The 57,452-nt window shown below is 53.2% G+C and carries 54 protein-coding genes, 5 tRNA genes and 1 pseudogene (1 of these 60 running past the window's edge); 42 read left to right on the top strand and 18 right to left on the bottom strand.

Features of this window, described 5'->3' with window-relative positions:
- Positions 1-736 carry the 3' portion of a phosphatidylinositol-specific phospholipase C/glycerophosphodiester phosphodiesterase family protein gene (locus PCH05_RS22520; protein WP_164766763.1) on the top strand. 170 nt of this gene lie to the left of the window's left edge, so the window shows 736 of its 906 coding nt (coding positions 171-906); its start codon lies off the left edge, out of view; the stop codon is at positions 734-736.
- 66 nt (positions 737-802) lie between these two features.
- Here PCH05_RS22520 and PCH05_RS22515 read toward each other — a convergent pair whose 3' ends face one another.
- Together PCH05_RS22515 and PCH05_RS22510 are read right to left on the bottom strand one after the other, a co-directional pair.
- Positions 803-1,243: a hypothetical protein gene (locus PCH05_RS22515; protein ID WP_127606107.1), complete on the bottom strand. Its 441-nt coding sequence runs from the start codon at positions 1,241-1,243 to the stop codon at positions 803-805.
- A 22-nt stretch (positions 1,244-1,265) separates the two neighbouring features.
- Positions 1,266-3,494: an MMPL family transporter gene (locus tag PCH05_RS22510; protein ID WP_127606106.1), complete on the bottom strand. Its 2,229-nt coding sequence runs from the start codon at positions 3,492-3,494 to the stop codon at positions 1,266-1,268.
- 199 nt (positions 3,495-3,693) lie between these two features.
- On the opposite strand from PCH05_RS22510, the gene PCH05_RS22505 reads away from it, so the two are divergent.
- The 5 genes from PCH05_RS22505 (at position 3,694) to PCH05_RS22485 (ending at position 9,577) form a co-directional block, all read left to right on the top strand.
- A complete protein-coding gene (locus PCH05_RS22505; protein ID WP_127606104.1) occupies positions 3,694-4,173 on the top strand; it encodes a DUF3888 domain-containing protein in 480 nt (159 codons plus the stop codon).
- A gap of 19 nt (positions 4,174-4,192) precedes the next feature.
- Entirely contained in the window at positions 4,193-4,720 is a 528-nt protein-coding gene (locus PCH05_RS22500; RefSeq protein ID WP_127606102.1) for a hypothetical protein, read from the top strand.
- A 107-nt stretch (positions 4,721-4,827) separates the two neighbouring features.
- Positions 4,828-7,500 (top strand): discoidin domain-containing protein, encoded by a 2,673-nt coding sequence (locus PCH05_RS22495; RefSeq protein WP_246049890.1) that lies wholly within the window; start codon positions 4,828-4,830, stop codon positions 7,498-7,500.
- Positions 7,501-7,848: 348 nt separating this feature from the next.
- Complete coding sequence (locus PCH05_RS22490; RefSeq protein ID WP_127606100.1) at positions 7,849-8,760, top strand: prenyltransferase; 912 nt, start codon at positions 7,849-7,851, stop codon at positions 8,758-8,760.
- Between the two features lie 52 nt (positions 8,761-8,812).
- Positions 8,813-9,577, top strand: a complete 765-nt coding sequence (locus PCH05_RS22485) for a DUF6081 family protein (RefSeq protein WP_127606098.1) — start codon at positions 8,813-8,815, stop codon at positions 9,575-9,577.
- A gap of 255 nt (positions 9,578-9,832) precedes the next feature.
- On the opposite strand, the gene PCH05_RS22480 is transcribed toward PCH05_RS22485, so the two are convergent.
- From PCH05_RS22480 to PCH05_RS22470, 3 genes are all read right to left on the bottom strand, one after another.
- Entirely contained in the window at positions 9,833-10,747 is a 915-nt protein-coding gene (locus PCH05_RS22480) for a glycine betaine ABC transporter substrate-binding protein (protein ID WP_127606096.1), read from the bottom strand.
- A 79-nt stretch (positions 10,748-10,826) separates the two neighbouring features.
- The gene (locus tag PCH05_RS22475) at positions 10,827-11,693 is read right to left on the bottom strand and encodes an ABC transporter permease (RefSeq protein ID WP_127606094.1); all 867 of its coding nucleotides are present in this window, start codon (positions 11,691-11,693) and stop codon (positions 10,827-10,829) included.
- Positions 11,671-12,888: a quaternary amine ABC transporter ATP-binding protein gene (locus PCH05_RS22470; RefSeq protein ID WP_127606092.1), complete on the bottom strand. Its 1,218-nt coding sequence runs from the start codon at positions 12,886-12,888 to the stop codon at positions 11,671-11,673. Before PCH05_RS22470 ends, PCH05_RS22475 begins: the two co-directional genes overlap by 23 nt.
- A 356-nt stretch (positions 12,889-13,244) precedes the next feature.
- Here PCH05_RS22470 and PCH05_RS22465 point away from each other — a divergent pair, with 356 nt between their 5' ends.
- The 6 genes from PCH05_RS22465 (at position 13,245) to PCH05_RS22440 (ending at position 18,308) form a co-directional block, all read left to right on the top strand.
- Positions 13,245-13,814, top strand: coding sequence for a GbsR/MarR family transcriptional regulator (locus PCH05_RS22465; RefSeq protein ID WP_127606090.1), 570 nt, complete (start codon positions 13,245-13,247; stop codon positions 13,812-13,814).
- Between the two features lie 130 nt (positions 13,815-13,944).
- Positions 13,945-14,841 carry a DUF4362 domain-containing protein gene (locus PCH05_RS22460; RefSeq protein ID WP_127606088.1) on the top strand — a complete coding sequence of 299 codons (897 nt, stop codon included), beginning with the start codon at positions 13,945-13,947 and terminating at the stop codon, positions 14,839-14,841.
- Between the two features lie 133 nt (positions 14,842-14,974).
- Positions 14,975-15,673: a response regulator transcription factor gene (locus PCH05_RS22455; RefSeq protein WP_127606087.1), complete on the top strand. Its 699-nt coding sequence runs from the start codon at positions 14,975-14,977 to the stop codon at positions 15,671-15,673.
- Position 15,674: 1 nt separating this feature from the next.
- Positions 15,675-16,610 carry a sensor histidine kinase gene (locus PCH05_RS22450; protein WP_127606085.1) on the top strand — a complete coding sequence of 312 codons (936 nt, stop codon included), beginning with the start codon at positions 15,675-15,677 and terminating at the stop codon, positions 16,608-16,610.
- Positions 16,611-16,702: 92 nt separating this feature from the next.
- On the top strand, positions 16,703-17,626 hold the full coding sequence (locus tag PCH05_RS22445) for an ABC transporter ATP-binding protein (RefSeq protein ID WP_127606083.1): 924 nt from the start codon (positions 16,703-16,705) through the stop codon (positions 17,624-17,626).
- Complete coding sequence (locus PCH05_RS22440; protein WP_127606081.1) at positions 17,619-18,308, top strand: ABC transporter permease; 690 nt, start codon at positions 17,619-17,621, stop codon at positions 18,306-18,308. The genes PCH05_RS22445 and PCH05_RS22440 overlap by 8 nt, the downstream gene beginning before the upstream one ends.
- Positions 18,309-18,372: 64 nt before the next feature.
- Here the strand turns inward: PCH05_RS22440 and PCH05_RS22435 are convergent, their stop codons facing one another.
- Both PCH05_RS22435 and PCH05_RS22430 read right to left on the bottom strand, forming a co-directional pair.
- Positions 18,373-18,939 carry a DUF4188 domain-containing protein gene (locus PCH05_RS22435; protein WP_127606079.1) on the bottom strand — a complete coding sequence of 189 codons (567 nt, stop codon included), beginning with the start codon at positions 18,937-18,939 and terminating at the stop codon, positions 18,373-18,375.
- A 25-nt stretch (positions 18,940-18,964) separates the two neighbouring features.
- Positions 18,965-19,597: a TetR/AcrR family transcriptional regulator gene (locus PCH05_RS22430; protein WP_127606077.1), complete on the bottom strand. Its 633-nt coding sequence runs from the start codon at positions 19,595-19,597 to the stop codon at positions 18,965-18,967.
- Positions 19,598-19,823: 226 nt separating this feature from the next.
- On the opposite strand from PCH05_RS22430, the gene PCH05_RS22425 reads away from it, so the two are divergent.
- The 5 genes from PCH05_RS22425 (at position 19,824) to PCH05_RS22410 (ending at position 24,107) form a co-directional block, all read left to right on the top strand.
- Complete coding sequence (locus tag PCH05_RS22425; protein ID WP_246049887.1) at positions 19,824-20,972, top strand: sulfatase; 1,149 nt, start codon at positions 19,824-19,826, stop codon at positions 20,970-20,972.
- Positions 20,929-21,270, top strand: coding sequence for a hypothetical protein (locus tag PCH05_RS27765; RefSeq protein ID WP_246049885.1), 342 nt, complete (start codon positions 20,929-20,931; stop codon positions 21,268-21,270). Before PCH05_RS22425 ends, PCH05_RS27765 begins: the two co-directional genes overlap by 44 nt.
- Before the next feature lie 27 nt (positions 21,271-21,297).
- The gene (locus PCH05_RS22420) at positions 21,298-22,065 is read left to right on the top strand and encodes an ABC transporter permease (RefSeq protein WP_127606075.1); all 768 of its coding nucleotides are present in this window, start codon (positions 21,298-21,300) and stop codon (positions 22,063-22,065) included.
- Entirely contained in the window at positions 22,041-22,862 is an 822-nt protein-coding gene (locus PCH05_RS22415; RefSeq protein ID WP_246049883.1) for an ABC transporter ATP-binding protein, read from the top strand. Before PCH05_RS22420 ends, PCH05_RS22415 begins: the two co-directional genes overlap by 25 nt.
- 144 nt (positions 22,863-23,006) lie before the next feature.
- Positions 23,007-24,107: an aliphatic sulfonate ABC transporter substrate-binding protein gene (locus PCH05_RS22410; protein ID WP_127606073.1), complete on the top strand. Its 1,101-nt coding sequence runs from the start codon at positions 23,007-23,009 to the stop codon at positions 24,105-24,107.
- Here the strand turns inward: PCH05_RS22410 and PCH05_RS22405 are convergent.
- Complete coding sequence (locus PCH05_RS22405; RefSeq protein ID WP_127606071.1) at positions 24,104-26,113, bottom strand: response regulator transcription factor; 2,010 nt, start codon at positions 26,111-26,113, stop codon at positions 24,104-24,106. The two genes, PCH05_RS22410 and PCH05_RS22405, sit on opposite strands and share 4 nt — an antisense overlap.
- Positions 26,114-26,137: 24 nt before the next feature.
- Positions 26,138-26,986 (bottom strand): helix-turn-helix domain-containing protein, encoded by an 849-nt coding sequence (locus tag PCH05_RS22400; RefSeq protein WP_127606069.1) that lies wholly within the window; start codon positions 26,984-26,986, stop codon positions 26,138-26,140.
- A gap of 150 nt (positions 26,987-27,136) precedes the next feature.
- Between PCH05_RS22400 and PCH05_RS22395 the strand changes: the two are divergent.
- The 8 genes and pseudogenes from PCH05_RS22395 to PCH05_RS22360 all read left to right on the top strand — a co-directional run bounded on the left by PCH05_RS22395 (position 27,137) and on the right by PCH05_RS22360 (position 36,227).
- Positions 27,137-28,648, top strand: a pseudogene (locus PCH05_RS22395) (sulfatase family protein).
- 231 nt (positions 28,649-28,879) lie between these two features.
- Entirely contained in the window at positions 28,880-29,473 is a 594-nt protein-coding gene (locus PCH05_RS22390; RefSeq protein WP_127606067.1) for a YkoP family protein, read from the top strand.
- A complete protein-coding gene (locus PCH05_RS22385) occupies positions 29,470-30,222 on the top strand; it encodes a polysaccharide deacetylase family protein (RefSeq protein WP_127606065.1) in 753 nt (250 codons plus the stop codon). Before PCH05_RS22390 ends, PCH05_RS22385 begins: the two co-directional genes overlap by 4 nt.
- A 176-nt stretch (positions 30,223-30,398) precedes the next feature.
- Positions 30,399-31,496 carry an outer membrane lipoprotein-sorting protein gene (locus PCH05_RS22380; protein ID WP_127606063.1) on the top strand — a complete coding sequence of 366 codons (1,098 nt, stop codon included), beginning with the start codon at positions 30,399-30,401 and terminating at the stop codon, positions 31,494-31,496.
- Positions 31,497-31,775: 279 nt separating this feature from the next.
- Positions 31,776-32,969 (top strand): alanine racemase, encoded by a 1,194-nt coding sequence (alr, locus tag PCH05_RS22375; RefSeq protein WP_127606061.1) that lies wholly within the window; start codon positions 31,776-31,778, stop codon positions 32,967-32,969.
- Positions 32,970-33,189: 220 nt separating this feature from the next.
- On the top strand, positions 33,190-33,471 hold the full coding sequence (locus PCH05_RS22370; protein ID WP_127606059.1) for a CopG family ribbon-helix-helix protein: 282 nt from the start codon (positions 33,190-33,192) through the stop codon (positions 33,469-33,471).
- Positions 33,472-33,474: 3 nt separating this feature from the next.
- Positions 33,475-33,825 (top strand): type II toxin-antitoxin system PemK/MazF family toxin, encoded by a 351-nt coding sequence (locus tag PCH05_RS22365; protein WP_127606057.1) that lies wholly within the window; start codon positions 33,475-33,477, stop codon positions 33,823-33,825.
- A 212-nt stretch (positions 33,826-34,037) separates the two neighbouring features.
- On the top strand, positions 34,038-36,227 hold the full coding sequence (locus PCH05_RS22360) for an alpha-galactosidase (protein ID WP_127606055.1): 2,190 nt from the start codon (positions 34,038-34,040) through the stop codon (positions 36,225-36,227).
- 105 nt (positions 36,228-36,332) lie between these two features.
- On the opposite strand, the gene PCH05_RS22355 is transcribed toward PCH05_RS22360, so the two are convergent.
- Together PCH05_RS22355 and PCH05_RS22350 are read right to left on the bottom strand one after the other, a co-directional pair.
- On the bottom strand, positions 36,333-36,869 hold the full coding sequence (locus PCH05_RS22355; protein ID WP_127606053.1) for a DUF4362 domain-containing protein: 537 nt from the start codon (positions 36,867-36,869) through the stop codon (positions 36,333-36,335).
- Positions 36,866-37,078, bottom strand: coding sequence for a hypothetical protein (locus PCH05_RS22350; RefSeq protein ID WP_127606051.1), 213 nt, complete (start codon positions 37,076-37,078; stop codon positions 36,866-36,868). Before PCH05_RS22350 ends, PCH05_RS22355 begins: the two co-directional genes overlap by 4 nt.
- A 270-nt stretch (positions 37,079-37,348) precedes the next feature.
- On the opposite strand from PCH05_RS22350, the gene PCH05_RS22345 reads away from it, so the two are divergent.
- Positions 37,349-39,559 carry a Tex family protein gene (locus PCH05_RS22345; protein WP_127606049.1) on the top strand — a complete coding sequence of 737 codons (2,211 nt, stop codon included), beginning with the start codon at positions 37,349-37,351 and terminating at the stop codon, positions 39,557-39,559.
- A gap of 124 nt (positions 39,560-39,683) precedes the next feature.
- On the opposite strand, the gene PCH05_RS22340 is transcribed toward PCH05_RS22345, so the two are convergent.
- Positions 39,684-40,265 (bottom strand): CGNR zinc finger domain-containing protein, encoded by a 582-nt coding sequence (locus PCH05_RS22340; protein WP_127606047.1) that lies wholly within the window; start codon positions 40,263-40,265, stop codon positions 39,684-39,686.
- Positions 40,266-40,470: 205 nt separating this feature from the next.
- Here PCH05_RS22340 and PCH05_RS22335 point away from each other — a divergent pair, with 205 nt between their 5' ends.
- On the top strand, positions 40,471-40,941 hold the full coding sequence (locus PCH05_RS22335) for a DinB family protein (RefSeq protein WP_127606045.1): 471 nt from the start codon (positions 40,471-40,473) through the stop codon (positions 40,939-40,941).
- Between the two features lie 149 nt (positions 40,942-41,090).
- Here PCH05_RS22335 and cmpA read toward each other — a convergent pair whose 3' ends face one another.
- Positions 41,091-41,219, bottom strand: coding sequence for a cortex morphogenetic protein CmpA (gene cmpA / locus PCH05_RS22330; protein ID WP_127606043.1), 129 nt, complete (start codon positions 41,217-41,219; stop codon positions 41,091-41,093).
- 112 nt (positions 41,220-41,331) lie between these two features.
- Positions 41,332-41,682 (bottom strand): hydrolase/acyltransferase, encoded by a 351-nt coding sequence (locus tag PCH05_RS22325; protein ID WP_127606150.1) that lies wholly within the window; start codon positions 41,680-41,682, stop codon positions 41,332-41,334.
- A gap of 129 nt (positions 41,683-41,811) precedes the next feature.
- Between PCH05_RS22325 and PCH05_RS22320 the strand changes: the two genes are divergently transcribed.
- The 4 genes from PCH05_RS22320 to PCH05_RS22305 all read left to right on the top strand — a co-directional run bounded on the left by PCH05_RS22320 (position 41,812) and on the right by PCH05_RS22305 (position 43,310).
- Positions 41,812-42,291 carry a SprT family protein gene (locus PCH05_RS22320; protein ID WP_127606041.1) on the top strand — a complete coding sequence of 160 codons (480 nt, stop codon included), beginning with the start codon at positions 41,812-41,814 and terminating at the stop codon, positions 42,289-42,291.
- A gap of 31 nt (positions 42,292-42,322) precedes the next feature.
- Positions 42,323-42,398, top strand: a tRNA-Asn gene (locus PCH05_RS22315).
- Positions 42,399-42,405: 7 nt separating this feature from the next.
- Positions 42,406-42,494, top strand: a tRNA-Ser gene (locus PCH05_RS22310).
- Between the two features lie 390 nt (positions 42,495-42,884).
- Positions 42,885-43,310, top strand: coding sequence for a VOC family protein (locus PCH05_RS22305; RefSeq protein WP_127606039.1), 426 nt, complete (start codon positions 42,885-42,887; stop codon positions 43,308-43,310).
- Between the two features lie 151 nt (positions 43,311-43,461).
- Here the strand turns inward: PCH05_RS22305 and tlp are convergent, their stop codons facing one another.
- Positions 43,462-43,671 carry a small acid-soluble spore protein Tlp gene (gene tlp / locus PCH05_RS22300; RefSeq protein ID WP_127606037.1) on the bottom strand — a complete coding sequence of 70 codons (210 nt, stop codon included), beginning with the start codon at positions 43,669-43,671 and terminating at the stop codon, positions 43,462-43,464.
- Between the two features lie 214 nt (positions 43,672-43,885).
- Between tlp and PCH05_RS22295 the strand changes: the two genes are divergently transcribed.
- The 3 genes from PCH05_RS22295 to PCH05_RS22285 all read left to right on the top strand — a co-directional run bounded on the left by PCH05_RS22295 (position 43,886) and on the right by PCH05_RS22285 (position 44,333).
- Positions 43,886-43,957, top strand: a tRNA-Glu gene (locus PCH05_RS22295).
- A 194-nt stretch (positions 43,958-44,151) separates the two neighbouring features.
- Positions 44,152-44,227, top strand: a tRNA-Lys gene (locus PCH05_RS22290).
- 20 nt (positions 44,228-44,247) lie between these two features.
- A tRNA-Leu gene (locus PCH05_RS22285) sits at positions 44,248-44,333 on the top strand.
- 194 nt (positions 44,334-44,527) lie between these two features.
- Here the strand turns inward: PCH05_RS22285 and PCH05_RS22280 are convergent.
- The 3 genes from PCH05_RS22280 to PCH05_RS22270 form a co-directional block, all read right to left on the bottom strand.
- A complete protein-coding gene (locus PCH05_RS22280) occupies positions 44,528-46,477 on the bottom strand; it encodes an amidase family protein (protein WP_127606035.1) in 1,950 nt (649 codons plus the stop codon).
- Between the two features lie 215 nt (positions 46,478-46,692).
- A complete protein-coding gene (locus tag PCH05_RS22275) occupies positions 46,693-47,529 on the bottom strand; it encodes an AraC family transcriptional regulator (RefSeq protein WP_127606033.1) in 837 nt (278 codons plus the stop codon).
- Positions 47,530-47,651: 122 nt separating this feature from the next.
- A complete protein-coding gene (locus tag PCH05_RS22270) occupies positions 47,652-48,308 on the bottom strand; it encodes an urease accessory UreF family protein (RefSeq protein ID WP_127606031.1) in 657 nt (218 codons plus the stop codon).
- Between the two features lie 357 nt (positions 48,309-48,665).
- On the opposite strand from PCH05_RS22270, the gene PCH05_RS22265 reads away from it, so the two are divergent.
- From PCH05_RS22265 to PCH05_RS22230, 8 genes are all read left to right on the top strand, one after another.
- Positions 48,666-50,294 (top strand): AraC family transcriptional regulator, encoded by a 1,629-nt coding sequence (locus tag PCH05_RS22265; RefSeq protein ID WP_127606029.1) that lies wholly within the window; start codon positions 48,666-48,668, stop codon positions 50,292-50,294.
- Positions 50,295-50,401: 107 nt separating this feature from the next.
- The gene (locus PCH05_RS22260; protein ID WP_127606027.1) at positions 50,402-51,412 is read left to right on the top strand and encodes an ABC transporter substrate-binding protein; all 1,011 of its coding nucleotides are present in this window, start codon (positions 50,402-50,404) and stop codon (positions 51,410-51,412) included.
- A gap of 37 nt (positions 51,413-51,449) precedes the next feature.
- Positions 51,450-52,457 (top strand): FecCD family ABC transporter permease, encoded by a 1,008-nt coding sequence (locus PCH05_RS22255; RefSeq protein WP_127606025.1) that lies wholly within the window; start codon positions 51,450-51,452, stop codon positions 52,455-52,457.
- The gene (locus tag PCH05_RS22250) at positions 52,450-53,469 is read left to right on the top strand and encodes a FecCD family ABC transporter permease (RefSeq protein WP_371860574.1); all 1,020 of its coding nucleotides are present in this window, start codon (positions 52,450-52,452) and stop codon (positions 53,467-53,469) included. The genes PCH05_RS22255 and PCH05_RS22250 overlap by 8 nt, the downstream gene beginning before the upstream one ends.
- 25 nt (positions 53,470-53,494) lie before the next feature.
- Entirely contained in the window at positions 53,495-55,054 is a 1,560-nt protein-coding gene (locus PCH05_RS22245) for an alpha/beta hydrolase (protein ID WP_127606023.1), read from the top strand.
- A gap of 255 nt (positions 55,055-55,309) precedes the next feature.
- Positions 55,310-55,972, top strand: coding sequence for a ThuA domain-containing protein (locus tag PCH05_RS22240; protein WP_164766762.1), 663 nt, complete (start codon positions 55,310-55,312; stop codon positions 55,970-55,972).
- Positions 55,972-56,634: an SDR family NAD(P)-dependent oxidoreductase gene (locus PCH05_RS22235; protein WP_164766761.1), complete on the top strand. Its 663-nt coding sequence runs from the start codon at positions 55,972-55,974 to the stop codon at positions 56,632-56,634. Before PCH05_RS22240 ends, PCH05_RS22235 begins: the two co-directional genes overlap by 1 nt.
- Positions 56,635-56,659: 25 nt before the next feature.
- Positions 56,660-57,394: an SDR family NAD(P)-dependent oxidoreductase gene (locus PCH05_RS22230; protein WP_164766760.1), complete on the top strand. Its 735-nt coding sequence runs from the start codon at positions 56,660-56,662 to the stop codon at positions 57,392-57,394.
- Positions 57,395-57,452 lie beyond the last annotated feature (58 nt).

The raw sequence follows: 57,452 nt of genomic DNA, 5'->3' as shown, positions 1-57,452 counted from the left end.
TGAAAAGGGACAGCGCATCTTTGAAGTCGATCTGCAGTTCACATCGGACGGTTATCTCATCGGACGCCATGATTGGTCCACATACGCTTTTCAGTCGTTGGGACAAGCCTTGACCCCGGCCGTCACCGGAGGTCCGCTGACGCTGGCCGACATGAAGGCAATGAAAATGTTCGATAAATATAATGCGCTCGAATTCAGCGAAATCATAGACCTGATGCATGAGTATCCTGATGCATACTTCATCACGGACACGAAAAGCACGGATAAAAATACGATTACAGCCCAATTCAATGAAATCGTGAAGCATGCCAATGAAGACCCTTATATGCTGAAGCGGATCATTCCGCAGATTTACAACGAGAGCATGTACTCGACGATCGAGAAGGTATTTCCGTTCGAGTCTTACATCTACACTCTGTATCAAACCAATGATTCCAACCAGAAGGTGCTGCAGTTCGTGAAGAGCCATCCCAAAATCACTGCGGTCACGATGCCGGAATGGAGAGCCAATGCCAGCTTCGTCAGCAGTTTGAAAAAAATCAATAAGCTCTCTTTCGTTCATACCATCAATGATCCCGAAGTCATGGCCAAATATAAAGCCCGGGGTGTATACGGTTTTTACACCGATTTCGTCACGCCGGATGATCTGAAGGTGTATTATGCGAAAAAGGCGCAGGAGGCTGCGGCGAAGAGCGCCAAGGCCGCAGCGTCCAAGACGTCAGGAAAAAAAGCATAAGGAGTACCCACGCATGACGCATAAAAAGGCCGCCTTCAGCTTCAACAGCTGACAGGCGGCCCTTTTTCATATTTTCAGGCTCACGACGAGCACGACGCCGAGAATTAGTACCATCAGAGCGGACATGGTCGTCAGATATCCGGTTACTTTTACGGTCTGCCCGTTCGCGGCATTCAGTTTTTTCTTGACCTTGCTGCCGAGGATGCCGGTGACGATCAGGGACAAGAGCGCGACGGTGCCGCCGCCCTTTTCCATGATGTCCAGCCATAGCGGCTTGGTGCCTGAGCCCATTTTCATAATCAGATATACGCCGCTGCCGAGCACAAGCACGGCACCCGGGTGCGCCAGATAGCTGAAGATGCTGAGGCTTTTGCGCGCGAGCAGATTAGAGTCCTGGGAAGCGCCGAGCTGTTTGCCGAGCAGGCCGATCATTGCAATCACCACGATCAACCCTCCTACCCAAGCGATCAAGCCTCCCAAATGCAGAAATAGCATAAATCCAAACATGTTTGTTCCTCCTTCTGGTCGTTTACTCCGGATGTACCGGAAGATTATTTTTATGAATGTCATTTCGCTTGCTGCCGCCGATGAGCGTCAATATGGCAGGAAGCAGCATGCCGCGAACGAGGAAGGTATCGATCAGGATGCCCATGGCCATCAGAATGCCGAACAGGAACAGCTCCTGCAGCGGCTGCGTAATTAATACGCAGAAGGTGGCGGCCAAAATAATGCCTGCGGAAGAGATGACGCCGCCTGTCAGCGATACGCCCCGTTTAACGGCTTCCATCCAATTGTATTTTTTCGCTTCCTCCCGGATCCGGGACACGAGCATGATGTTGTAATCCACGCCAAGCGCGATCAGGAAGACGAAGGTATACACCGGCAGGCGGTAGCTGACGGAGTCATAGCCGAGACATTCATGGAAGATAAGCCAGCCGAGGCCCATGGTGCCTGCATAGGACAGGAGCATGGTCAGAATCATGGTGGCGGCCATCTTGGCAGAGCGGGCCTGAAAGGCCAGCATCGCGGCAATGGACAGCGTAATCAGCGTGAAAAGAACGGTCGTGTCGCGCTGATTCATGATTCTGACGTCGAGCAGTTCAGCCGTTTGTCCGGCAAAATGCAGGGAAAACTGCTCCGGTGCCAATCCGCTCTCATGCAGCAGGCTGCCGCTGTCCTTGCGAAGCTGGGCAATGGTATCGAGAGCTGCGGGATCATACGGATTATCCTCCAGGGTGAGCTGAAGCTTGATGGCTTGCCCGGACTCGGACAGCAACTTGTCAGGCGGCTGACCGCCGTTTGCCTGCTGCGGTGTCAGCATCGGCGAGATGGCGCTGATTCGGCCATCGGCCATCAGTCTGTCGCTGAGCGCTGCGACCTGTTTGATGAGATCAGCATTCACATCCAGCTTGTGTTCGGACTTCAGCACGACGGTCACCGGTGCAAGCTGTCCCGGCGGAAAGCGTTCCTCCAGCATATCGAAGCCCTGCCTGGATGAAATGTCAGCCGGGAACGACTTCATGATGTTGAAGGAATACTTCATGCCGAACAGGTTGGCGGATGAGGCCAGCAGCAATACCAGCAGAACGCCTGCGGTCACGGCAGGCTTCCGGGTGACGAAGGCACCGATCCGGCTCCAGACGCCTTCCTTCCTGGTCTTGACCCGTTCGGTTCCCGCCTGGGGAACGAAAGGCCAGAACGCCTTGCGGCCGACGAGGGTAAACAGCGCAGGGATGAGCGTGACGCCGCCGAGCAGAATGATGACCATTGCGATGGAAAAGACCGGGGCGAAATGGTTGTAAGGCTTAAAGATCGCCGTGAACAGAATCAACATGGCCATCAGCACGGTGCCCCCGCTGAAGAGAATCGGTTCGGCGACGTGAGTCAGTGCCTCGTGCATCGCTTCATGCTTCGATTCCGTCCGTCGGAGCTCTTCCCGGAACCGGGCAATGATGAACAGGCAATAGTCGGTCAATACGGCGAAAAGCAAAATCATCATGATCGAAAGGGACTGCTTTTCGACCACGAACCAGCCCAGCTTTCCTCCGAGGCCGAGAATCCGGTCGACGACCAGGTAGACCATGCCGGAGATGAGAAGGGGCATGATGGCCAGCAGCGGTGAGTGGTAAATGACAATCAGAATAACCAGGATCAGCACCACAGTAGCCAGCATCAAGACAACATCCGCATTTTTGAAAAGCGTCGTCGTGTCCGAGGCGATGCCGGTGGGGCCGGTGATTTCCATCTGCAAGCCACTGCTTTGCAGGCTCTTCACATGGTCGCGGATCTGCTGCAGGGTGTCATACGTCTGATCGGATTCAAGATCCTTTTGCAGGCTCACATTCAGCAGCATCGTGGTTTGATCCTTCGAGAGCATCTGGTCCTGAACGTTCTTCGGAAGCTGATGAAATGGCAGCGAAGCCGACACGTACCGCGGTTTCTCCGCGGATGCGAGCCAGCGGCTCATTTCTGTAATGTCATTTCGGTCGGCTTCCGAAATTTTATCCGGATCATGGAAGACCAAGAGGGCGGTGAGCCCGTCCTTGGACGGAAACTGTTCGTCCATGATTTGCTGCGCGGCCGCGGAAGGCGTGTCGTTATGCACGCTGCCTTCGCCGCTGTTTACGGCATAGGGTTTGGAGCCCGGCGTGGCCAGGCTGAGTACAAGTATGATGACCATCCAGCCAATCAGCACGGTCCAAGCGCCTTTGCGGCTACTGACGAATTGGGTGAATGTTTTCGCAAACTGTTTCAACATGGCCTGAAGCCTCCTATTTTTAGGTTCAAGGCCATTGTAGTGAAGTTATATGAACGGAGAATGAACAAAACATTACAAATGCGAGAGTGACATATCGGCATGGAGCTGGCGGAGGGCTATCTGTATAACTTGGTAGAATATTCGCCCTTTGCATAAATCGCCGTCTGAATCTAAAACCTATAGCGAAGGAGGTATTCACATGAGTAAACGGTTCGTTTTGTTCCCCTTGATTCTGTTCCTATTTTTATTTTGCGGCAGTGCAAGCTTCACTGAAGGTAAATATGATCCTGATTCAAGAGAGCTTCAGCTTCAAGACATGCTGCTCCTGACCCTCTTGCCCTACATGGAGTCGCAGCTGGAGAAAACATACGCAAGCTTGCTGACGGTTTCGCCGGCGTTATACCCGTATTTGATCGAGGCCAAAAGCATCGACCGGATCAGCGGGTTTCGAACATTCAGCTTTTTCCTGACCTTAGAAGCGACTCCAACGGTCGGCCCGCATATTGCGGCCGGCAAGGATCGCTTTATATTCAAAATATCGCCACACCATGTCACGATCGTCCACTATAAGCATTTGAAGGATCCGGTCTTGAGCGATTTCCCTCCCAACTATGCGGACATGGTCAAGAATCAGCCGCTTGGTATCCGGAAGTGGGGCAAAGCCCTGTTGGTTAACTAAACGAGAGGATGGAATACACATGATCGCACCTGCATTGCTTGCCATCGTTATTTCAGCCGGGGCAATATCAGAAGGCAAGGAAACGATAGATTTCAGGAAAATAAAATCGACCACGAATTTCAAGCTTCTTTTACCGGACCAAACGTCCGTCAGAAATTGGGATGTAGAGGTGAAATGGCCCTATCCCTTGAAATTCGACCAACCGATTCGGAATTTGCGGCTGCATTACTTTGACCAAAGGGGAGAGTATGTTCTAGGGATCGAACAGCACGGAGTCAAGGGTTATACTTTCAAGGTGGAATGTATAGAGATCGATGCCCGGAACCACACAAGCCGATCGCACATAGAAACCCGCTTTTTTGAACAGAGCACTGCAGGAGAAATGATACCCATTCATGGTGCGAAGGCTTACTTCGAAGCATGGGATAGTCGTGAACCCATGCCCGGCGGCATTCTGCATTGGATACAGGGTGACACTTACGTGGAAGTGAATAGCGGAGAATTAACCAAAGAACAAATGGTCGAGATAGCCAGATCAATGAAATGACTTTTTCCTTAATAAAACACAATCCCATCACTAAAAATGACATGTTCATTGCGCTTCTGCGCAAGTTAAAATGTAAGCGATTTCAATTTTAGAGAGGTGGGATTTTATTGAAAGGTTCGATGAAAAGGCTTGGACTCGGATTCATGATCATGCTGCTCATGCTCCCTGTCATAGCAAGCGGGGAAAAAGCTTCGGCGGCGGGTGATACAAGCGCCAACCTGGCACTGGGCAAGTCGGCACAAGCAAGCTCCGGCAAGCCGGCGAACGCCGTGGATGGCGATGCGGCCACGGTGTGGCAGCCGCTGGCGGTGGACCGGCAGGACGATATGAACGTCTGGATCACGGTGGATTTGGGAGCGCAGGAAACCTTCAACAAAGTCATGATCCATCTCAATCGCGCGGATAACCTGAAGGATTATGAAATTCTGTCCTCGGATGACGGAAGCAGTTGGAATCAGACATACAGCAAAAATAAAGATCTCACGGCGACGGAGGCAGCGATGTTCGAGAGTACTTCGGCAAGATATATCAAGTTGAACTTGAATCTGAGCAAGGATCTGAATGTGCAGTTGTCGGAGCTTGAAGTGTACAACAGCTCGGAAACGCCTGCCCCGGCCGGGCTGAAGCGGATTTATTTTACGGATGCAAGCGGGAAGGAATATCCTAACAATGCCGAAATCCGGCTGAATAAAGGCGAAACCGGAAAGCTGGTGCTGAAGGGGGAGCTGGATTCCGGCCAAGAAGCGGACTTGACGCCATATGCCAAGACGTTTATCGCCAGTACTCAGGATGTGAGCATTGATCCGTCGGGCGGATTGAAGGCGAATCAGGTGGGCGCCGTCCTCGTGCATGGCGTGGTGCAGGCATCAGCAGAGCTGAGAACCAATGATTTCTGGGTCGTGGTCGATGATCCGAACGCTTTTCTGGATGAAAGCGATGTGATGAACTCGGCGCTGACCCATCCGCATATGAAGGCGGAAATCGGGCAGCCGGCCATGATCGGCCCGAAGGATACTTATCCTTCCGTATCTACCGTCTCCAACGTGAACGGCACGCTCAGCGGCGAGCTCATATTTGGAGGGAAAGTCATTGCCAAGCTTGATTCAGAGGCCGTAAGCAAGGGGGAAACAAAGCAGTGGACGCCTTCTGGCAAGGCGAATCAAGAAGGCCGGTATGAAATCCGGCTGACCATGGAACGGGAGGGCAAGCAGCCGGTCTATGATTCGTTCTATTTTACGGTGTGGGACAAAAAAAAAATACCGAAGAACCAAAGCCAGATCGCCTTTCTCGGCAAGGACGGCAAAATGGTATATGTAAGCGACTTTAGAGGCAATCAGATTCTCGATTTCTCGAATGCGGGCTACATGGGCGGCGGCGTGAAAATTCCGGACGTCAAGGTCAAAGCGACGGTAAGCCCAGGCGATGGGGATGATACCGCACGCATTCAGGCTGCCATTGATGAAGTTGCACAGCTGCCCGTCGGCAAGGATGGCTTCCGCGGCGCGGTGCTGCTGAAAAAAGGAAAATACGAGGTTGGCGGCACCGTGAAAATCAATGCCAGCGGCATCGTGCTGCGAGGCGAGGGACAGGATGAAAAAGGCACGCTGATATACGGCACCGGAACCAATCCCCGCAACCTGATCGAAATCGGGGGGAATACGGGTCTGACCATCGACAATGGCTCGATGCAGACGATCACGGATCTGTACGTGCCGTCCGGTTCCCGCACTTTCCATGTGGAGGATGCAAGCCGTTACCATGTCGGGGATACGATCATCGTGCGCCGGATTGGCGATAAAAACTGGATTCATGAAATCGGTATGGACTATATTTACAACCGTCCGGGAGGCACGGTAACCCAGTGGGCGCCGTTCAATCTGGATTTCGACCGGGTTATCACCGCGGTCGACGGAAACACGATTACCGTCGACGCGCCGGTCGCGAACGCCATAGAGCAAAAATGGGGCGGCGGACAAATTTTCAAATATACCGACAGCGCACGGATTCAGCAGGTCGGCGTGGAAAACATGCGGGCTGATTCCGATTTCGATCCGAGCGTGATCGATACGGTGATGGATAACGATACCACCGACCCGTATTATGCGGATGAAAAGCATGCCGAACGCTTCGTCGTGTTTAACAGTGTGAAAAACGGCTGGGTGCGCGATGTAACCGGCTATCATTTGTCCTACTCGCTGGTGCAGATGAGTCGTAATTCCAAGTGGATCACGGTGCAGGACAGCAAGATGTACGACATGGTGAGCATCATCACCGGCGGTCGCCGTTATGTTATACACCAGATGGGGCAGCTGAATCTGGCGCAGCGGATTTATACCGAGACGGCGCGGCATGCGTTCGTCGTCGACAGCCGCGTGCAAGGGCCGAACGTGTTCCTCGACGGCAAGGCCGTGAACAACTTCAACACGAGCGAGCCGCATCACCGCTGGTCGGTCGGCGGCTTGTTCGACAATATCGATGCGCCGATATCGATCCGTGACCGGGGCTGGCTGGGGAGCGGGCACGGCTGGGCAGGAGCGAACTACGTCTCCTGGAACACCGAGAATGAGCTGACCTCGCAGCAGCCGCCGACCGCGCAAAACTATGCCATCGGCCATGTCGGTCCGAAGGTGCCGGGACTGGTTCCGAGCGATTACGATCCGCGTCCCCGGAGCGACGGATATTGGGAGAGCCTCGGCAAGCATGTGCAGGTTGAGAGCCTGTACAAACAGCAGCTGCTGGAGCGGCTGGGCAAAAAGGCATTGGATAATATCAAGAAATAACGGGAGTTAGACCCGAACGCCATGAATGCGGCTGCCTGGAGCCGTCATCTTCATGGCTTTTTTTGAGTTCTGGAAAGTATATGACTTTTGGCATTCTTTCCCGATGTAAATTCTACATCTTCATGACAAAATCCGATAAAGTGTGCTATTCTTGAAGAGTATGAAGCACAACTTTCTTCCTATTATTAATGCAGCTCTGACGAATCTTTGCTGCTTAAAAAACGAGGAGGTTTGTGAAATTTATCATTTGCTTCGCCGGCCATGTTCTATTCATGATCTGTTCCGTGCGAATGTGATATTCCCGGCATAGCGCGGGTATTTTAACAAAGAAAGGAGCATTGTGCTGACATGCTCAAACAATTCAAAAAGGCATCCCGCTTCGGTGTCGTGCCCGTGATGCTCATTCCGGTTGCGCTGGGCGCGCTCGGTGCTTTTGTGTGGAACGGGGTGTTCAACGTCTGGCTGTTCCTGGTGACGCTCGTAGGGGCAGCGGCTGCCCACTTGTTCTCCAACATGATTAACGATCTGTGGGACTACAAGAGCGGTACGGATACGGCAGCCAAAGAAACGGTTGATGCGGTATCCACCAACTCCGGGTTTTTGACCAACCAGATCTGGAGCGTCCGCAAGTTTGCGGCCGTGACCTGGGGATTATTCGCCGTGGCTGCCATTTGCGGCATCGTGCTGGCGATTTTCTCCGGCATTTGGGCATTCGTATTCGGGGCTCTGGGCGGATTGATCGCTTATTTCTATGTTGCGCCTCCGCTGAAATTCGGATATCGGGGCAAAGGATACAGCGAAATTGCGATCCTGCTGTCCTTCGGGGTGCTGCCGGTGATGGGCGCCTATTACGTCCAGACCTCGCATCTGGACCTGAGAGCGCTGCTGCTGTCGCTGCCCATCGGGCTTCTGACGACGCTGATTTTGTTCAACCACCATTTCCTGCATTGGCAGGCGGACCGCCAGGCAGGCAAACGTACGCTTGTCGTGGTGTGGGGTGAACGAAGAGCGCTGAACTTCTCCCGATTCCTGCTGCTGCTTGCAGCCGTGATGCTGATCGTCAGCGTCATCGCCGGAGCGCTTCCGATCTACGGCTTGATCGCTCTTCCGGCCATGCTTCCGCTGTATCAGGTGTACGGCAAGCTGAAGCCGCAAAATACATCCCACGCTTACCTGCCGTTAATGGGCGCATCCGTCAAATCCGCGCAGCTGAGCGGCCTGATCATGATTGTCTGCTTATTCATTCAAGGACTGATATAACATATCCTTTGGACAGGTACTGATCCATCACAGAAAGGAAGTCGATTGCAACATGGAACAACAAAAAGTCATCGGTGATTTTCATACGATTTTATCGGAAGGCGAAGTTTGGAAGGTAGGCGGTTTTCCGCTTCCGGACGGTTCCTTCTGGGAATACCGCGAGCCGAACGCGGTCGTCATCGTACGCAATGGCATCCTGTATGTGCGCGCTCCGCTGAGCCGCGAGAACCATCAGATTCAAATCCTAGATAATGCGAAGCATATGTATTATTCCGTGGAAACGATCAAAGTGCCGGAGTCGGGCGAGGTCAGCTTCGAGCTGCAAATTCGCGCCCGCAGCGAGAACACGGCGCCGAACGATCTGTACGACGGCTACGTGTCGCTGAACCTGCTGGACTTCACGACCGGCGCGGCGCTGGATTTCTTTGCCGGCAACGACAAGTACGCAAGCGTGTATGCCGTGCTCCCTTTCCCGGGCGTGGAAGTGCCTCCGTCCGATAAGACGCGTTATTTCTGCATCTTCAAGGAAGACACCAACTTCAAGGCGCGCGAGTTCAACACATACAAAATCACGTATGACCGCGGTAACGACGAAGCGGTATTCTATCTGAACGGCGTGGAAATCCGCCGCGAGAAAAACGTTCCGATCAAATTCAATGAGTTTACGATCGCGCTGGGGATCATGACCGAAAAAGACATCTCGCCGGAGGGCAGCGTGTCGGTCCATGGACAAACCGTCATCGCCGAATATTCGCCGGTAACCGTGACGATCAACGATCGTGCGGAAGGCAAGAAGGCAGCGAAAGACGCGGAGTAGGAAGCGGGGACGTTCCGCTCGTATATAGAAGAACTCCAGGGCCTCATGGTCCTGGAGTTCTTTTTGTTTCAAGCCTTATTTATGAAAAGATCGAGTAGCGGAGGGGACGGAATCGTTCTGAAGAAGCGCAGCGTTCGCCTTTGTTAGCTAATTTCTACTTTATGAAGAGATCATTCAAGGAAATTCGGTAACAACAGCGATCGGAAGTACGATCCGTCACCGGAGCGGTCACCAGCGAATATCGTTATATGGGTTTTACTTCTTTAGATCCTCAATCGAGCTGATGTCCACATACGATGGGACAACGAGTCCGGTTTTTACGCCGGTCATGTTGGCGCCAAGGTCATCAACCTTGTCTTTGAATTTCTCCATATAATCGGCATGCGTCAGCGGCAGCCAGGCAGCGGCGGTCGCATCCACGTCGCCGTTGGCGACGCCCGTCCACATCGGACCGGCTTCCACCTGCAAAGCGGTTACCTTATAGCCGAGCTTATCTTGCAATACATACTGAAGCAGGTTCGTGCTGGCAATCTCCGAATCCCAGGCCACGTAGCTCAGTTTCAAGGTGTTGCCGTTCACCGGCTTCAGATCCTTGATCCATTCATTCACGCGGTCGGCATGCTCGTCGGCCCACTTCTTCGCCGCGTCTTCCGGCTTGGCGCCTTCTTCGATCGCGGTCATGATTTCGCCCATCTCATCGGATGTCCACTCGAAGCGGTCAAGGAATTCGTAAGCGGTAGGATCATCCTCTTTCAGGCCTTTGCGGGCGATGGTGTGAATTTCCTCTGCATCCCCGTATACCTTCTTCGGATCATCGAGATACTTAAGATCATATTTGGAGAACATCCAGTGCGGCGTCCAGCCTGTGATGATGATCGGCTTTTTGTTCTTGATATCCTTGGCCAGCGTCGCGGTCATGGCCGCGCCGGAGCCCTCGATCAGCTTCCAGTCGGACAGCCCGTATGCTTCGATGGCTTTGTTCGTTGCTTTCATGATGCCGGCGCCGGGATCGATCCCGATGATTTCATGCTTTACCTGTTTGCCGAACGATTCGGCACTGCTTCCGTCCTGCGATGAGTCATCTTTCGCGCTGCCGCTTGAGTTGCAGGCAGAGAGCATCAATACGCCAGCGAGTCCGAGTAGAGACAGCCATTTCGCTTGTTTTTTCATTGGATCTTCCCCTTTGTTATGAAATGTAAGGATTGCCTTTGAAAACATGGTTTCCTGATATCGCAAAAAGCATCTTCCGCTAAATGCGGTCTTTCTTCCTGGAAGGACGTCGATGGACCTTTTTCTTATCGGATTTGAAAAAAGCTTGCGTAAAACGGTCCAGTACAATGGCCAGAACAACAACGACCAATCCGGCCTCGAAGCCTTTGCCGATCTGCAGCTGGGTCACCGCGCGGTATACCTCCGCACCGATGCCCTGCGCGCCGATCATGGACGCAATAACGACCATGGACAACGACAGCATGATTGTCTGGTTCACGCCTGCCATCAGCGTCGGCAGAGCCAGCGGCAGCTGCACCTTAAAGAGCTTCTGACCGGAAGTGGAGCCGAACGCATCGGCTGCTTCCGTCAGCTCGCCGGATACCTGTTGAATGCCGAGCAAGGTGAGGCGGATGGTCGGCGGAATCGCAAAGATCACGGACGCGATGACGCCCGGTACGACGCCCAGACTGAAGAAGGTGACGGCAGGGAGCAGATAGACGAACGCCGGCATCGTCTGCATGAAATCAAGCAGCGGCGTGATGATTCGTGACGCCCCCTTGCTGTAAGCGCACCAGATGCCAAGCGGGATGCCGAGCACAACCGAGATCAAGGCCGAGGTGATGACAAGGCTGAGCGTATCCATCGTTTGCGACCAGTAGCCGAGGTTATAAATCAGCAGGAAGCCGATGACGGAGAACAGGGTTAAGGACCAGCGCCCGACCAGGAAAGCCAGAACGCCGAGAATGACGATAAATAAGAACGGATGAGGCAGCATGAAGATCCAGGTAAATCCCTTGACGATACCCTCGATCGCCGCGGCGATCCAGTCAAAGAGGACCGTCAAGTGATCTTCCATCCAGCCGACGAGCGTTTCAATCCATTCATCCAGCGGTATTTTCGGCATCCGGAATCACCTCCTTCGTGTGGTTCTCTCCCGCAAGCGCTCCGAGCAGGGCTCCGCGGACAATCACGCCAAGAAGGCGATTCTCGTCATCCACGACCGCCAGCGGCACTTTGGCCAGACTGGTGATCTCGAACAGCTCGTTGATGACGACTTCGGGAAGGACCCGGGGACCGTCCGTAATCAAAATATCTGCGAGAGACTGTCCGCCGCGCATCGCAGCCGATGCATCCTCGGCCGTGATGACCCCGAGCAGACGCTTGGCGCGATCGACAACGAACAGGTTGGATATGCCGCGCTCACGCATGAGCTCCAGCGCGACGCGCGGACCGCGATCGGCCATGATCGTTTCCGGACGGCGCATGACATGGGAAGCGGTCAGCACCTTCGAGAGATCGACGTCTTCCACGAAGCGCTCGACATAGGCATTGGCCGGCTGCGTCAAAATTTCCTCCGGCGTTCCGACCTGCACCACGGCTCCGTCTTTCATCAGAGCGATGCGGTCGCCGATCCGGAGCGCTTCATCGAGATCATGCGTAATGAAGATAATCGTTTTCTTCATTTTCTCCTGCAGATCCAGCAGCTCATCCTGCATATCGCGCCGGATCAGAGGATCCAGGGCGCTGAAGGCTTCATCCATGAGCAGGATTTCGGGATCATTCGCAAGCGCCCGGGCAAGACCCACGCGCTGCTGCATCCCGCCGCTCAGCTCATCCGGGCGTTTGTCTTCCCAGCCCTTCAGTCCGACGAGCGCGAGCGATTGCTTCGCCTTCTCTTTGCGCATCCGCTTTTCTTTTTTCTGTATTTCGAGTCCGTATTCCACGTTTTCAAGCACGGTGCGGTGCGGGAATAGCGCGAACTTTTGAAATACCATGCTGATCGTCTGGCGGCGTACCGTCCGCAGCTGTTCTTTATTCATTTTCATCAGATCCTTGCCATGAACGAGGATTTCCCCCGAGGTAGGCTCGATGAGCCGGTTCAGCATGCGCACAAGCGTCGACTTGCCGCTGCCGGACAGTCCCATAATGACGAAAATTTCGCCATCCTCGATGGAGAGACTGACCCGGTTAACGCCGACCGTGACGGATTTTTCCTTTGCTACTTTTTCTTTGGTCCAACCTTGATCGAGCAGCTTCACGCATTCTTCCGCATGAGCCCCGAACAATTTACTTACCTTTTGAAGCTGTAAGATGGACAAAATAATCCCCCCCCTTAAAACCATTTCAATATGAATCGCACAAACATACCCCTTATGCTTTTGTGCTCTGGATGAATCATGAACCGGTGTAGAAGCGACTTGAACAGTGTAACAAACCAATAATATCGTATCAAACGTTTTAACCGTATGTAAAGAACGCACAGAAAAAACTGTACAAAGTATTACTCGGGTTTCCTGCCCGATGCTCCCGATTCCGGCTTCTGAGGCTTCTTTACTTTTAAAAGTGGTTTTTCTACAATAGACCAAGAAGGTTGTTGCCTCTGAATCTTCCGAAAGGATCGCTTTACAGGCGGAAGACTAGCGAGAGAATGGCTGAACATAAGGAGGTTGCAAGCATGGGCTTGGACCCGGGCAAAGAGGAACAGAACGCTGCGCTTCACAAAGTGCGTAAGCGTGTTATAGAAACGATTGGGCGAAACATGGACTTATACGGCATTTCTTTATCCACGGGACATCTCTATGGGCTGTTGTTTTTTGCGGACAAGCCAATGACGCTCGATGAGATGGGCAGTGAGATGAAGATGAGCAAAACCAGTATGAGCACGGGTGTGCGGACCTTGCTGGACCTTAAGATGGTGAACAAGGTATGGGAAAAGGGATCGCGCAAGGATCTGTATGAGGTGGAGTATGACTGGTACCAGACCTTCACGGACTTTTTTGACATTAAATGGCGCAAATCCGTGGAAACGAACATTATGATTTTGCGGAAATCCATGGAAGAGATTGATAAATTGGTGAAAGAGTACGCGGAAGAGCCGGACATGGTGGAGATGCTTCACAAGGACAAGGCCAAGCTGCAAGATGCCTATGCCTATTATCGGTGGCTGGACCGGCTGATCGACACTTTTGAAAATGGCGACATTTACAAGCTGGTGCCGAAAGAGCCGCCTGCGGAAAACGAATGAAATCAAAGGCCGGAATGCACCTTGCGTCCCGGTCTTTTTTTGATGGATTCTATTGAGGCTTGAAACCTTTAGCTCTCCTTCCGCGTCTTAGGATTAACAGGGCAAGATCGAGGGGGAGCTTCCTATCAAGATGCTGAGAGCGAGTGTACTGCTGCTTTTGCTGACTTTACTGGTCGGCTGTTCGGCCGAAAAGCCGGGAACGACGAAGGAAGCGGGGCAGACGGCGCCTGAAAAGACGGCGGAGACGTCCATATCTAACAAGACAGGGAACCCGCCTATTCCCGAAAAGAAGCTGCCTAAAGGGGATGTCATCGATCGGCACGGGATGGTGGACAACGTAGAAATGCTGGACGCTTTTGCAGAAGCTTCCCAGGGGGAGCAGCGGCTTATCCGCTATACGATCGAAGGCGATCCGATCTATCATGATTTAACTTACACGAAGGATGGGCAGGTGGAGCTTCGAATCGATACGAACGAGGATAAGTTCGGTACGGGGCAAGTCATCACCTACAGCTGCGGTAAGCTGATCCGCCAGGACAGGGAAACCTCTCTCCGTTATGTGCTTACGGGCTGCATAGGCGAGGACCCGGAAATCGAGCTTTTGCAGATCCCTTTTGATGTGAGCAAGCAGGACCGGTTTGATTTCGTGCTGAAATACGGTCCGGAGCTGGAGCATGAAATTAATACCGTAGAACATAAGCTTGTGCAGGACCTGGGGAACGGCAAAATCCGGGAGGCCGATTTCAGATTTTCTCAAGAGATCATGCAGAAGATTTACCGGAAACTCGTGCTCGCCGGCTATCTGAACGACCAAAAACTGTCCGAGACCTGCAAGCTGCAGGAGGGCGGTAATGCTTATGATCTGACGGTATATATCAACAGTGCGGAACGTCATTACCGGTGGAAGGCATGCGATACCAGCGTGGATGGCCAACAGATGACCGCAGCGGCGGAGGAAATCATCATGAATATGATGCTCAGCTCCTCCTATGAACCTCGTATCAAGTCGACGGAAAAAGGAAAGTAGAGAGCTCGCGCAAACACCCGAAAGGGTGTTTTTTGCTGCCTTTAGCGGGATCGATTTGCATTCAAGGGCATGCGGTTTAGCCGCCTTTCCAGTATAGTAGAGCTATAAACCAATCAGATAGGCGGGGATTTGCGTGGCTTCAAACATACTGCTGGTGGAAGATGACGCCTCAATCGGCGAAATGATAGAGAGCTATTTGACGATGGAAGGCTTTGACGTGGTGCATGCGAAGGATGGAGCGGAGGCGCTGGAGCGTTTTGAAGAACGTCCATATGATGTGGTGCTGCTGGACCTAATGCTGCCGAAGCTTGGCGGCATGGATTTTCTCAAGAAAATCAGGGAGAAGAGCCATGTGCCGGTCCTGATCGTGTCGGCGAAGGACGGGGAAGTGGATAAGGCGCTTGGGCTGGGGTTTGGCGCGGATGATTATATCACGAAGCCGTTTTCCATGATCGAGCTGACGGCGAGGGTGAAGGCGGCGATCCGCCGCGCCACGGCTTATGTCGGTACGCAGCAGGCACCTGTGAATCAGATCGTGAAGGTGCATGAGCTGACACTGGACCTGGACCACCTGACGGTGACCAAGAACGGCGAGGAAATCAAGCTGACGGCCAAGAAGCTGCAAATTTTGAAGCTGTTCATGACGAATCCGAAAAAGGTGTTTACGAAGCAGCACATTTTTACGTCCGTGTGGAATGATGATTATTTTGGCGATGAAAATGTCATTAATGTGCATATGAGCCGGCTGCGGGAGAAAATCGAGGATCGTCCGTCCGAGCCGCAGTATATCAAGACGCTGTGGGGCATCGGCTACCGTCTGGGGGAATTTTAGCATGACCGCCGTCCTGCTTGTTCTCATCGTCTTGCTTGCGCTGTTGAACGTAATGCAGTGGGTTACCCGCCGCAAAAGAACGGAGCAGCTGAGCTATATCATCAACAAGCTGCAGGCGATCATGGATTCATCCTCGCAGGAGCAGCTGCTGCTGTTGACGGAGGATCCGGAATACCGCAGGCTGCTGATCGCCATCAACCGTCTGCTGGAGCAGAACCGCCAGTCCAGGGCGGATTTTACGCGTACGGAGCTGGCGATGCGCCGCATGCTGGCGAATATTTCGCATGATCTGAAGACGCCGCTGACGGTGGTGCTCGGAACGATCGAAACGATAACCAGAAGGCCGGATCTGACGCCGCAGGAAACGGCGAAGCTGCTGGCCAGGGTGCATGCCAAAGCCGTGGAGATCGTGGAGCTGATCAACCGCTTTTTTGATCTGGCCAAGCTTGAATCGGGGGATAAGGAGATTTCACTTACCCGTATACATATCAATGAAATTGCAAGAAACAGCCTGCTCATGTTCTACGATTTAATTGAATCCGAAGGGCTGCAGGCGGAGATCGACATTCCGGATGAGCCGCTGTACGGCTGGGGGAATGATGAAGCGCTGAGCCGCGCCCTCAATAACGTGCTAAGCAATGCGATCCGGTATGGGGCGCAGGGAAAGGTCGTCGGCATGCGCGTTCGCGGCGAGGAGCAGGTGTCCATCGAGATTTGGGACCGGGGCAAGGGGATCCATGAGCGGGAGCAGGCGCTGATTTTCGAGCGGATGTACACGCTGGAGGACTCCAGGAACAAAAGCTTTCAAGGCAGCGGACTCGGCCTGACGATCACGAAAAGGCTGGTCGAGCTGATGGGCGGGGACATCCGCGTGGAAAGCAAGCCTTATGAACGCACCGTGTTCACGATTTCGCTGAAACGATTGCCGCATATCTAAGGCCTTAAGATTTTCGTAAGAATTGCGCAAGAAATATGAAAATATTGGCGGCTATACTGGGTTTAAGCAAGAACGAGAGGAGCAAGGGATGTATGAGCTATATCGTTAGTACCCGCCATGTAAGCAAAGAATATAAAGGCAGAGAGGTTGTCTCCGACGTTAGCATGAATATCGAGCGGGGCCAAATTTATGGACTGCTGGGCCCGAACGGGGCCGGCAAAACAACCTTGATGAAAATGCTGCTGAACCTCGTCAAGCCGACCAGCGGCGAAATCGAGATGTTCGGGGAAAAGCTGATGCCAGGGTCGGTCGAGCTGTTCAAACGCATCGGCAGCATCATCGAATACCCGATCTTTTATGAGAAAATGACAGCCGTAGAGAACCTGGAGCTGCACTGCGAATATATGGGCTTTTACAATAAACACGCGATTCAAGAAGCGCTGGAGCGGGTGAATCTGACTTCCGTCGACGGCAAAGCGGTAGGCGAGTTTTCACTTGGCATGAAGCAGCGCCTCGGGATGGCCCGAGCGATCATGACCAAGCCCGAGCTGCTCATTCTGGATGAACCGATTAACGGTCTGGACCCCGTGGGGATCAAGGAATTCCGGAATTTGCTGCGCATCCTGAGCAAGGAATACCGCATGACGCTGCTGGTTTCGAGCCATTTGCTGGGCGAAATCGAGCAGGTGGCGGATACGATCGGTATTCTTCAGGGAGGGAAATTCATCCGGGAAATGTCCATGCAGGACATGCGCAGCGAACAAACCGAATACATCGAAATCGTGACACCGCATTGCAAGGAGGCAGCCTTTGTGCTGGAAAATCAGCTGGGTGTCAGCAATTTCAAAATCATTGGCGATTCGATCATCCGGATCTACGAGTCGCGCTGGACGCAGCAGGAGCTGACCAAGACGCTCGTCCTCCATGACATTGGCATCGAATCATTGAACCATAAGCACACGTCGCTGGAGGACTACTTTATGCAGCAGATCGGCGGAGGTGAGAAGCATGCTTAGACTGATCCAACTGGAGATGAAGAAGCAGAAGCTGGGATGGTATGTCAGAGGGGCCTGCATCGCGACGGTGATTATCGCCTTTTTCATGTGGCTCATGCCGTATACGGAGGACAGCGGTGACCCCGCCTTTGCGGGCTATGCGGAGGCGTTATCGGCAGCGGGTTTGTTTGTGCGGGCCGTCTTCATCGTGTTTGCCTCGGTGCTTCTCAGCAGATTCATTATCGACGAATACCGTAACAAGACCATGAACGTGATGTTTACCTACCCGGTTCAGCGCAAAAGGCTGATCATGGCGAAAATGCTGCTGATTCTATCACTGACCTTCGTATCGATGATCATTGCCACCTTGATCGTCTGCCTTGTTTTCCTGGCCGTGAACATCCGCTTCCACTTTATTCCGGGTACGCCGGAAGGCTCGGTACTCCTGCATACAGGCATCCGTCTCTTCGTTCAAACGCTGTCCGCCGCTGGCGTCAGCCTGATTCCGTTGTACTTCGGAATGCGCAAAAAATCCGTCGCGACAACGATCGTATCCGCCGTCATCATCATGGCGCTGCTCAGTTCCAATAACCAGGGCTTCACGCTCAGCACGAGCGTGGCAATCCCTTTAATACTAGGCATCTTAGGCTTCCTGGTCGCTTATCTTTCTTTCCGTAACGTGGATAAAACCGATATCCTCTGATCAACATCGATCGGTACCGAGCTGAAAGCACATCAACAAAAACCGGAATCCGAAAAAAGGTCGTTCATGACCCTTTCGGATTCCGGTTTTTTGTCATTGTACCGGATTGGCAGGCGTGGGTACGGCCGGCTCGCCGTCGCGGCCCAGCCTGCGGCTCGCCGTCACGGCCCAGCCTGCGGCTTGCCGTTTCCCGCCGTCCCGTTGCGGGCACATGGCTTGTGGCTTTGGCGAGGCCGAAGACGGGCATGTTGTTGTACACGGATTCGGAATTGCCATTAGGTATAATGAACGTTTCATGAAAGATGCCGACTGTCCCGTCCGTTCCGATTTTACGGTTGAAATCCCGCCAGGCCTTCAGATGCTTTTGCCCTTTCCGCGCATAATGCTCCAGCTGCTCAAACGAGTCCCAATATTGCACGATGCACGTTCTCCGCAATGAAAAATGCATGTGGCCTTCTTTAAATCCGAGGTCTGGGTTCATGTACAGCTCCCGGATCATGCCGGGCATGGCCATGAACACGGGAAGCCAGCGGTGGACCGCCCAGAAGCGGTTGATTCTCATGCCGATGATGAATACCACGAACGAATCCTCCGTATGGGCCGTATAGCGGCCCGAAACCACTTTTTCCATCGAAAACAGCTCCTTCATTCCAACGTTATTTTTCGATCAGCTTCAAATGGGTTTCATAAAAAGCCATGATATCTCTCGAGCCGTATAAGCGGGAGGTGAGAAAGCCGCCGTAAAAGGTGCTGAACAGAAAAGGGACGGCGTCTTCGGCTTTGATCTCCGGCTTCAATCGTCCGTCTTCCTGCGCCTCATTCATGCATCTGCTAAACATCGCGAACATGTCGGGACTTTCGGCGCCAGCCTCCTCCTGGCCGGGAAAGAGGAGTATGACCTCGGCTTCGCTGAGCTTCGGCATGCTGCAGTGCATGTTCATCTCGGACAAGAAAGCGATGAGGCTGGGCATGATGCCTTCGTTCGTGCGCGTGTCGTCCGCGATCTGCCGCAAAATAAGCCGCATCGCATCAAAACCGCGCAAGTTTTTTTTCCCGATCTCGATGATGCGCCGGGTCAGCCATACGCGCATGTAGTAGACGAGCAGATCTTCTTTTTTGCCGAAAAATTTGAAAAAGGTTACGCGGGATATGCCGGCCTCCCGGCAGATGTCGTCCAGCAGCACATCCTTGAACATGCGGTTCTCGGTGAAGGAGAGCCCGGCTTCGTATAAGGCGATTTTGGTTTTGGCTTTTTTAAGTTCCCGCAGCGGAACTTCGTTGATGTTCATGCATATGCGCTCCATTCATTAACTTATGTTAATAAATTAACTTGTGTTAATATATTTTGTCAAGATAAAGAGAGTGAGCCGGTATAAGTGATAAAAGCTCAAAAAAGTTGTAAAAAAGTTCAACCTTATGCATTCAAGAATTCAAAATTATACTTAAATCCATGAAAGCGGATACACGATCTAACGCAGCATGTTAGGTAAATTCGAAGCAAAGGATTTGATACGCATGAGAATGATTTACCTGGATATCGACTCGCTCCGTCCGGATCATATGAGCTGCTACGGATATCATCGGCAGACGACGCCGAATCTCGACCGGATCGCTGCGGACGGGATGCGTTTTGACAGCTGTTACACCGTTTCCTCTCCATGTGTTCCCTCGCGAGCAAGCTTTATGTCCGGACGCTTTGGCGTCAATCATGGCGCACTAACCCACTGGGGCCCCGGCTGCGAATTTCAATACCCGGAAGGGGATGGGCATAGCGAACGCATTCCGTTCTTTACGCGCCATCTGCGCAAGGCGGGCATCAAGACGGTGACGTTCTCAACGTTCGGGGACCGCCATCACGCCTGGTGGTATTTTGCCGGGTGGAACGAGGTGCATACCCATACGCTGAAGGAAGGCAACGAAAATGCCGACGAGGTGAACGCGGCCGTCATTCCATGGCTGAAAGCACACGGGAAGGAGGATAACTACTTCCTGCACATTCAATACTGGGATCCGCACAGCTTCTACACGTATCCGAAATCGTACATGGAGCAGTGGAAGGATTCTCCTGTTTCCTCCTTCCCGGATGAAGGATTGATTGCCGCGCAGCAGCAAAATACGTTTCCGCGCTCGGCGCCTTTCCTGCACTGGGGCGATCACCATCCGGAAACGATGCCGGGTGCGATCCGCAGCCGTGCGGATTTCAAGCATCTGATCGACGGCTATGACGGCGCGGTGTCGTATATGGATTCGTTCGTGGGCGAGCTGCTGGATACGCTGCGGGAGCTCGGTATCGAAGATGAGGTCTGCTTCGTCGTTAGTGCGGACCATGCGGAGTCTATGGGCGAGCAGGGCATTTACGTCGAGCATCCGTGCGCGACCGAGGCGGTCCATCACATTCCGTTGATTATCAAGGCCCCGGGCATCGCAAAAACGGGTGGAACCTACGACGGCTTCCTCTATAACGTCGACGTGATCGCCACGATGACCGACATGGCCGGTCTGCCTGTGCCAAGCGGCTGGGACGGCAGGTCGTATCTGCCGGCACTGCAGGGTGAGGAGATGGAAGGCCGGGATTACCTGGTCATGGAGCATGCCCTGTATACCTGCCAGCGTGCGGTCCGTGACCGCCGATGGAACATATCACAGCGGACTCTACGACTTTGAAGAAGTGATTCTGTACGATATGGAGCAGGATCCGCATCAGACGCGGAATGTGGCCGCGGATCATCCGGAGATCGTGAACCTGATGGAGCATCGCATTGCGAACTGGCTGCAGGAGCAGATGAACAAACCGGGGTATAAAGCCGATCCGATGCAAAAGGTCATTGAAACAGGCCCTTATAAGTACTTAACGGAAGACGACTGGGTGAGACGTTTGCGCAGCAAAGGATACGAGGATGCGGCTGCGAAGCTTCTCGGGCGGCGGGCGGACGAAGGGATGAAGCCCGCGTACGAATTTTAATCACAGCATGAAGAGGAGGGGTACAGCATGAACGCAAACCGCGTATCTGCAAAACTCATTACGCCGCTCTCGGTCATTTGCGGGATATTGATCTGGTATGCGGTATCCAAAATACCGAGCGTAGGCGCCATTATCACGGATCCGATCCGTATCGCCAAAACGCTGTTTACCGAAGCGAAGGCGGGCAGTCTGTGGACCAATATTTCCGCCAGCATGCTGCGCGTGCTCGGGGGCTTTGCCCTCGGACTGGTGGTGGCGATTCCCGTCGCGTTCGTGATGGGCTGGTACCAAAACATCCGTGCGGTCATCGAGCCATGGATCCAATTTTTCCGCACGATTCCGCCGATCGCGCTCATTCCGCTGGTCATCGTATCGCAGGGGATTGGGGAGTCCGCCAAGATCGCCGTCATTTTCATCGCGACATTCCTGGTGATGGTCATCTCCATCTTCCAAGGGGTGCGCAACGTTGATCCGACACTGATCAAAGCCGCCCGCGTGCTGGGCGCAAATGACCGCCATATTTTCTTCGAAGTGGTCGTGCCGGCATCGTTCCCTTACATTCTGGTCGGTGTACGCCTCGGTCTGGCCAGCGCATGGACGACGCTGGTTGCGGCGGAAATGACCGGAGCCAACAAGGGGCTGGGCAACATGGTTATGGAAGCCAGTCTGTACTTCCGGATGGACCTTGTCATCATGGGTATTTTCGTCATCGGTGTCATCGGCCTCGCCATGGACAAAGGTGTACTCTATCTCGAAAGGAGGCTGACAGGATGGCAGGAGCTTCGTCAATCTTAACAGCGGCAATGCCCCGATTGGAGCAGCCCAAGATCAAAATCGAAAATCTTCGCAAAACGTACCCGGTTCGAAATGGCGAAGTCATTGCGCTGAACGATGCGAATCTCGACATCATGCCCAATGAATTCATCAGCGTGGTCGGTCCGAGCGGCTGCGGCAAGACGACCCTCCTGAACATCATCGCCGGCCTGGAGCAGGCGACCTCGGGCAAAGTGGAGGTCGACGGGAAGATTGTCACCGGTCCGGGCAAGGATCGCGGCGTCGTGTTTCAGCAGTATGCCTTGTTCCCGTGGAAAACGGTCATCAAGAACATCGAGTTCGGTCTGAAGCTGCGCGGATACAGCAAAGCCGAGCGGCGCGAAAAAGCGGAGCAGTACCTGGAATATGTCAACCTGAAGGATTTTGCCCATGCCTATCCCAAGGAACTGTCCGGAGGCATGAAGCAGCGGGTCGCCATTGCGCGGGCCTATGCGGTTCAGCCGGAAGTGCTGCTGATGGATGAACCGTTCGGAGCGCTCGATGCCCAGACCCGGGCGCAGCTGCAGGAGGATCTGCTGAAAACATGGCAGACGGAGAAGAAAACCTGCTTTTTCATCACCCATGACGTGGAGGAGGCCGTTATTCTCGGCCAGCGCGTCGTCATCATGAGCGCCAGGCCGGGCCGGATCAAGGAGATTATCGACGTGGACATTCCGTATCCGCGGGATCAAACGACGAAGATGGACCCAAAATTCATCGAAATCAAAAACGAGATTTGGGCAAAGGTGTACAAAGAGTATTTGGAAGTGCAAAAATAGAAAAAATGCCGCTCGGTGCGCATGGTTGAAGCCGATGCTGCCGTATTAGCGGCTTGGCGGCCGGCTGTGTTGGCGGAGGAGCTGCATCATGGAAGTGAAACCTTACTGATCATGGCAAGAATATAAAGGGGGAAATGGTAGACGATGAAAACCAATACCAAAAAAAGCTTTCGTGCTTCGCTTCTGTTATCAGCACTCCTGTGCCTGACGCTGATGATAAGCGCTTGCGGTTCCGGCGCCGGCAGTCAAACCTCTGCGGAGGAACCGGCTTCGTCCGGGCAAGATGCTTCCAAGGAAACCCAAACAGATGCGCCCAAATCGCCGGTGAAAATCAATGTCGGGTATATTCCCGATCTGAATGGAGCGGCGCCGATTGTGGTGGCGGACGAGAAAGGCTTCTTCAAGGATGCCGGCCTGAACGTCAATGCCGTCAAATTCCTGAGCGGCCCGCCTGAATTCCAGGCGATGGCTTCCGGCGATCTGGACATCGCCTACATCGGTCCGGGCGCAACATTTCTGGCGGCTCAGGGACAAGGCAAAATCATCGCGCTGGCCAGCCTCGGCTTCGGGGATATGGTGTATGCCACCAAAAAATCCGGTGTGACGGACTGGAAGGATCTCAAGGGCAAAACGATCGGCGTACCGAAGGGCACCTCGGGTGAAATGATTCTGAACCTGGGTCTGGAAAAGGGCGGATTGAAGCCTTCCGACGTGAACATCGTCAACATCGACGTAGCCGGCGCAGTGTCCGCGTTTGTCGCGAGTAAAGTGGACGCGGTGGCGATCTGGTCGCCGTACACGAAGGAAATCGAGAAGCAGCTGGGCAAGGATAATATCGTGAAGCTGGGAGATAACCGTACGTTCTATCCGGAGTACGTCTTCCCGGCAAGCTGGGTTGTGAATCCGAAGTTCCTGGAGGAAAAGCCGGAGGTCGTCCAGCAGTTCCTCGAAGCATGGGTCAAAGCCAACGACTACAAAATCAAGAACGTGGATGAAACGATATCCCTGACCTCGAAATATACCCAGGTCCCGGAGGATTCGCTGAGGGAGCAGTTTGAGACGATGGAATGGATCGAGTCCTCCAAGATCGCAGGCTACATGAAGGACGGCACGGCTGTGAAGTGGTTCGAGAACCTGGAGAAAATGTTCGTGGATAACGGCAAAATGTCCGAGGTTGTACCGGGCGACAAGTTTATCGCCACCGAGCCGTTCGTGAAAGCGCAGGAGGCGGCCGGCGGGAACTAAGAGTCGCCGCGCACCTGATGGATCAAATGGATAATGTTCAGCTCGCGGAGCAGGGAAATCACTTCCTTGCTCCGTTTTTTATTGAATTTTTTCAAAATGACGTTAATCTGCGATTTGATCGTGGAGATCTCGACCTGACGCTGCTTGGCGATTTCGGATATTTTGCAGCCGCTGTACAGCAGCTGAATGATCTCAAGCTCGCTTGGTGTCAGCTGCGACAGAATCAGGGTCGCCTGAAACAGATTTTCCTGGTTTTTGCGGATGCGGGTAAACTCGCTTTTGATTTTGTTCGCGATTTCCGGATGCATCTGGGACATGCCTTCATGCGCGCTGCGCACCCGCTGGACGATCTCCTGGTCGGGTCTTGTCTTCAGCACGTAATCGACGGCACCCGTCTCAAAGGCGCTGAAGATCGTTTCATCATCCTCATGCACGGTCAGAAACACGATCCTTGCCTGGGGGAACTCTTCTAAGATGAGATGCGCATGGAGGATGCCGTCATGCTTGGCGTCCATTTCGATATCCATGAGCACGACGTCCGCGCCGGCCGTCCGCATCAGCTGTAGGGCCATTTTGCCGCTGGATGCCTGCCCGGCAATCCGGATATCCTCATGGCTGCTCAGAACCGTGCAGAAATGTTCGCGGAGTACATCCAAATCCTCAGCCACGATGACACGAATCGGTGAGTTGTTTTGCTCCTTCTCCATGCCGCAGCCGTTATCGGAGATGCTGATAATGTTGAAATTGCCCTCCGGATAAGAAGTGATCTGGATCATGCCGTGCTTCTCCTCGGGAATCGCCTCCGCCGCATTGGTCAGGATATTGTAAATAGCTTCGGACAAGTGGGCTTGGTCGGCTAACACGGTAATTCCTTCATCTTCGAAACGGATGAGCACCTCAATCGGTCTTGAGCCTGCGTCGAACCGGCCCAGCACATCATCCATCAGCTCACGCACAGGCACGGAACGCAGCTGCAGATGAGTGGTTTTGATGGAGCGGTACAGCTGATCCAGCCGCTCGAGCGTCTCGTGCACGACAGTCTGGGCCCTATCCAGAGGCTCTTTGCCTGTAGGCGGAGCTGCCGGAGCATTGTGCTGCTTCGCCTGATTCAGAAGCACCTGGATCATGAGCAGCTGATTTTTGATCCCGTGCGTGAACACCTTGATCCCCATATCCGCCGTTTTCAGCTTGCGTTCGAGCAGCAGCGTCTCCTGGCCCATTTTTTTCTCGATATCGGTGTAGCGCCAGATCGAAAACAAGCTGATACCGGATAAAATGCCCGTGATGCCGATGCCCAGATACCATTCGAACAAGGTAAGCGGCGGATTGAAGTTGGAAAAGTCCGAATACAGCACGTAGTAGGTACGGACGTCCGTCACCTGCATCGGTCCCATAAATCCGAGGTAAAAGTAAAACAGCACGAGCGCGAACACGCCGTAGAGAATATGCTTGATCTGTTTTTTCAGCCACGGGATCGTGACATGGGAATAATAATAATAAAGGATGAGCGAAGTGGCATAGAGGGCCGAAACGACGAGCCAGCCGCGCGTGATGAAGCTGATGATGTACGTGCTTTTGGGATTGAGGAGGCTCAGCATGGGCTTGTATATGACCGGATCATAGAAAATGATATTAATCAGAGGCAAAATAGCGTGAAGTGCCAGCACGAGAATGCGGTGCTTCATCCGGTTGTTGTAGAAGAGCGACAGGGACAGGCCGATAAAGCCGAAGATAAACAGCGATCTGCCGATCGTGATCATGCGGCTGACGCCGTCGATGCTGATCGGGGAGTGGAGCAGCAGGTTGCGGATCGTATCGTTGAAGAAAAGCACGATGTTGACGCGGTAATAGAATCCGCCGTATTTGGCAATGAAGAGGACCAGTCCGGACATGCTGAGAAACCAGCCGAGCAGAATAATCGACATCCAGTACACGGACGGGTTCCGGGCTTTGGCGATAAACATAATAATCATGGCCGACATCAGGAGGATAAGTAGAATCGTCATATCCGTAAAGCTCCTTTGATGGGTCTATTCAAGCTTGGTTTGATAATATCGGGTCGGCGCCGAGCCGAAATAACGGCGGAATGCCCGCGAAAAGGATGCGGTATCCGAATATCCGAGGCTCAGGGCCGTTTCGAGCACCGAGTGTCCCTGCTGCAGCATGAGTAATGATTTGTCCATTTTGAGCCGCTTCAAATACAGGGTCGGCGTCGTGCCGACGCGTTCCGTGAACATTTTGGAAAAATAGGATCGGTGTATCCCTACATAGGCCGCGGCATCCTGTACGGTAATATCCTCGGTATAGTGGGTGTCCATATAATTTTTGCTGTCCTCGATCCATTGGTCGGGCTTGCCCGGAATGCTCTGCTCCGATTCTGCGGGAAGCAGCTGGCTCAGCAGCCGGTAGCTCAGGATGGAGCGGTTCAGCCGATCCTGCATGGAGCCGCCGGTTCCGGCATGGAGCAGCTGCTCGAAGGTGAGCAGGAACTCCCTCGTCATTTTTTTGTGGGCAAAGGGCAGGGCGGCGTTCATCGGGACGGAGTCCAAAATAACGGCGGCCTGTTCACCCTGAAAAGCAATCCAGCCCATGCGCAGCTTATCCGGACACGGATGGATGCGATACGTATACGTACGGTTAGGAAAAAGGCAGAAGACATCGCCCTTGTGCAGCACGGCATTCTGTTGTCCATCGTGAAGCTCTACCGCTCCAGACTTGACAAAATGCAAACTATAATAGGGCACCATGCGCGGTCCGGCATGATAGTCGGGCTTTGCTTCGTTGATCCCGGCATGAATCGGCCATAAACCGCCGCTTTTCTCATAATCATCAGGGTTGAAATGGGTAACGTGGTAGTATTCATTCGCCCGCTCCAGCAAAGAATGTATCCCCTTTCATTGTACATGAATTTGCCTGAATTGTACCATATATCCTGACAAAATGTTAAAGATATCTAACTCGCGGTCATGGGAACCATGCCGGATGGCGGCTAAGATGGGAGTAATGAACCAAGCAAAGGAATGAACCCCATGCCAAAGCCTAATATTGTACTGATTACAAGCGATCAACAGCATTGGAATACGATCGGCGCATTCAATCCGGAAATATCGACGCCGCATCTGGACCGCCTGGTGCGGGAAGGGACGACCTTTTCGAGAGCGTACTGCCCGAATCCGACCTGCACGCCTTCGCGTTCTTCCATCATCACCGGCAAATATCCGAGCCAGCATGGAGCATGGACGCTCGGCACCAAGCTGTCGGAAGAAGAAACGACCGTCGGGGATTTGCTGCAGGGGGAAGGCTACCGGACGGCGCTGGTGGGTAAAGCGCATTTCCAACCGGTCTTCACGAAAGAGCCCTACACGTCGCTGGAAGGCCGCGATAAGCTTCATGATTTTGCTTTTTGGCGTGATTTTCACGGGCCTTTTTACGGCTTCGAGCATATCGAGCTGCTGCGCAACCATGCCAACGAATATTTGGTCGGACAGCATTACGCGCTGTGGATGGAGGAGAAGGGCTGCGGGAATTGGCGTGATTATTACTCAGCTCCGACAGGGACGATGGATGAATCGGTTCGATTTTCCTGGCCGATTCCGGAAGCGTATCATTACAACACCTGGATTGCGGAGCGCTCGAACGCGTTGATGGAGGAATACAGCGGCAAGGAAGAGCCGTTCATGCTGTGGGCCAGCTTTCCGGATCCGCATCCGCCATACTTGGTGCCCGAGCCATGGGCGAGCATGTATGATCCGGATACACTGACGGTGCCGAAGGCTGTGCCGGGCGAACATGACCGCAACCCGCCGCATTTTCAAATGACGCAGCTCGCAGGTCCCGATTTTTCGTCCTATAAGGAGACCGGCTACGGCATCCATGGCTATCACTCCCATATAGGCATGACGGAGGAAGAGCACCGGAAGGCGGTCGCCACGTATTACGGCATGGTCAGCTTTATGGATGACGCGATCGGCCGCATTCTGAACAAGCTGGATGCGCTCGGCATCGCGGACAACACCATCGTCGTCTTTACGACGGATCACGGGCATTTATTCGGTCAGCACGGCATGATGTACAAGGGAGGATTCCATTATGAGGATCTGCTGCGGCTCCCCTTTATCGTGAGATATCCGGGGCGCACGCCTGCGGGCATGGTATCCGATTCGATCCAGTCCCTGGTAGATTTGGCGCCTACGTTTCTGCGTTTGGCCGGAACCGATGTGCCGCAGGCGATGACGGGCGTGGACCAGTCTGCCGTGTGGCTGAACCCGGAGACGGCCGCGCGTGATCACGCGATCTGTGAGTTCCGCCATGAACCGACGACGATCCACCAGAAGACGTACGTAGGCCAGCGATACAAAATCACCGTCTATTACAACCAGATCTATGGCGAGCTGTTCGATCTCTAGCAGGATCCCCACGAGCTTCATAACCTGTGGCATGATGAGGAAAGCCAATCTTTGAAAATGGAGCTGCTGATGAAGTATATTTGGGCGGAGCTTGGCAAGGAATCGATGCCGATGCCGCGCGTCTCCCACGCCTAGGCCGTTTTTACGGCGAATATGGGCCGTTCTCCGAGCAGGAGAGCGGCTTTTTTTGCATTAAACAGGGAATTAAGAAAATCGTAAGAAAGAAGAAAGGGAAACGATAGGTTCATTTTTTACAATGTTGGCATGGATCGGTGGTTTTCTGTCGTCTAACGAAATAAGAGACGTCTTGCAAGAGAAGCGGTCTGCTGCAGAAGACCAAATTTGAAGAGAAAGACGTGACCCACATTGAATTTGATATCTTCCGTTTCCAAAGCAAGCGCACAGTCGGTATGGATGGCCTGGGAATCACTGTTTGACCAAGTAACGAAGCTGCGGAGCGCATCCGTCAGAAAATACGGTATCTGTAAACTGGTTACCCGTCGGCATCATGGAAAAAGCGTGGAGTGCCAAGACGGGCAATGGATCCATCGCGGGGATTGGGTGGGGGAGCTCCACCTGGATAACCGGCAGGTGCTGCAGATGTCCAAGGAGCTCGGTCCCGACCGGGCCGCGCTGATGACCGCCAGAATGCTCCGGCGTTCCATGAAGCAAATCAGCGAGGCCCTGGAGACGGACGCCGAACTGATGCAAGTCCAAGCGTTGACGGGGATCACGCTGCTGCACCGGGGCATTATCCATGGGCTCGGGTTCGAGCTGCATCCGCTGGACTCCAAGGGGTTCCGGATATTTTCCACCTATTATTTGCGGCTGCTGATGCGCGTGCTGCATCCGGTTGGCAGGGAACGCACGAAGCAGAATGCCCCGAAGCTGGTTCCCAAAATGCTCATCATGACGCGGGAATCCCTGCTTGCCCGCTATGCGAAGGATGGCTTGTCATGACCTACTTCATCGATAAAATACTGCTGCTGCTCGTTCTCGTCTATATGCTCGTTCCCTTTGCCATCACGCGGATCTGGGGGATCGGAGTGACGCTGCACGGGCGCCCCGGACGCCGGATTGCCTTTACCTTTGATGACGGGCCTGATCCGGCATACACTCCACGCCTATTGGATCTGCTGAAACGGAAAGGAATCCGGGCTACCTTCTTTGTGCTGGGCAGCAAAGCGGAGCGTTATCCCGAGCTGATCAGACGGATTCGCGAGGAAGGGCATCTCATTGGCATTCATAATTACAAGCATCTCCCCAACTGGCTGATGAGTCCTAAGCATGTCCGCCGGCAGCAGGTGGAGCGTTCCGCCGATATCATCGAGCGGATTACAGGCGAACGCCCGACGTACTACCGCCCGCCGTGGGGGCTGCTGAATCTCGGGGATATATTCACGCTGCGGAAGAACTTCCGGATCGTGCTTTGGTCCGTGATGGGCCATGACTGGGTGAAGGAGAAGGGCCTGAAGCCTCTGAAGGAGCGAATCCTGGACCAGCTGAAGCCGGGCTCCATCATTCTGCTGCATGACAGCGGGGATACGGTGGGGGCAGAGATCGATGCGCCGGAGCTGATGCTTGCGGAGCTTGACGCCATTCTGGACGATGAGCGCATGCAGGGTTACGCATGTGTGCGGGTGGATGAACTGTTAGAAGCGCGGGAGGCGAGGCAGCGGCCGGTACCTGCGTCACAAATGAATCCTTAACGAACGAATTGGCCGCTCCCGGCTCGGGGATGACGGTCGTTTTGTTTATGCAGCCGCTCCGGCAAAACAAAATGTACGGGCCTGCTCCGGCTTGTCAGGCTAGTCTGCATAATGTGAACAAGTCCCTCATAGACATGTATCAATCAGTTAAAACATGTGCTAAAGGGGATGATGTCATGCGCCGGATGTCATGGGTACTCGCCATGATCTTGTGCGTCACCGTCGTATTTGCCGGTTGCGGCAAAAAAGACGCCGCTTCCGTAGTCAAAGGTTTGAATAATGTGGCCGACACACTGCAAAGCAAGGAGGGATCTTATAAAGGAACGGGGAAGATGACGCTGTTTACCAGCGAAAAGCCGCAGGAGTACAACATTGAGGTCTGGTATCAAAATCCTGCCTACTACCGCATCAGCCTCACCAACGCCCAAAAGGACGTCACCCAAATCGTGCTCCGCAACGACGACGGCGTATTCGTCCTCACGCCAAGCCTAAATAAAAGCTTCCGCTTTAAAAGCGACTGGCCGGAAAATCAGGGGCAGGTGTACCTGTACCAAACGCTCGTGCAGGGAATCCTGAGCGATAAAACGCGGCAATTTGCCACAGACAAGGACAGCTATGTGTTCGACGTGGCGGCCAACTACCACAGCCAGTCCCTGGTCCGTCAGAAGATTTGGCTGAGCAAGGACAATTACGCGCCTAAACAGGTGCAGGTTTCAGATGCTGAAGCCCATGTCATGGTGGAAGTGAAGTTCACCGAGTTCAAGTTCGATGCCAAATTCGAAAAAGATTCTTTCGATATGAAGCGCAACATGACCGCTTTGGATGATCCGACATTGGGTACGGTGCTTCAGGTGGATGAGAACGGGAATCCGATCACGGCTGACGATCAGCAGACGGACGGAAGTACGGCTGCAGCGCCAAAAGAACTCGGCGACTTCGGGATGATTACTCCGGATTATGCGCCGGAAGGCGTGGAGTCGAAGGACACCAATAAATTGGAAGACAGCGCGAATCATACGGTTATCCTCCGTTACGATGGAACGTATCAATATACCATCATGGAATCGCGCTCGCCGGATAAGGCCGTGTCTGCCCTGGCATCCGGAACGGTGGTGGATCTCGGGTTCACTTCCGCGCTTCTCACCGAAGACGGTCAAAGAACGCTGACCTGGATGAATGATGACGGAATCGAATTCCGGATTACGAGCGCCAATCTTCCGGTTGATGAAATGACGAGAATTGCCGTGTCTTTACAGGAACAAACGGGTAAATAATACGAAGTAGGCGGATTCCCGAATTGTTAGAGCTGATTCCTCTACAATGAAGGCCTCCGCCTATTTTATCTTCTGACGCTGACGTGGTACGGTAAACCCGCCCGAAACCGACCAGCCGTGGTTCATTGACAGTGGCCTTCCCGAACATTACGATTAATGAGCGAGTTATATAGAATGGACTATAGCAAATCGCGATACCGGAGTACAGGATGGATCGTGATCAGATGGCTTGGTTCAAGCTATGTCGTGTTAAAACGTAAGAGAAGGTGACTGCAAACCATGCAAGTTCAATATAGAGCAACACAGGCGGAAATAAATCTGGATCATTTGCGTGCCAACTACGGGGCATTCCGGGATGCGCTTCCTGATGAGATGAAGCTTCTGGCTTGCGTCAAAGCGGATGCTTACGGACATGGTGCCGTCGAAGTGGCGCGCGAGCTGGAAAAAGCGGGCGTGGACTATTTAAGCGTGGCCTTCCTGGACGAAGCCATTCAGCTTCGGCAGGCGGGAATTCAGGCGCCTGTTCTGGTGCTTGGATATACACCGCCCGAAGGCATTCCGGCAGCCTGGGAGCATCGGGTTACGGTAACGGTGTTCAGCCCGGAGGTGCTGGAAGCCATTGCGGCTCTGCCGGAGGAAAGCCTGATACGGCCCTTGAAGGTGCACATCAAGATTGACAGCGGCATGGGCCGATTGGGACTTCTTCCCGGCGAAGGCGCCGTAGCGTTCATCGAGGAGGCCATGGGATTGCCGCAGGCTGAGGTGGAAGGGATGTTCACCCATTTTTCCAAAGCGGATGAAGAAGATAAAAGCTATACACTGGAGCAATACCGGCGTTTTACTAGCGTAGTGGTCGCTCTTAAGGAAAGAGGCACAAGCCTCCCGATTATACATACGGGAAACAGTGCCGCCGCGATCGACACTCCGGAGCTGTCCTACAACATGGTACGCATCGGAATCAGCTTGTACGGACTCTACCCTTCGGACGAAGTCAACCGGCAAAAGGTGGCGCTGACCCCGGTATTGACGCTGAAGACAAAGGTTGCATACGTCAAAACGCTTCCCCCTCATTGGGGCGTAAGCTACGGCGCAAGATATGTGACGGACACGGATGAGACCATCGCCACGCTTCCGATCGGCTACGCGGACGGATATTCCCGGATGCTGAGCGGTAAGGCGGAGGTACTGATCCGCGGACGCCGCGTGCCTGTCGTCGGGACGATATGCATGGACCAGTGTATGGTTACGTTGCAATCTTTTGCCGAAGAGGCGAAAGAAATTCAAGTCGGTGAAGAGGTTGTACTCATCGGCCGGCAGTCCGGCGAAAGCATTTCGGCGGATGAGCTGGCATCCTGGCTAGGTACCATTCATTACGAAGTCATCTGCATGATCGCAGGCCGGATCCCCCGCTTTTATATCCGAAACGGGGCGCCTTACACCTTAAGCAATCCTTTGATCAGCCAAGTGAATTAAACCGGACTTAACCTTTTGTTAGGGGAAGAAGGAATAACTTGCATGCGTCTCGAATATACAATTGTGACGAGATTGTCTGTACGGAAATGCCGACTGTAGTTTATAATGGAATGCAGCATACCTGATATACCTTCGGCATATATATTCCTTTGTATAAATTTCCTTGAATAAAGTTATACTGGTGCACAAGGGTGTGAAGGTTGTGGGGGTGGAAGAAAAGGTGGCTAATATGCAGAATACCAAGAGGATTATGATCAGCTTGCCGGATCATCTTTTGCAGGAAGTGGATGGCATCGTTGCTATGGAGAATTCCAACCGCAGTGAACTTATCAGGCAGGCCATGAAGCTGTATTTGCTTGAACGGAAGAAACGATATATCCGGGAGTCCATGCAGCGCGGCTATATGGAAATGGCCAAAATCAATTTAACCATGGCTTCTGAAGCGTTTCATGCGGAGGAAGATGCAGACAGCACTCTAGGCCGCTTAGTGAGCGGGGTGTAAACATTGATCGTAAAACGCGGCGACGTTTTTTTTGCGGATCTTTCACCCGTTGTCGGTTCTGAACAAGGTGGAGTGAGACCGGTGCTGATCATCCAGAATGATATCGGCAACCGTTTTAGCCCTACGGTGATCGTAGCGGCTATTACGGCCCAGATTCAAAAAGCCAAACTGCCGACGCATGTGGAAATCGATGCGGCTTCGCATGGCTTTGACAGGGACTCTGTGATATTGCTGGAGCAAATCCGAACCATTGATAAGCAGAGACTGACAGACAAAATCACACATCTTGACGAGGAAACGATGAAAAAGGTGGATGATTCCCTGCAGATCAGTCTGAGCTTGATCGACTTTTAACTTAACGTGCAAACCAAAAGGCGTGCCCCTGCGGGCTCGCCTTTTGTTCATTTTTGTACCCGCGGGCTTTGCGCTTGTTTCCCCATAACATGTCACATAAGTCCATTGTGTAAGGCAGATGATCCATGTACCTTTGAAGTATCAAATAAAGAGCGGACAAGGCCGGGAAAGACCGGCTACAAGGCAAGCCCGCTTAAGCTACGGAGGGATATATGGGTATTCATGTTGATTCCAGACAGCAGCTGTTCCATTTGCAAACCAAAGGCGCAAGCTATGTATTTCAGATTCTGCCTTCGGGCTATGCGGCACATTTGTATTACGGGAAAAGGCTGCGTGCGAGCGATCTCAGCTGGCTGCTGGTCACGCAGGAGCGCTGTTCGTTCAGCCCGACTCCGCTGCCGGAAGACCGCAGCATTTCGCTGGATACGCTGCCGCAGGAGCTTCCGGTATACGGTACGAGCGATTACCGCACGCCAATGCTGCAGGTGAAGCTGCCAGACGGCACGACCATCACGGAATTTAAGTACGTCTCGCATCGCGTGCAGCAGGGCAAGCCCGGTCTTGAGGGGCTGCCGTCGGTTTATGTGGAACGGGAAAGCGAAGCGGAGACCCTGCTAGTCCATCTGCAGGACCTTGCTTCGGGGCTCCACGTCGAACTGGTCTACACGGTGCTGGAGGATCATGATGCCATGACGCGTTCGATGCGCATCGTCAATGACAGCGGGAATAACGTGGAGCTTCTGAGAGCGCTGAGCGCCAGCGTCGATTTTCCGCATATGGATTACGAATGGCTGCAGCTGTCCGGCGCCTGGACGCGGGAGAGGGATATTGTGCGCCGTCCGCTTGCCTATGGCATGCAGGGCGTGGAAAGCCGCCGGGGCGCGAGCAGCCATCAGCAGAATCCGTTTGCCGCGCTGTTGTCGCCGGGGGCGGACGAGGACCAGGGGGAAGTGTATGGCTTCAGCTTGGTTTACAGCGGCAGCTTCATCGCGCAGGCCGAGGTAGATCAGTTCCGGACGGCCCGGCTGTCGATCGGCATCAATCCGTTTGATTTTGAGTGGCTGCTGGAACCCGGGGAGAGCTTTCAAACACCGGAAACGGTGATGGTTTATTCTGCGGAAGGACTGGGCGGCATGTCCCGCATCTACCATAAGCTCTATCGCGAGCGTCTTGCGCGGGGACGGTTCCGCGATCAGGAGCGCCCGGTTCTCGTGAATAACTGGGAAGCGACGTATTTTAATTTTAACGCGGAGAAAATCGAGAACATTGCAAAAGCCGGCCAGGAGCTCGGGATTGAGCTGTTCGTGTTGGACGACGGCTGGTTTGGGCATCGCGACCGCGATGATTCCTCGCTTGGCGACTGGAAGGTCGATCTGAACAAGCTGCCTGCCGGCTTGGATGACCTCGTGCACAGGGTTAACCATCTCGGCATGCAGTTCGGTTTATGGTTCGAACCGGAGATGGTTTCGCCGGACAGCGACCTTTACCGCCAGCATCCGGACTGGTGCCTGCATGTTCCCGGACGCCGACGCACGGAGGGCAGGCAGCAGCTGATCCTTGACTTTTCTCGTCAGGATGTCCGGGACGAGATCGTGCGCATGATCAGCGAAGTGCTGGGCAGCGCGCCGATTACGTACGTGAAATGGGACATGAACCGCAATATGACGGAGATCGGCTCGGCATTGCTGCCGCCGCAGCGGCAGCGGGAGACCGCGCACCGCTATATGCTAGGATTGTATGATGTCATGGAACGGATCACATCCGCTTTTCCGCATATTCTGTTTGAAAGCTGCTCGGGCGGCGGCGGACGCTTCGATCCGGGAATGCTGTATTACATGCCGCAGACGTGGACGAGCGACAATACGGATGCCGTATCACGCCTTCGCATCCAGTACGGCACCAGCATTGTGTACCCGGTGAGCTCGATGGGCTCGCATGTCTCCGCGGTTCCGAACCATCAGGTGAACCGCACGACGCCGCTGGATATGCGCGGTTTGGTCGCGATGTCGGGCAACTTCGGGTACGAGCTGGATTTGACGCGCTTTAGCGATGAGGAGAAAGAGCAGGTCAAGCAGCAAGTCGCCTTGTATAAGGAGATTCGCGGCCTTGTGCAGTTCGGTCTTCATTATCGTCTGCTGAGCCCCTTTGAAGGTAATGAAACAGCCTGGATGTTCGTGGCGGAGGACGGCAGCGAAGCAGCCGTATTCTATTTCCGCGTGCTGTCCGAGTCTAATGCGCCGCTAAGCCGTCTGAAGCTGAAGGGGCTGGATGCGGGCGCAGATTATTCGATCCATGGAAAAGAAGGCATCTATGGAGGCGATGCTTTGATGTACGCGGGGATTTCCATCGGGGAGCAGCGCGGGGATTTCCACAGTGAGCTGATTCGATTGAAACGCATATAACGGCAATGAAAAAGACCATCCCTTTTCACGGAAATAGGATGGTCTTTTTTTTCTTTTATTAAAAATTCAGGGTCATGTTAAGCCGAGCTGTTGTATAATCCTGATTCACTTTTTTGTCACGAGAAGTAAAAAGTAACTCATTTCAGAATCGTTCTTTGTACATCCGCTAAGGGTATATTGGGTTCCATCCTGTACATCTTCACTTGTCACGTTGGCACAACGATCCGTTCGTATCCCATTATTGCTACCACCAAATGCATCATTTGAATTATCGTAGGAGTAGCTGATTTCTTCACCGTTGTACTTCAAATCCTTATATATCGGGTCTCCCTCGTCAGTATAACCCGTGATTCTAATACGATCTGCCTTTTTGCTTTCGAGGTTAGCGAGGAAACGATCGAATTTTTCAACGTTGTAGACTTTGCTTAGATATACCACATCGCCTTTGCTGATCGCTTTATCGAATGAATAAGCTTTGCTTTTGGCGCTTGATTCATCATCATGATGGGAACAACCCCATAAACTCCCCAGTACAGATACGGACACCATAAAAAATATTAATTTTTTCATCGCAGCGGCCCCCGTTACAAAATTTACCTGGCCTTTACATAACGTATTTAATTCTAAAAAAGTTTCAATCATTCATACACAAGGCTGGCGACAACGTTGAACCATTCCTTGGCGTAGTGAATTTCGATGCCATATCCATCGCCAATTCGCTTGTCCAATACGCTCTTCGCACCCTGAAACGGAACCCGTAAGGTTATTTCGCGAGAGGGCTTTTTGGAGTTGGTCGCTATATTTTCAGGGGAATCAGGGGAAAAAACGCACGCAGAAGAAGCTTCTGCCATCATTGTTTGCCTCTTCCAAAGATGCCCGCTGGAAATGTAGGCAAAAGTTTGTGATAATATACAAGAACCATGCTTTACTTTTTAGAATAACGTCTAAATTTATCTAGACCTTCACTTGAACTCCGATCCTCGCATACAAAGAGGCGGAGACCGGAATTTTACATGACGAAAATGAAATGTATGGACAACGCTAATAAACGAACGTTATATACCTGACTTTGCATTTTTCACGCATAACAAGCGATTGATACGGGGAAAGAGGGATTTCATATGACAGAAAAGCTGATGGAAATGAACACGGAAGAACAGAAAGCCAAGGAACAGGAACGCATCATACAGCAGACCGCAAAGGAATTGCAGCTTTCGCTCAAGCAGATCCGCACGACGGTGGAGCTCTTGGATGAAGGCAATACAATTCCTTTTATTGCGCGTTACCGTAAGGAAATGACCGGGGAGCTCGATGAAAATCAGCTGCGGGATATCGAGGAACGCGTAGGCTACCTGCGGAACCTCGAGGAGCGCAAGCGGGAAGTCATCCGGATCATCGATGAGCAGGGCAAGCTGACGGGAGAGCTGAAGTCTGCGATCGAGAAAGCGGTCAAGCTGCAGGAAGTGGAGGACTTGTACCGTCCATACCGGCAAAAACGCAAAACCCGCGCCAGCGTGGCCAAGGAAAAGGGGCTCGAGCCGCTCGCGAACTGGATCATGGAGCAGCCGAAGCAGGGAGATTTGCGGCAGGAGGCCGCCAAATACGTCGACGCCGAAAAAGGCGTGGAAAGCACGGATGATGCTGTGGCCGGAGCCATGGATATTTTGGCGGAAAATATGGCGGATGACGCGACGATCCGTTCCTGGGTGCGCCGCTATACGATGGACCATGCGATGCTGACCTCGGAGGCGAAGGATGCAGAGCAGGAATCGGTGTATGAAAACTACTACAGCTACCGGGAGCTGGCCAAAAAGATGCCGCCTCACCGGATTCTGGCGATTAACCGCGGCGAGCGCGAAAATATTCTGAAGGTAGGGCTCGAAGTATCGGCCGATCCGATTCATCATTTCATGGCGCGCCAGGTGATCCAAGGAGCTTCTGTCGTGAAGGACGTTCTGACGGCCGTGATCGAGGATGCCTACAAGCGTCTGATCGCGCCATCCATCGAGCGGGAGATCCGGGCGGAATTAACGGAAAAAGGCGAGAACCAGGCGATCTCGATCTTCTCCGGCAACCTGCGCAGCTTGCTTTTGCAGCCGCCGGTCAAGGGCAGATGCGTGCTTGGCGTTGACCCGGCATACCGGACAGGCTGTAAGCTGGCCGTCGTGGACGACACGGGCAAGCTGCTGGAGGTGGCCGTGACGTATCCGACACCGCCGAACAACAAACGGAAAGAAGCAGCGGAGAAATTCCGCGAGCTTATTACGAAGTACGGCATTCAGCTGATCGTCATCGGCAATGGCACGGCTTCCCGCGAAACCGAGCAATTCGTGGCGGAAGTCATCGGCGAATTGAGCGACTTGAATTTAGCTTATCTGATCGTCAACGAAGCCGGAGCGAGCGTGTACTCGGCTTCCAAGCTGGCGCAGGAAGAGTTCCCGGAGCTGGACGTGGCGGAACGCAGCGCGGTTTCCATTGCCCGCCGGGTACAGGACCCGCTGGCAGAGCTGGTTAAGATCGAGCCGAAGGCGATCGGCGTCGGACAATACCAGCATGACGTATCGCAAAAGCATCTGGACGAAAGCCTCAAGGCCGTGGTGGAGTCCGCGGTTAACCATGTGGGCGTGGACGTGAATACGGCTTCTCCGTCGCTGCTGTCTTATGTGGCTGGCGTTAACGCGACCTTGGCCAAAAACATCGTGAAATACCGCGATTCGAACGGGAAATTCAACAGCCGCAAGCAGCTGCAGAGCGTGCCGCGCCTCGGCGCCAAAACCTATGAGCAGTGCATCGGCTTCATGCGCATCTCAGATGGGGATAACCCGCTGGATCGTACTCCGATCCACCCGGAATCTTACCCGGTCGTAGACCGTTTGTTCAAGGAGCTTGGCATCGGCATGGACAAGCTGGGAACGCAGGAGCTGGCGAATCTGCTGGCGCAGCAGTCCGTGGAGCAGCTGGCCGCGGCGCTGGAGGTAGGCGTGCCGACACTGCGTGATATTTTGGAGAGCTTGCAGCGTCCGGGCCGCGACCCGCGCGAAGAGCTGCCGCTGCCGATTTTCCGGACGGATGTACTCAAGATCGAAGATTTGCTGCCAGGGATGGAGCTTCAAGGAACGGTCCGCAACGTGATCGATTTCGGCGCGTTCGTGGATATCGGCATCAAGAGCGACGGACTTGTGCATATTTCACAGCTAAGCGACGGCTATGTGAAGCATCCGATGGATGTCGTGTCGGTTGGGGATAACGTAACGGTATGGGTGTTGAACGTGGATTTGAAGAAAGGCCGTGTCGGGCTTACGATGCGCCAGCCGAAGGATCAGCAGCAATAAAACCGGCCCGAAGCCGCTATCGCAGCATCAACGGATAACAAAACAAGCCCCTTTTTAAAAATGGAAGATCCAGGGGCTTGTTTCGTTGTGTTCATTTTCTTATGATTTGATGAATTTAAGAGCATCAGGACGAGGGATTGGTTTCCGAGCCGTCAGTAGCGGCCTCCTGCTTCTTTCTGGCGCGAAAACGCCGGACCTTCATCAGGTTGCCGCACATTTTATCGTCGCAGTACCGCTTGGATCGGTTGCGCGTATCGTCGTAATATACCCAGAGGCAGTCCGGATTGCCGCAGATGCGGATCCGCGAAAGCTCGCCGCAGGCCAGCGTAGACGCAAAGGAGGCTGAAATTTCGGCCATCACTTGCGTCCAATTGGCGTTCACAGGGATTTCCTGAAGCTGTGGCCCATGTTCTTGGGTCATGACCAAGCGGCGGTATACGGGTCCCGCATTCATCCACTGGTTGAGCTGTTCGATATGGCCTGCGTTCGGTTCATGCCCGGAAACGATCTGCTGGACTGTGTCCAGCAAAAAGTGCCGCAGCCTTCGCATTTCATTTCGCTCCTCCTCGGTGGGGAACGCTTCCGCGCAGACCCGATCCTGCTTCATGAACCAGGTGAGCCATTTTTCCTGTTCGAGCCGATCCTCGGAGCGGCCGCTGCCGCGCCAATCATGCCACATGCTGTTGATGAAGTCATCCCAAAGCATTGCAGTTCATCCTTTCTATATGAGCATTGTAGCAAGCCTGCGAGGCTTTTGCTATCTTTTGCCCAAGCATCGGAAAAGGGATTCCGAACGGAATGGAGGATGATTTGGAATAAATTTCTTGTCTATGCCAAATGAATATGTTAGAGTGTTTGTAACGACCTAATATTAATTACAGTGGTTACAAAACGAAATGGAGGCGACAGGCATGAACATCCGGGAGCTTTTGCTGCAATATTGGGATAACAGTATGGACCAAGAGGATTGGTACCCGCCGCTCGGTCCCGCGCTGAAGGAAGTGACGCTGGAGCAGGCGGTTTGGAAGCCTCGAATGGGTGCGTCGAACAGCATTTGGGAGAACGTTCAGCATTTGCTGTATTACAAGGAACGCATTTTGGGCCGAATGACGGACCCGGATGGACTGCCCGCGCATATCGGCAACGAAGAAACATTCCGCATTCCGGAAATCAGCGGGCAGGCATGGGAAGAGGCGCGGACAAAGCTCGAACAGCTCCATGCCCAATTGCGAAGCCAGCTCGAACGGATGCCGGAGGACGAACTGGAGAGAGAACCGGAGCGTTTCCAAAGCTTGATTACCCATGATGCTTACCATACGGGACAAATTGTGTTATTGCGCAAGCTGCAGGGCTCCTGGCCGGCGACAAGAAGCTTTTCGTAGGGTGCTGTGCAAGCATTTCGGGTGAGATGAAGCCGGAGTGAAGATATTTCTTGGGAAGCTATTATATGAGAAAATGTAAAAAACCAAGCCGGACATTATGTCCGGCTTGGTTTTTGCGTACGGGCGTGTTATGGATTTGGAAATCCGGCTTATGGGTGATCCGTGCCTTCGCCCGCTGAATTGCGGTAAAAGAACCAGCAATCGTTCAGCAGCTTGATTTGGCGTCTGTCCTTTTTGCGAAAGGCGCGTGTCAGTTGATTGCAGAGCCATTGCGGCAAGGGTATCTCCTCCTCTTGCTAAACCTTATGTATGGATAGCATATGGGGAAGAAGCCCAAAGCGTGCAGGTCTACGTCGTTTTATGGCATAAAGAAAATCGCTTATGCTCGGGTTATGCGAATTCTTCCTCGTACCATTGCTCCAGCTGGGCCTGCAGGGCACGGATTTCGGTAAGCAGGGATACCAGCGGATAGTTCGTTTCGTTCAAGGAGGCAAAAGAGCGTTCCAGATCGTTGATGTAATCAAGTCCGCCGATGATCGCGGCATCCTCCTGAAGCAGCTCGAGCTTGTCGCATTCGGCTACGGCGAGCGGAAGGACGGGCGTCCCTTCGGCCGTAAGCTTGCTGACTTCCTTATGAAGCCTCAGGTTCAGCGCGCTGAGCTGGTAAGCATAATCGGCTGGCATCTCCACATACTGGAGCTTGTCTTTTAACTGTAAAATCACGTAACGCATGTTTGGCATCATGTTAAGTTCCCCCTCCATACTTGCTGCATTGCTTGTCGGTGCATCCTTTACTTGACAGTGTAGCTTAGGCAGAAGTTAAAATTCAAGTAGGACAAGCGGAAAGGATGTAGCAGGCTTATGCCATCGATGAGCAATGACGAACTGCAGGTCTGGGTGGAGAGCGTGTCGCTGGACAGCTTTGGCGTGCCCTTTCGGCATCGGGCGACTTTTAATGCAAGGCTCTCTTCCACAGGCGGGCGTTATTTTACCAAAAGCCATGATATCGAGATCAATCCTCATCAGCTGGAGGAAAACGGCAAGGAGGAAGTGGAGAAGATCATTAAGCATGAGCTTTGCCACTATCATCTTCATTTGGCGGGGAGAGGGTACAAGCATCGCGATCAGGATTTTAAAAGGCTGTTGCAGCATGTCGGGGGAAGCCGGTTCTGTACCTCGCTGCAAAGCCGTGGAAGCCGCAAGGTACAGCCGTACCGTTACGTGCTGGTATGCCGCGACTGCGGGATGAAATATATGCGCAAACGCAAGGTGGATACGCGGCGTTTCCGGTGCGGAAAATGCAGGGGAAAGCTGCATCAGCAAGCGCTTGACTCATCCCCTAAATCATGATAAATTATTGATTGTTACCACTTGTAAACGTTCCCTGATAGCTCAGTTGGTAGAGCACTCGACTGTTAATCGAGTTGTCACAGGTTCGAGTCCTGTTCGGGGAGCCATTTCTTTGGAGAGATACCCAAGTGGCTATAAGGGGACCCTCTGCTAAGGGGTTAGACTGCGTAAGCGGTGCGAGGGTTCGAATCCCTCTCTCTCCGTTCTAGCAATAGCATCGCAAGAGCTCCCGCGCGAAAGCGCCGGGAGCTTTTTTGTGCAAAGGGATGAGAACCCTCAGGAGAGGGTTCGTCGGAGCATGAGCATCGGAAGGAATAGCATCGCAGTCCCGACCGGAGGGAGGGTATCCCTCTCTCTCCGTTCTAGCAATAACATCGCAAGAGCTCCCGCGCGAAAGCGCCGGGAGCTCTTTTGTGCAAAGGGATGAGAACCCTCAGAAGAGGGTTCGTCGGAGCATAGGCATCGGAAGGAATAGCATTTTTATCGAATCAGCGAAAAAAATGATGACAATCAAGCTGTCACCAATTTATTGCTATAATCGAAGTATAAGCAGATGCATGGCGCATTTTAATAATAGAAGGAGGTATTTCATTATGAATCCAAGTATATCCGTCTTGACCCTGGGAGTTGACGATTTGGAAAGAGCGCTGATCTTTTACCGGGATGGCCTGGGGCTGCCCACGGAAGGCATTATCGGAACGGAATTTGAGCACGGCGCCGTCGCGTTCTTTGACTTTCAGCCCGGCATGAAGCTGGCTATCTGGAAAAGGGACGACCTTATCCACGATGCGAACATCGTGAGTACCGCACCGAGCAGTGCGGAGTTTACGATCGGCCACAACGTCGCCAGCAAAGTGGCGGTCGACCAAGTGATGGAACAGGCGCGTCTGGCAGGAGCCACGATCACCTCCCCGGCGCATGATACGTTCTGGGGAGGGTACTCAGGCTATTTTCAGGATCCTGATGGTCATTTGTGGGAAATCGTCTGGAATCCCTCCTGGGAGTTTCCAGTGGAGTAAAGGAGGGAAGACGGGGAACGGCAAATGCATCCCCTCTTTTTTTGATTTTGAAGCCGGTCATATCTCCGTTTGGATATACATCGTCAAGAAGCTCCCACCGTTATCGGTTAGGAGCTTCTTAAACAGGGAAGAGAGGGGTTTTGAGTCCACCTTACTTCTCGTCCTGATATTCCTCTTCAAAGCCTTCGATGGCTCTTTCGCGTTTCGTGTTCTTGTGCTCCAGATTGTGAAGCTCTTGTCCGGAAATTTCATCCGCATGCTCGTCCAGGTAATCGTTGGTTTCCTGGATATTTTCGCGTGTGTTGTCGATCGCGTTTTGGATTTTTTCCGCATTATCGGAACGGTCATCTGGTTTAGCCATTGTTAGGTCTCCTTTATATGTGTTTGTGGGATCGGATTGGAACCATCCTTATATGTGACAAGCCAATCATAAGATGCCATGAGATGAACAAACTTATACATACCTACCAGTAAAAAATGCGGTGAAACAATCATTTGAAAAAACTCAAAAAAAGTACTTGTCATGTCCCAAAAATTCTGGTAAGATAATTTTTGTTGTCACGCTTTGTTAATAAGGCCCGTTGGTCAAGGGGTTAAGACACCTCCCTTTCACGGAGGTAACAGGGGTTCGAATCCCCTACGGGTCACTTTATTTACAACTTCGCTAAGGGATGAGAACCCAATAGGGTTCGTCGGAGCATAAGCTTCGATAGCGTTACATCGCAGTCTCGAGCGCAGCGAGAGTATCCCCTACGGGTCACTTTATTACAAACTTCGATAAGGGATGAGAACTTAACGAAGGTAAAAATTCTTTTTGGCACACATCCTAGTGAGTCAGCGAGAGCCATTAGCTCAGTTGGTAGAGCACCTGACTTTTAATCAGGGTGTCGAAGGTTCGAGTCCTTCATGGCTCACCAGTTTTATTTTCCCTATACGTGCGGTAGTGGTGGAATGGCAGACACGCTATCTTGAGGGGGTAGTGGGCGTACGCCCGTGGAGGTTCGAGTCCTCTCTACCGCACCATAATGACAACAGCACATCCTTGCGGAAGCAAGGATTTTTTTGTGTATAAATAAGTAAAAAAAGCTAAAGCGCACCCCGCTGTTTAATGGAGAGATTTTCCCGGAAGGGGAGCCTCTAACCGGTCAGCAGGAGGGTGCGCTTTTGACATTATATCATATTAATCATGGCAACTTTGTTATCTCTTCATAAGGATGTTACGGTGTCAATTCCGGAGCCTCGCGATGATGCGTTTGTTGCTCGTAGCTGTATGCGAGCTTGATCAATTCGGGTTCGCTGAAGGCGCGGCCGAAGAAATCGATGCCGACCGGCAGATGATCCGCTGTAAAGCCGGCTGGTACAGTGACGGTTGGCCACCCGGTGAAGGAGCTCAGTTTGAAGGCGTCTCCGGCTACCTGTTCTTCGCCGACTTTCACGGCTGTTTTGGATGAGGTCGGGAAGATCAGGGCGTCGAGTTGGTTATCTGCCATCATCTTTAGCACGGCATCCTGCACATATTTAGTACGGAACAGGACGATATCCTTATATTCCTGCGCATCCAATGATGTCCGGTTGTTTCGGTCGATAAGCGCCTTTTTAATCGAAGGATCGTACTTCCCGGAAGCGATCAATTCGTCAAGGGATTTGTACGGGGCAGCGTCTCCAAGCGATTTGAGGTAATCGTTAAACTGGAATTTGAATTCCCAGGCACTTAGGCTTCCGTATTTATTGATGATATCGAAATTCGGGATTTGTACGTTGTCGACGAGGATGGCGCCAGCGGCCTTCATTTCCTCGATTGCGCGGGAGGCAACGGAATTAACTTCGGCGTCGCTGCCGAAGACTTCTCGAACGATACCGATCCGGGCGCCTTTGAGACCGTCTTTATCCAGATAGTCGGTGTAATCTTTGGGCACGAAGCCTACGCTTTTCGCTGTTGCGATATCATGGGGATCATAGCCTGCCGTCGCATTCAGGATCAATGCAGCGTCGGCAACGGTACGGGCAATGGGGCCGCCGGTATCCTGGGTAAGCGCCAGTGGAGCGATCCCATCACGACTGGATAAGCCGACGGTCGGGCGGATGCCGACCAGGCTGTTGAACGAGGAAGGGATCCGGATGGATCCGCCGGTATCGGTGCCCATGCCGACGGCGGCGAGGTTCGCGGCAACTGCGGCAGCTGTGCCGCCGCTGGAGCCTCCGGGCACGCGGGTCGGGTCGTATGGATTAAGCGTTTGCCCGCCCATTGAGCTGACGGTCGTATAACCAAAAGCGAATTCATGCAGGTTTGCTTTGCCGATGATAATGGCGCCGGCATCCCTTAATTTTTTGACCTGTGCCGCGTCATCTGGCGGGGTTACGCCTTTCAGGCCGATGTTACCCGATGTCGTTGGCATATCGTATGTATCGTAATTATCTTTGACGATCACCGGTATGCCGTGAAGCGGGCTGCGTTCCCCTGTGGCCGCTCGCTCCATGTCGAGCTGCCTGGCGGTATCAAGCGCCTTTGCATTTAGGGTGAGAATACTGTTCAGGCTCGGCCCTTGGTGATCATATTTTGCGATCCGGTCCAAATACTGCTGCACCAGTTTTTCGGAAGTGAGACGTCCGGTTTCCATTGCCTTTTGCATATCCGCGATGGTAGCTTCGGTCAGCTGGAAAGGCTGCAAATACTGATAGAGACGGTAGACGATGGCGGCTGCTTCCCGATGGGTTAGCATTTTGCCGTAGCCGAACGTTTGAGGGGATTTACCCTGCATCAGCTCTGCTGTGTATACATTGGAAATCGCTTTTTCGTAGGGGCTGTTTGGAGCGATATCCTTATAGGCGATCGATTTGGCATAAGGTACATTAATGGCTGAATTCAGAAGAGAAGCTGCTTTCTCGCGTGTCAGGTGTTCTTTGTCATTCGATGCGGCGAGAGATACGCTGGAACCAGCAGCTTCCGCGGCCCGTTTCACAGCTTCGGCGAACTCGGCGGTAGTGATCGGTGAACTGCTTAAAGTGAGGGAAGTCAGCGATTGGGGCATCCAGCTCGGGGACGAGGCTTCCGTCTTCTCGCTGCCGGAGGCGGGGGAGACTGCCGGAGAGGCGGACGCGATGATCGGGGTAAGGGATAGAGCAGAGATAAGTAGAAGCGTTAGTAGATTTCTTTTAAAACTCTTCATAGATTCTCCTCCTGTTATAAAAGATGCCATATCGCGAAAGGAAAGGCTTTGTTCAAAATCCCTGCACCCCGTGATGGAGAAATCTATGGCGGATAAGCAGGGAATGGGGATAAACAAGAGGCCTTTCTATCGTCGTTGCAGTCTATTATAGCGGAGGAAATCTAACATGAATTGTATAAAACGGAAGATGTGTCAGCTATTATGACATAATATATTTAAGATTGGTGCAGGAGATGCGTTAACCAGCTTGTCGGGCATTCCCGGGAAAATTTTTTGAACTCGCGGATGAAATGAGCTTGGTCGTAATACCCGGACTCTGAAATAATATCGACATAGGTGTTATTGCGGGGCTGCAGCAGTTTGGCGACGGCCGATTGAAAGCGCGTGATTTGGCAAAATGTTTTGGGAGGCATCCCGACGAATTTCTCGAAAACGCTGCGGACATGCCGGGTTGAACAGTTCAACATTTCGGATAGATCGATCAGGTTCATATTTCCGCGGGAGATGTAAATCTGCTCGATGGCAAGCATAAGCTCTTTTGCGCCTTTTTCTGTTTTTGGCAAAGATGTGCTCCGAAGGAGGTTGATCTCCTGCTGGAAGGCTGAAATTCGGCTGGAAAAGGATAAAGTCCCTGACTGAATTTTTGGACAGCGGTCGGAGGGGAGAAATTCATGCAGCGGAACAGAACGGTTCGCCAGTTTTTTCATGGGGATGAAAGCGAAGGGGGCAAGAGACGCAGGGAACATTCTGGCGGCAAAATACGTTGTTCCTGACTGAAGTATAAGGTCTGCGCGGCTGCTGATGCTGCCGTATACTCTTGGAATGGATACGTTGCTGCCATAGGGGAACAGAATGTCTAGCCAACCTCCGGGAAGGACGGGACAGCGCCCGGAATGCTCCATGGGGATGGAAAATTGATAAAAGAGAACGGGGAAGCTGGATGGAAAATGGACCGGTTGTTCGATATAGTCATCGAAATGTTGGGCAAATCCCGGCTGTAGGGGCGGGAAAATCTCGAAGGCTGTTGCTGCGGCTGCGGGCTTGTGGTTCATCGATATCTCTCCTTCGCAGGGAATGGTTTATATTAAAAAAAGGCAATGTGCTGCTGGAAGCAGCCTTTGCCTTTTTTGATTATGGGTCATGAACGTTTCGGACAGTTCCGGAGTGGAAGGGGCTAAGCGATGTGAGGGCTGGTTGCCTTCGATTCATAGTGTTCTTTCGCGAGGATATCCTTCTCAAGCAGCCAAGCCTTTTCCATTTCTGCCGTCCATTTGCTTGCCAACATTTTGGCGTCCTGGCGGGGGAGGCTGATGGAGAGTGCGCTACCGTATACGCATGTGCACACAGCGGATTGTATGTAGCCGTACACGGCTTGGTCACAGCTTATGCTGAGTTGATAGTTGATGTATGCATGTACGGTGGCCAAGCTGGCAGGACTGAGATTTTTCAGCGTGATCTCCTCCAGGATGGCTAGGTTTAACCATGGATACAGGACTTGAGCCAGCTTGACGAGTCTCTTTCCTTGTTTTTTGGCGATATCGTATTCCCGCGCCGATACGTTCCGGCCGAGCAGATTGTTGTCGATACGGGCTATTAAAGAGATGTCCGACTGCTCGGCTGCCTCGTAAACGGCTTGGATGGCGGTACCGTCTTGCCGGACGATCCGGTTCATCATGGGATGAAGGAAAAATCCTTCAAGCTCTCTCTGGGTTTGAATACGTCCGTCTGAAATACGGTTTCTTAAGTCAAACAAGCAGTTGAAGCCTCCAACCGACAAATCATGCTCCAGCATTTGCACGTAATCAAGCAGTTTGGTGCTTTTGTCGTTCAACAGGGGTCACCTCCATGAAGGAATGTATTCGTTTTGAAATAAAATATGATAAATTTTGCGTTATATACATGTTATTAAATACTACATAATCTATGTTGTTTATCGAATTCACTAATATAATTGTGATATAATATCACATATTATTTGGGATTTGTCAATAAATTCAAATAAAATACCTGGTATTAACTCTATTTGTGTTATTGAATATAACATAAACTATTTCGACCGAATCAAAACATGAATGAATGTTGTCCCGAATCCGATGGCGAATGAACTGCTTGGGTTACAAAGAGCGGTTTGGTTATGATATGATACTTTCATATGATAATGATAACCATTCTCAATTAAAAGGCGGTAATGGGATTGACGATAGATTCAAGCAACCTGGTCAGGGATGTACTGAGTGCGAGATTGTGGGAAGTGGATTTTTTTCGCGGATTGGGACTGCGGCGGGAATTACAGTTAGCGGTGCAGCATGCTTTAATTGTGCTTTTAAATGGGGAGGCGAGCCTGGAGCTCGAGGATCGGGTCATCCGGATGGGGGAGGGCAGCGCATATCTGTGCCCGGCCGGCAGAACCTTTGGCGTTCGTGGTCACGCATCGGAAGAGGTGACGGTTGCGGTGTTTCATTTCAGCCTCTATTTTGCGGATCCGTCCCAAAAAGAGACGATGCATGAAGTCGCCGACGTAATGGAGATGCTTCACGAAAATAAGATAGGCTCCATGTCTCCGCGACGATTGCATACCATATGCCGTAAGGTGTACATGCTTGCACACCAGGAAGAACCCGTAAGACGATGGCGGGCCCAATTGGACTTTCAGGAGATGCTGTATGAGCTGGTCTCAGGTGGCGCCAACGACTCGAGCATGGATAAGGCGGAAGCGCTGGAACGGGCAAAAGCCATGATCGAGGAGCGGTACGCCGAAGAACTGACGATCGACCGGCTCGCAGAGGTTGCAGGGTTCAGCGTAAACTATTTTGCGGACATGTTCAAAAAAACGTACGACCGCAGCGTCATGGATTATGTGACGCAGGTACGAATGAATAAGGCGAAGCAGCTGATGCTTGGATCGGAGAGCTTGCTGAGGGAAATTGCGCATGCAGTTGGTTACCGGGATGAGTTTTATTTCAGCAGGAAGTTCAAAAAGGAATTTGGCCTGTCTCCTACGGCGTACATGAAAATAAAAAGAAACAAAATCGCCCTCTACGGTTCCACCGCGCTGCTGGGTTATATGACTCCGCTCGAGATGATTCCGTTTGCCGCTCCCCTGCACCCGAAGTGGTCGGCAGAGTACCATACCCTCGCGTTGGAAATTCCCGTCCATCTGGATGCCTACCGCCAAAATCACAACAAAGCGGACAATCTGGCCAAGCTGGAAGAAGTACAGCCCGATCGGATTATTTGTATCAAGGAGCTTGATTTATGGGAGAAGGAAAAACTAAGGCAAATCGCGCCAGTCTACGAGCTTAGCCTGGAAACGGAGGATTGGCAAGGGGAGCTGCGCCAACTGGCATTCGAGCTGGACCGGACCGAAGAGGCAGAGCAGTGGCTGAAAGCTTTTACCCGGAACATATCCCGGCAGCAGCAGCTGGTCTCCCAAGGCCTGCAGAACGCTTCCGTTATCGCCTTACGCGTCTGCGGTCAACGGCTTACATGCAATCATAGCCGGGCCGTTCAAGAGGTGCTGGTTCATTTGCTCGGCTGCCGCTTGTCGGATCTTCCGGGAGGAATGAACAGCGAAGTGACCATGAACGATCTGAACTCGGCGGAGGCGGAGAACATGCTGGTTCTGGTCCGGCAGGACTCGGAAACGTTGGCTTTTTGGAAGCAGCTCTCCGCATCTCCCGAATGGCTGTCCCTGCGTCCTGTTCGGACGGGAAGGGTACATACGATTTCTTCTTACCCGTGGCGGGAATATTCTCCCATGGCCATCGAACGTATGGTTGAAAGGGCGGTAAAAATCCTAACCGGGAAAAATCCATGAGAAATCGTGAAAAAGTCCATGGCGAAATGGATGTTCCTCCTTTACTATCAATAATGATAATCATTATCAATTAAAGAAGGAACGTCGAAGGGAGAAATCAGAGAGAAATGAAAAGAATGAAGCTATGGATCGGGGTACTGCTGGTGTTTACCGTCTTGCTGGCGGGCTGCGGCAAAGAGAACGCCGCTACGGAGACGAACACGTCCCAAACATTGCAAACGGCTGAAGGGAATCAGCCTGCCGCCAAAACGGAGGAGACTTCGGCATCGTCGGATACGAAAGTCGTGAAATATCTGGACAAGGAGTACACGCTCCCCTCTCATATAGAACGCATCGTCATTGTCGGCGCCGTGGAGGCCATGGAGGATTCCATCGTCTTGGACGTCCATCCGGTCGGTGCCATTACGTTTTCAGGTAAATACCCGCCGCTCTTCGAATCCATCACCCAAAACGCGACGCCGATCGGGGAAAAGATGGAGCCAAACTTTGAGACCATTTTGTCACTCAAGCCGGACGTCATCCTGGGCTCCAGCAAATTCAAGCCTGAGGTCATCGAAAAGCTGGAAAAAATCGCGACAACGATACCGTACTCGCATATTTCGACCAATTGGGAAAACAATCTGAAGCTTCTGGGCGAGCTGAGCGGCAAGCAGGAGCAAGCGGAGCAGGCGATCGCCAAGTACAAAGAGGACCTGGAAGCGGGCAAATCCCAAATCGGGGACGGCATAAAGGATAAAAAGGTTGTTGCGGTGCGGATCCGTCAGGGTGAATTATACATCTACCCGGCGGGCGTGTTCTTCAACCCGGTTCTCTACGAGGATCTCGGATTCACCGTGCCTGCCGAAGTCCAGGCTGCGAAAGCGCAGGAGCTGGTATCGAAAGAGAAATTTGCCGAGATGAACCCGGATTACCTGTTCATTCAATTCTCGCCGGACGAAAACAAGGATACGCCGAACGCACTGGACGATTTCGAAAAGGATCCGATCATGAAAAGCCTGACGGCGTTTAAAACCGGCAAAGTGTTCGTCAATGTGGTCGATCCGCTTGCGCAGGGCGGCACGGCATACAGCAAGATCGAATTCCTGAAGGCGGCTTTATCCAAGCTTGCCGAAAAATAATTCATTGACCCAGCTTACAAAGTAAGGCGTGTTGAACATGCGGTTAAAACGTACGCTGCCGGCGGTTATTCTTGGAATAGCGCCGGCAGCCATTATATTGTTGATATTTGCTTCGGTTTTATACGGGGCCAAAAGCATCACGGCCGGGGAAATCTGGAATGCCGTCACGGCTTTTGATCCGGATAACGTGGATCATCAGATCATCATCAGCTCCCGGCTGCCGAGGGTGGTCGGGGCCTTGATGATCGGCGCCTTCCTTGCGGTGTCGGGAGCCTTGATGCAGGGCATGACGCGGAACTATCTGGCTTCGCCCTCCATCATGGGCGTTTCGGACGGCTCCGTTTTCGCCGTGACGCTGTGCATGGTTTTTTTGCCGCACGCGAATCCGGATATGTATATCGTCAGCTCGCTCATCGGTTCGGCAATCGGAGCTGCCCTCGTGTTCGGGCTGGCCTGGTGCATCCCCCATGGCCTCAGCCCGGTAAAGCTGGCGATCCTCGGATCGATTGTCGGCACCTTTCTAAGCGGGACAGCCCAAGCCTTGTCGAGTTATTTTCAAGTATCGCAAAACATCAGCTTTTGGTATAACGCCAGGCTTCATCAAATGGATCCCGAGATGATCCGGATCAGCATTCCGTTTGCCGTCGTCGGACTGGCGCTAGCGGTCGCCATATCCAAATCCGTGTCGGCGCTGTCCCTCGGGGAGGAGATAGCCACGGGCCTCGGTATTCGCACCTGGCTGACGAAGGGGCTGGCGATCCTGGCCGTCATTCTGCTTACCGGCGTCTCGGTGGCGCTGGCGGGCAAGGTGGCTTTCGTGGGACTGATCATTCCCCACATCGCGCGCTTGTTCGCCGGGGCCGATTATCGCTGGATCATCCCGGTATCGGGCGTGCTGGGCGGCATTTTTCTGGCCGCTTGCGATATTGCGGCCCGTTTTATCAACTATCCGTTTGAAACGCCGGTAGGCGTCGTCACCGCTTTGATCGGCGTGCCATTCTTCTTGTACCTGATCAAAACCAAGGGAGGTGCGCAGCGTGAATAAACGCAAAAGCGGCCGGTTTTGGACGGTAACGGTGCTGGGAGCGGCCATCGCGCTTATGGCGGCTTACCTCAGCTTGACGAACGGCACGTTCGATATGTCGGTGTCCGAGGTTCTGCAGACGCTGCTGCGGATTCACCCGCAGCCCGAGCATGACCTGGTCGTGTTCGAATTTCGGCTGCCGCGGATCGTGCTTGGGGCCCTGATCGGATTCTCGCTAGGAATCGCGGGAGCGATCGTGCAGGGCGTAACGAAAAACGGGCTGGCCGATCCGGGCATTCTGGGCATCCATGCAGGAGCGGGCCTTGCAGTCGTGCTGTTCATGTTTTTATTTCAAGGAAGCGTGACGGCTGCAGGCTGGCTCGGCGTGATGATGATGCCGATGTTCGGAATCGTCGGCGGCCTGGCGGCTACGACCGCGATTTATTTGTTTGCCAAAGAGGACGGCAAGCTTGATCCGCAGCGGCTGATTCTGGTCGGCATTGCGATCGCATCGGGCTTTGGTGCACTGACAGTCTATATTTCCCTGAAAATGAATCCCAATGATTACGAGATGGCCGTCGTGTGGCTGGCGGGCAGCCTGCACAGCGCGAATTGGAAATTCGTTGCGACGATGCTTCCTTGGCTGCTGCTCGTACCCGTAGTCTGCATGCGGGCCCATGTGCTGGATCTCTTTCAGCTCAGCGACGAGAGCCAAAAGGGCCTCGGCATGTCGGTGGAGCGGGAGAAAAACATCTTTCTGCTCTGCAGTGTCGGACTGGTGAGCGCGAGCGTCGCTGTGGCCGGTAGCATCGCCTTTGTCGGCTTGATCGCGCCTCATCTGGCAAGACAGCTTGTCGGACTGAAGCATGTCCACATCCTTCCGGCCAGCGGCGTGGTCGGCATGATCATGGTGCTCGTGGGCGATTTTATCGGGAAAACGATTTTTGCTCCGGCCGAGCTGGCCGTCGGGATTGTCGTATCAATCATTGGCGTGCCGTATTTCGTGTATTTATTGATCCGTGCGCGCGCTTGAGTTAACCCTAAGTAAGGAGGTACTTATGAATCCGTATCAGCAGCTTCATATCGGAGAGCGGCGAATACTCGTCTATTTGCCGCCTTCCTATGCCCTGAATGCCGACCGGCATTATCCGGCAGCCTACGTGCAGGACGGCGGGGATCTGTTTGCCGACTGCCATAATTATATTGAGCATTTGTACGCGTCCGGGCAGCTTGAAGAGACGATTCTGATCGGGATCGTCCCGCATGCGCGGGGCGATGAATACACGCCGTGGAGAGCTCAGGCGCTCGTATCCGGCAATCCGGCCTTCGGCGGACAAGGCTTGGCATATGTGAATGAGGTCGCAGACGTGATCAAACCGTATATCGACAGCCATTTCCGTACAAAAAAAGAAGCGGAGCATACAGCGATGATCGGCGGATCGTTCGGCGGACTGATTTCCTGGTTTGCCGGCTGCTGGCGCCCGGAGGTCTTCGGGCGGCTGGGACTGATCTCCGCCTCGTTCTGGTATGAAGGCGTCATGAATCATCTCCGCGATTATGGCGGCGCAGCAGAACATCAGCGGGTCTACATGTCCGTCGGAGACCACGAAGGCGTGTATAAAACGAACCGGCAGCGGGATATGGTGGATAACACGAAGACGGCTTATCAGCTGCTGCGGGAAAAAGGAGCCGAAGAGAGCCGCCTCAAGCTTGAGATCGTGCCGGAAGGCACGCATGATCCGGTATTCATGGCGAGGCAGCTGCCCAAGGCCTTGGCGTGGCTGTTCGGCGCAGGCGATGCCGGCGGGGGCCGGGCCTTGAACCGGGCGGAATCCTTTCGCATTCCGGGCACGGCGACCTGGAGCATGCGCTCGGGCAAGACGGGACGGCAATACCGGATTTTCATCGCCGAGCCGATGGGACCATCGCCCGAAACGGGTTATCCGGTACTCTATTCCCTGGATGCCAATGCCTCCTTCGGCTCGCTGGCTGAAGCGGCCAGGCTCCAGACGCGGGGGCCGCACGGCATCACACCGGTGCTTATCGTCGGGATCGGGTACGATTCGGAGCAGCCGATCGTCTCGAAGGAGCGATTTTGGGACTATACAGTTCATGCAGATGCATCCGAGCTTCCGCCCAGACCTGACGGTTCCGCCTGGCCGCCTACGGGAGGCGCGGAGGCTTTTCTGGACTTTCTGGAGCATGAGCTGAAGCCTGCGGTGGAGGCCGCTTATCCTGTGGATCGCTCCCGGCAGTCCTTGTTCGGCCATTCGCTGGGCGGATTTCTAACGCTGTACACCTTGCTCACGCGTCCCGAAACATATCGGCGTTATTTTGCCGCGAGTCCTTCGATCTGGTGGAAAAACCAGGTTTTGCTCCAGCTGTGGGAGCAGAATCAAGGCCGTTTGGGACTTGAAAAGCTAGGGGCTGAGCTGCACCTGAGCGTGGGTCAGATGGAAAAGCCCCATATGGTCCGGGATGCGGAGCAATTTTATGACATGCTGTCTTCCAGCGGATATGGCCCGCAGAAGCTTTCGATGCGCGTGGTTGAGGAAGAGGGACATGTATCCCTGCTTCCTGCTCTCATCAGTCCGATGCTGCGCCGGGTGACGGTCTGAACAATTCGTTTTCTTGTACTTATAAAAAGATAGAGCAATCGAAAAGGCGGAGCACTCCGCCTTTTTTGCGTTTACTGCCCTTCCGATAAAGCCGTTGCAAAGCGTCAACATATCGACATGTCAGCTCAACGCATGCACTAAGCGGGCACCAAAATGATTCCGACAACGTTTTCGATTTGTCTTGTAAGTGAATGGGATTTCTGGAATACTGGTCTTATTCGGAAATATGTAAACGCTGTTAAAGGGAGGGCAATTATGCGCGTTTTGGTATTGTGTGATGATAACTGGCATCCTGCACAGATCGTACAGGAAGGTCTGGAGCCGCTGCGGCAACACGGATTTGAGTTTGATTATGTGCTCGATACCGGGAGCGATTTCCAGCTTGGCTTGGAGAATCGTTTAAGAGAATATCCCCTGCTCGTTTTGGCCAAATCCAACCGGGTCTCCGCCGAAGCGGAAGAGCCGTGGATCACCCCGCAGGCGGCAAAAGAGCTGCAGTCTTACGTGAGCGAAGGGGGAGGCCTGCTGGTTCTTCATTCCGGAACGGTTGGTTACAAGGATTCAGCGGTCATGCGTGATCTGGTAGGAGGCGTATTTACCCATCATCCCGAGCAGTGTCCGGTTGCGGTGGAACCTGTACCGAGCCACCCGATTACAAGGAACATACCGGCATTTGACATCAAGGACGAGCATTATTTTATGGACATGACCGGGCACCGGGACTTGGACGTCTTTTTGACCACAAGCTCCGAGTACGGACAGCAGCCCGGGGGCTGGACCCGGGAGCAAGGTGCAGGCCGCGTCTGCGTATTGACTCCGGGTCACCATGCGGAGGTGTGGAAGCATCCGGCGGTACAGCAGCTGCTCAGACAATCACTGGAGTGGTGCAAGCATGGAGATCAAGGGAGGGACGCATGATGACCTGGACGGTACTGATTACGGAGGCTCATCTGCCGTGGAGTCAGGCGCTTAGCCGGTATTTTGCGCAGCAGCAGTGGAAGGTCATTGCCTGCATGCCCGAGGAGAGCTGCGCGAACATCAGCTTTACCGATCAAGATCAGATCCGCGTTGTACCGCTGGATGCGCGTTCGAAGGCGTCGGTACAAGCTGCGGCGGAACATGTTCAGGGCATGACGGATCATATCGACTTGATCATCGGCCAGGGGGCTTCTGATGAAGAGGGGGAACTGCCGGGAATTGCGGCCGTGTCTCCTTCCCGGCTGATGGAAGCCTTCAACGCGAACGCGCTTGGCCCCATCCGTATCGTGGAAGCGTTCCTGCCGATGATGACTCAGGGGATGAAGCGGATCGCTCTTCTCACCGACCCGAAGGGAAGCATGGGACTCAGCCTGCCTGAGTCCGGATTCGGATACGGCATGTCGAAGGCCGCTTTACATATGGCATTTACGATGATGCACGGGGATTTAAGACGAGACGGCTTTACCTTCCGCCTGTATGCGTCGGCCCTGGAAGAAGAGGAGAACTCCGCTCAAACAGCATTTCATTATTTTACGCAACCGCGTGAGGATGAGGAAAGAATCGTGATTCTTCATGAAACGGGCGCGGAACTTCCGCTATGACGGCAGGGAAAGGGGAGAGCTTAGTATGAACCAAACGGCAGTAGTGACGGGGGCGGATCGCGGCCTAGGACTGGGCATGACCAAAAGGCTGCTGAAGCTGGGGTGGCATGTATTTGCCGGCAGCTACATGACGGACTGGCCGGAGCTGCAGAGCTTTGCGCAGCAGGAGCCAGGCAGGCTCGTGCTTGTTCCAATGGATGTATCCAGCGATGCCAGCGTGGAGGAAGCCGGGAAGATCATTGCGGGGCATACAGGGACGGTGGATTTGCTCATTAACAACGCGGGAATATCGACGCGGAACTTTCGGAGCATTCATGAGCTGCAGGACGACGAGGAGGTTCTGCGCATATTCAATGTCAACACGGTCGGCCCGATGCGGGTCGTACAGGCGCTGCTGCCGCTCATGGAGGACAGCGACCTGAAGCGCCTATGCTTTGTTTCGTCGGAAGCTGGAAGCCTGGCCAGAAGCTACAGGGATAACTGGTATGGGTACTGCATGTCCAAGACGGCGCTGAACCGCGGTGTACAGGGCTTGTTTCACGAGCTGCGCCCGAGGGGTTATACCTTCCGTTTGTACCACCCGGGTTGGGTCAAATCCTATATGTCCGGCCAGCTCAGCACCGAAGGCGAACTCAATGCAGATGATGCTGCGCGGATGGCTGTCGCTTATTTCATGCGGAATCGTTATGAAGGACAAGGCGTATCCGATGAGGACCGTTTGGTGATGCGGGATTGGCTCGGCCGGGAATGGCCTTGGTAGCGGATACCAAGCGAATAATGAAAGCCCTTCTGGCTTGAGCAGAAGGGCTTTTTGGTGT

It is taken from the genome of Paenibacillus chibensis (genome assembly GCF_004001045.1).
Classification (GTDB): Bacteria; Bacillota; Bacilli; order Paenibacillales; family Paenibacillaceae; genus Paenibacillus_AQ; species Paenibacillus_AQ chibensis.
The sequence above is the reverse complement of the archived record's forward strand: the minus strand, read 5'-3'. Positions and strand labels throughout refer to the sequence as shown.

Excerpts from the sequence above, each read along its gene's own strand:
- PCH05_RS22515 (WP_127606107.1), bottom strand. The coding sequence starts at position 1,243 with ATGTTTGGATTTATGCTATTTCTGCATTTGGGAGGCTTGATCGCTTGG.
- PCH05_RS22510 (WP_127606106.1), bottom strand. The coding sequence starts at position 3,494 with ATGTTGAAACAGTTTGCGAAAACATTCACCCAATTCGTCAGTAGCCGC.
- PCH05_RS22505 (WP_127606104.1), top strand. The coding sequence starts at position 3,694 with ATGAGTAAACGGTTCGTTTTGTTCCCCTTGATTCTGTTCCTATTTTTA.
- PCH05_RS22500 (WP_127606102.1), top strand. The coding sequence starts at position 4,193 with ATGATCGCACCTGCATTGCTTGCCATCGTTATTTCAGCCGGGGCAATA.
- PCH05_RS22490 (WP_127606100.1), top strand. The coding sequence starts at position 7,849 with ATGCTCAAACAATTCAAAAAGGCATCCCGCTTCGGTGTCGTGCCCGTG.
- PCH05_RS22485 (WP_127606098.1), top strand. The coding sequence starts at position 8,813 with ATGGAACAACAAAAAGTCATCGGTGATTTTCATACGATTTTATCGGAA.
- PCH05_RS22480 (WP_127606096.1), bottom strand. The coding sequence starts at position 10,747 with ATGAAAAAACAAGCGAAATGGCTGTCTCTACTCGGACTCGCTGGCGTA.
- PCH05_RS22475 (WP_127606094.1), bottom strand. The coding sequence starts at position 11,693 with ATGCCGAAAATACCGCTGGATGAATGGATTGAAACGCTCGTCGGCTGG.
- PCH05_RS22465 (WP_127606090.1), top strand. The coding sequence starts at position 13,245 with ATGGGCTTGGACCCGGGCAAAGAGGAACAGAACGCTGCGCTTCACAAA.
- PCH05_RS22460 (WP_127606088.1), top strand. The coding sequence starts at position 13,945 with ATGCTGAGAGCGAGTGTACTGCTGCTTTTGCTGACTTTACTGGTCGGC.
- PCH05_RS22450 (WP_127606085.1), top strand. The coding sequence starts at position 15,675 with ATGACCGCCGTCCTGCTTGTTCTCATCGTCTTGCTTGCGCTGTTGAAC.
- PCH05_RS22445 (WP_127606083.1), top strand. The coding sequence starts at position 16,703 with ATGAGCTATATCGTTAGTACCCGCCATGTAAGCAAAGAATATAAAGGC.
- PCH05_RS22440 (WP_127606081.1), top strand. The coding sequence starts at position 17,619 with ATGCTTAGACTGATCCAACTGGAGATGAAGAAGCAGAAGCTGGGATGG.
- PCH05_RS22435 (WP_127606079.1), bottom strand. The coding sequence starts at position 18,939 with ATGGAAAAAGTGGTTTCGGGCCGCTATACGGCCCATACGGAGGATTCG.
- PCH05_RS22430 (WP_127606077.1), bottom strand. The coding sequence starts at position 19,597 with ATGAACATCAACGAAGTTCCGCTGCGGGAACTTAAAAAAGCCAAAACC.
- PCH05_RS22425 (WP_246049887.1), top strand. The coding sequence starts at position 19,824 with ATGAGAATGATTTACCTGGATATCGACTCGCTCCGTCCGGATCATATG.
- PCH05_RS22420 (WP_127606075.1), top strand. The coding sequence starts at position 21,298 with ATGAACGCAAACCGCGTATCTGCAAAACTCATTACGCCGCTCTCGGTC.
- PCH05_RS22415 (WP_246049883.1), top strand. The coding sequence starts at position 22,041 with ATGGCAGGAGCTTCGTCAATCTTAACAGCGGCAATGCCCCGATTGGAG.
- PCH05_RS22410 (WP_127606073.1), top strand. The coding sequence starts at position 23,007 with ATGAAAACCAATACCAAAAAAAGCTTTCGTGCTTCGCTTCTGTTATCA.
- PCH05_RS22405 (WP_127606071.1), bottom strand. The coding sequence starts at position 26,113 with ATGACGATTCTACTTATCCTCCTGATGTCGGCCATGATTATTATGTTT.
- PCH05_RS22385 (WP_127606065.1), top strand. The coding sequence starts at position 29,470 with ATGACCTACTTCATCGATAAAATACTGCTGCTGCTCGTTCTCGTCTAT.
- PCH05_RS22380 (WP_127606063.1), top strand. The coding sequence starts at position 30,399 with ATGCGCCGGATGTCATGGGTACTCGCCATGATCTTGTGCGTCACCGTC.
- alr (WP_127606061.1), top strand. The coding sequence starts at position 31,776 with ATGCAAGTTCAATATAGAGCAACACAGGCGGAAATAAATCTGGATCAT.
- PCH05_RS22360 (WP_127606055.1), top strand. The coding sequence starts at position 34,038 with ATGGGTATTCATGTTGATTCCAGACAGCAGCTGTTCCATTTGCAAACC.
- PCH05_RS22355 (WP_127606053.1), bottom strand. The coding sequence starts at position 36,869 with ATGATTGAAACTTTTTTAGAATTAAATACGTTATGTAAAGGCCAGGTA.
- PCH05_RS22350 (WP_127606051.1), bottom strand. The coding sequence starts at position 37,078 with ATGGCAGAAGCTTCTTCTGCGTGCGTTTTTTCCCCTGATTCCCCTGAA.
- PCH05_RS22345 (WP_127606049.1), top strand. The coding sequence starts at position 37,349 with ATGACAGAAAAGCTGATGGAAATGAACACGGAAGAACAGAAAGCCAAG.
- PCH05_RS22340 (WP_127606047.1), bottom strand. The coding sequence starts at position 40,265 with ATGCTTTGGGATGACTTCATCAACAGCATGTGGCATGATTGGCGCGGC.
- PCH05_RS22335 (WP_127606045.1), top strand. The coding sequence starts at position 40,471 with ATGAACATCCGGGAGCTTTTGCTGCAATATTGGGATAACAGTATGGAC.
- PCH05_RS22325 (WP_127606150.1), bottom strand. The coding sequence starts at position 41,682 with ATGCCAAACATGCGTTACGTGATTTTACAGTTAAAAGACAAGCTCCAG.
- PCH05_RS22320 (WP_127606041.1), top strand. The coding sequence starts at position 41,812 with ATGAGCAATGACGAACTGCAGGTCTGGGTGGAGAGCGTGTCGCTGGAC.
- PCH05_RS22305 (WP_127606039.1), top strand. The coding sequence starts at position 42,885 with ATGAATCCAAGTATATCCGTCTTGACCCTGGGAGTTGACGATTTGGAA.
- tlp (WP_127606037.1), bottom strand. The coding sequence starts at position 43,671 with ATGGCTAAACCAGATGACCGTTCCGATAATGCGGAAAAAATCCAAAAC.
- PCH05_RS22280 (WP_127606035.1), bottom strand. The coding sequence starts at position 46,477 with ATGAAGAGTTTTAAAAGAAATCTACTAACGCTTCTACTTATCTCTGCT.
- PCH05_RS22275 (WP_127606033.1), bottom strand. The coding sequence starts at position 47,529 with ATGAACCACAAGCCCGCAGCCGCAGCAACAGCCTTCGAGATTTTCCCG.
- PCH05_RS22265 (WP_127606029.1), top strand. The coding sequence starts at position 48,666 with ATGGGATTGACGATAGATTCAAGCAACCTGGTCAGGGATGTACTGAGT.
- PCH05_RS22260 (WP_127606027.1), top strand. The coding sequence starts at position 50,402 with ATGAAAAGAATGAAGCTATGGATCGGGGTACTGCTGGTGTTTACCGTC.
- PCH05_RS22255 (WP_127606025.1), top strand. The coding sequence starts at position 51,450 with ATGCGGTTAAAACGTACGCTGCCGGCGGTTATTCTTGGAATAGCGCCG.
- PCH05_RS22245 (WP_127606023.1), top strand. The coding sequence starts at position 53,495 with ATGAATCCGTATCAGCAGCTTCATATCGGAGAGCGGCGAATACTCGTC.
- PCH05_RS22240 (WP_164766762.1), top strand. The coding sequence starts at position 55,310 with ATGCGCGTTTTGGTATTGTGTGATGATAACTGGCATCCTGCACAGATC.
- PCH05_RS22235 (WP_164766761.1), top strand. The coding sequence starts at position 55,972 with ATGACCTGGACGGTACTGATTACGGAGGCTCATCTGCCGTGGAGTCAG.
- PCH05_RS22230 (WP_164766760.1), top strand. The coding sequence starts at position 56,660 with ATGAACCAAACGGCAGTAGTGACGGGGGCGGATCGCGGCCTAGGACTG.